Annotated in this window: 55 protein-coding genes, 3 tRNA genes and 1 pseudogene; 33 read left to right on the forward strand and 26 right to left on the reverse strand. The window is 70.8% G+C overall.

Annotated features, from left to right (window positions below; genetic code table 11):
- Positions 1 to 229, forward strand: a 229-nt coding sequence (locus tag VK611_14300; protein ID HMG42507.1) for a hypothetical protein, incomplete at its 5' end; no start/stop codon positions are given.
- Entirely contained in the window at positions 230 to 1,216 is a 987-nt protein-coding gene (locus VK611_14305) for a helix-turn-helix domain-containing protein (protein HMG42508.1), read from the forward strand.
- Here VK611_14305 and VK611_14310 read toward each other — a convergent pair.
- The 3 genes from VK611_14310 to VK611_14320 are packed head-to-tail and all read right to left on the reverse strand — an operon-like array spanning position 1,120 to position 3,886.
- The gene (locus VK611_14310; GenBank protein HMG42509.1) at positions 1,120 to 2,121 is read right to left on the reverse strand and encodes an ABC transporter substrate-binding protein; all 1,002 of its coding nucleotides are present in this window, start codon (positions 2,119 to 2,121) and stop codon (positions 1,120 to 1,122) included. The two genes, VK611_14305 and VK611_14310, sit on opposite strands and share 97 nt — an antisense overlap.
- A complete protein-coding gene (locus VK611_14315; GenBank protein HMG42510.1) occupies positions 2,118 to 2,897 on the reverse strand; it encodes an ABC transporter ATP-binding protein in 780 nt (259 codons plus the stop codon). Before VK611_14315 ends, VK611_14310 begins: the two co-directional genes overlap by 4 nt.
- Entirely contained in the window at positions 2,894 to 3,886 is a 993-nt protein-coding gene (locus VK611_14320) for an iron ABC transporter permease (protein ID HMG42511.1), read from the reverse strand. The genes VK611_14315 and VK611_14320 overlap by 4 nt, the downstream gene beginning before the upstream one ends.
- 358 nt (positions 3,887 to 4,244) lie before the next feature.
- Here VK611_14320 and VK611_14325 point away from each other — a divergent pair, with 358 nt between their 5' ends.
- From VK611_14325 to VK611_14345, 5 genes are all read left to right on the forward strand, one after another.
- A complete protein-coding gene (locus tag VK611_14325) occupies positions 4,245 to 5,159 on the forward strand; it encodes a hypothetical protein (protein HMG42512.1) in 915 nt (304 codons plus the stop codon).
- A 243-nt stretch (positions 5,160 to 5,402) separates the two neighbouring features.
- On the forward strand, positions 5,403 to 7,745 hold the full coding sequence (locus VK611_14330) for a ribonucleoside-diphosphate reductase subunit alpha (GenBank protein HMG42513.1): 2,343 nt from the start codon (positions 5,403 to 5,405) through the stop codon (positions 7,743 to 7,745).
- Positions 7,745 to 8,830 (forward strand): ribonucleotide-diphosphate reductase subunit beta, encoded by a 1,086-nt coding sequence (locus VK611_14335; protein ID HMG42514.1) that lies wholly within the window; start codon positions 7,745 to 7,747, stop codon positions 8,828 to 8,830. Before VK611_14330 ends, VK611_14335 begins: the two co-directional genes overlap by 1 nt.
- 41 nt (positions 8,831 to 8,871) lie before the next feature.
- Complete coding sequence (clpS, locus tag VK611_14340; GenBank protein HMG42515.1) at positions 8,872 to 9,183, forward strand: ATP-dependent Clp protease adapter ClpS; 312 nt, start codon at positions 8,872 to 8,874, stop codon at positions 9,181 to 9,183.
- Between the two features lie 10 nt (positions 9,184 to 9,193).
- Entirely contained in the window at positions 9,194 to 9,679 is a 486-nt protein-coding gene (locus tag VK611_14345; protein ID HMG42516.1) for a DUF2017 family protein, read from the forward strand.
- On the opposite strand, the gene VK611_14350 is transcribed toward VK611_14345, so the two are convergent.
- Complete coding sequence (locus VK611_14350) at positions 9,676 to 10,098, reverse strand: hypothetical protein (protein HMG42517.1); 423 nt, start codon at positions 10,096 to 10,098, stop codon at positions 9,676 to 9,678. The genes VK611_14345 and VK611_14350 overlap by 4 nt on opposite strands.
- Positions 10,099 to 10,185: 87 nt before the next feature.
- Between VK611_14350 and VK611_14355 the strand changes: the two genes are divergently transcribed.
- The 6 genes from VK611_14355 to VK611_14380 all read left to right on the forward strand — a co-directional run bounded on the left by VK611_14355 (position 10,186) and on the right by VK611_14380 (position 13,799).
- Positions 10,186 to 10,258 (forward strand) — tRNA-Glu (locus VK611_14355).
- 18 nt (positions 10,259 to 10,276) lie between these two features.
- Positions 10,277 to 10,354, forward strand: a tRNA-Asp gene (locus VK611_14360).
- A gap of 34 nt (positions 10,355 to 10,388) precedes the next feature.
- Positions 10,389 to 10,461, forward strand: a tRNA-Phe gene (locus tag VK611_14365).
- A gap of 188 nt (positions 10,462 to 10,649) precedes the next feature.
- A complete protein-coding gene (locus VK611_14370) occupies positions 10,650 to 11,798 on the forward strand; it encodes an ImmA/IrrE family metallo-endopeptidase (GenBank protein ID HMG42518.1) in 1,149 nt (382 codons plus the stop codon).
- Positions 11,798 to 12,286, forward strand: a complete 489-nt coding sequence (locus tag VK611_14375) for a DUF4411 family protein (GenBank protein HMG42519.1) — start codon at positions 11,798 to 11,800, stop codon at positions 12,284 to 12,286. The genes VK611_14370 and VK611_14375 overlap by 1 nt, the downstream gene beginning before the upstream one ends.
- 544 nt (positions 12,287 to 12,830) lie before the next feature.
- Complete coding sequence (locus VK611_14380; GenBank protein ID HMG42520.1) at positions 12,831 to 13,799, forward strand: hypothetical protein; 969 nt, start codon at positions 12,831 to 12,833, stop codon at positions 13,797 to 13,799.
- Positions 13,800 to 13,959: 160 nt separating this feature from the next.
- Here the strand turns inward: VK611_14380 and VK611_14385 are convergent, their stop codons facing one another.
- The gene (locus tag VK611_14385) at positions 13,960 to 14,292 is read right to left on the reverse strand and encodes a DUF6355 family natural product biosynthesis protein (GenBank protein HMG42521.1); all 333 of its coding nucleotides are present in this window, start codon (positions 14,290 to 14,292) and stop codon (positions 13,960 to 13,962) included.
- Between the two features lie 207 nt (positions 14,293 to 14,499).
- The gene (locus VK611_14390; protein HMG42522.1) at positions 14,500 to 14,655 is read right to left on the reverse strand and encodes a hypothetical protein; all 156 of its coding nucleotides are present in this window, start codon (positions 14,653 to 14,655) and stop codon (positions 14,500 to 14,502) included.
- A 35-nt stretch (positions 14,656 to 14,690) separates the two neighbouring features.
- Between VK611_14390 and VK611_14395 the strand changes: the two genes are divergently transcribed.
- Entirely contained in the window at positions 14,691 to 16,052 is a 1,362-nt protein-coding gene (locus VK611_14395; GenBank protein ID HMG42523.1) for a YibE/F family protein, read from the forward strand.
- Positions 16,053 to 16,088: 36 nt separating this feature from the next.
- Here the strand turns inward: VK611_14395 and VK611_14400 are convergent, their stop codons facing one another.
- Entirely contained in the window at positions 16,089 to 17,507 is a 1,419-nt protein-coding gene (locus VK611_14400; protein HMG42524.1) for an NAD-dependent malic enzyme, read from the reverse strand.
- Between the two features lie 67 nt (positions 17,508 to 17,574).
- Between VK611_14400 and VK611_14405 the strand changes: the two genes are divergently transcribed.
- Positions 17,575 to 18,651: a Glu/Leu/Phe/Val dehydrogenase dimerization domain-containing protein gene (locus VK611_14405; protein HMG42525.1), complete on the forward strand. Its 1,077-nt coding sequence runs from the start codon at positions 17,575 to 17,577 to the stop codon at positions 18,649 to 18,651.
- Between the two features lie 82 nt (positions 18,652 to 18,733).
- Positions 18,734 to 20,059, forward strand: a complete 1,326-nt coding sequence (gene murA / locus VK611_14410; GenBank protein HMG42526.1) for a UDP-N-acetylglucosamine 1-carboxyvinyltransferase — start codon at positions 18,734 to 18,736, stop codon at positions 20,057 to 20,059.
- Positions 20,060 to 20,073: 14 nt separating this feature from the next.
- Here the strand turns inward: murA and VK611_14415 are convergent, their stop codons facing one another.
- A complete protein-coding gene (locus VK611_14415) occupies positions 20,074 to 20,301 on the reverse strand; it encodes a hypothetical protein (protein ID HMG42527.1) in 228 nt (75 codons plus the stop codon).
- Between the two features lie 105 nt (positions 20,302 to 20,406).
- Between VK611_14415 and VK611_14420 the strand changes: the two genes are divergently transcribed.
- The 7 genes from VK611_14420 to VK611_14450 all read left to right on the forward strand — a co-directional run bounded on the left by VK611_14420 (position 20,407) and on the right by VK611_14450 (position 26,755).
- Positions 20,407 to 20,937, forward strand: a complete 531-nt coding sequence (locus VK611_14420) for a RimK/LysX family protein (GenBank protein ID HMG42528.1) — start codon at positions 20,407 to 20,409, stop codon at positions 20,935 to 20,937.
- Positions 20,870 to 21,775: a 30S ribosomal protein S6--L-glutamate ligase gene (gene rimK / locus VK611_14425; GenBank protein HMG42529.1), complete on the forward strand. Its 906-nt coding sequence runs from the start codon at positions 20,870 to 20,872 to the stop codon at positions 21,773 to 21,775. Before VK611_14420 ends, rimK begins: the two co-directional genes overlap by 68 nt.
- Before the next feature lie 114 nt (positions 21,776 to 21,889).
- A complete protein-coding gene (locus VK611_14430) occupies positions 21,890 to 23,005 on the forward strand; it encodes an acyltransferase (protein HMG42530.1) in 1,116 nt (371 codons plus the stop codon).
- Positions 23,006 to 23,021: 16 nt separating this feature from the next.
- Positions 23,022 to 24,200: a GAF domain-containing sensor histidine kinase gene (locus tag VK611_14435; GenBank protein ID HMG42531.1), complete on the forward strand. Its 1,179-nt coding sequence runs from the start codon at positions 23,022 to 23,024 to the stop codon at positions 24,198 to 24,200.
- Positions 24,193 to 24,858, forward strand: a complete 666-nt coding sequence (locus VK611_14440; protein ID HMG42532.1) for a response regulator transcription factor — start codon at positions 24,193 to 24,195, stop codon at positions 24,856 to 24,858. Before VK611_14435 ends, VK611_14440 begins: the two co-directional genes overlap by 8 nt.
- Before the next feature lie 83 nt (positions 24,859 to 24,941).
- Complete coding sequence (locus VK611_14445; protein ID HMG42533.1) at positions 24,942 to 25,676, forward strand: SDR family oxidoreductase; 735 nt, start codon at positions 24,942 to 24,944, stop codon at positions 25,674 to 25,676.
- Positions 25,673 to 26,755, forward strand: coding sequence for an S-adenosylmethionine:tRNA ribosyltransferase-isomerase (locus tag VK611_14450; protein ID HMG42534.1), 1,083 nt, complete (start codon positions 25,673 to 25,675; stop codon positions 26,753 to 26,755). Before VK611_14445 ends, VK611_14450 begins: the two co-directional genes overlap by 4 nt.
- On the opposite strand, the gene VK611_14455 is transcribed toward VK611_14450, so the two are convergent.
- Positions 26,752 to 27,450 (reverse strand): TetR/AcrR family transcriptional regulator, encoded by a 699-nt coding sequence (locus tag VK611_14455; GenBank protein ID HMG42535.1) that lies wholly within the window; start codon positions 27,448 to 27,450, stop codon positions 26,752 to 26,754. The genes VK611_14450 and VK611_14455 overlap by 4 nt on opposite strands.
- A gap of 69 nt (positions 27,451 to 27,519) precedes the next feature.
- Between VK611_14455 and VK611_14460 the strand changes: the two genes are divergently transcribed.
- Positions 27,520 to 27,987, forward strand: a complete 468-nt coding sequence (locus tag VK611_14460; protein HMG42536.1) for a nitroreductase/quinone reductase family protein — start codon at positions 27,520 to 27,522, stop codon at positions 27,985 to 27,987.
- Here the strand turns inward: VK611_14460 and dnaB are convergent, their stop codons facing one another.
- The 9 genes and pseudogenes from dnaB to VK611_14505 all read right to left on the reverse strand — a co-directional run bounded on the left by dnaB (position 27,988) and on the right by VK611_14505 (position 37,189).
- On the reverse strand, positions 27,988 to 30,297 hold the full coding sequence (gene dnaB / locus VK611_14465; protein HMG42537.1) for a replicative DNA helicase: 2,310 nt from the start codon (positions 30,295 to 30,297) through the stop codon (positions 27,988 to 27,990).
- A 249-nt stretch (positions 30,298 to 30,546) separates the two neighbouring features.
- Positions 30,547 to 30,993: a 50S ribosomal protein L9 gene (gene rplI, locus VK611_14470; protein HMG42538.1), complete on the reverse strand. Its 447-nt coding sequence runs from the start codon at positions 30,991 to 30,993 to the stop codon at positions 30,547 to 30,549.
- 239 nt (positions 30,994 to 31,232) lie between these two features.
- Positions 31,233 to 31,478: pseudogene (gene rpsR / locus VK611_14475) on the reverse strand (30S ribosomal protein S18).
- Positions 31,475 to 31,942 (reverse strand): single-stranded DNA-binding protein, encoded by a 468-nt coding sequence (gene ssb, locus VK611_14480; protein ID HMG42539.1) that lies wholly within the window; start codon positions 31,940 to 31,942, stop codon positions 31,475 to 31,477. Before ssb ends, rpsR begins: the two are co-directional and overlap by 4 nt.
- A 13-nt stretch (positions 31,943 to 31,955) precedes the next feature.
- Entirely contained in the window at positions 31,956 to 32,282 is a 327-nt protein-coding gene (rpsF, locus tag VK611_14485) for a 30S ribosomal protein S6 (GenBank protein HMG42540.1), read from the reverse strand.
- Positions 32,283 to 32,483: 201 nt separating this feature from the next.
- Positions 32,484 to 33,146, reverse strand: coding sequence for a DUF192 domain-containing protein (locus VK611_14490; protein ID HMG42541.1), 663 nt, complete (start codon positions 33,144 to 33,146; stop codon positions 32,484 to 32,486).
- A gap of 56 nt (positions 33,147 to 33,202) precedes the next feature.
- A complete protein-coding gene (gene panB / locus VK611_14495; protein ID HMG42542.1) occupies positions 33,203 to 34,075 on the reverse strand; it encodes a 3-methyl-2-oxobutanoate hydroxymethyltransferase in 873 nt (290 codons plus the stop codon).
- A 132-nt stretch (positions 34,076 to 34,207) separates the two neighbouring features.
- On the reverse strand, positions 34,208 to 36,496 hold the full coding sequence (locus VK611_14500; GenBank protein ID HMG42543.1) for a transglycosylase domain-containing protein: 2,289 nt from the start codon (positions 36,494 to 36,496) through the stop codon (positions 34,208 to 34,210).
- A gap of 306 nt (positions 36,497 to 36,802) precedes the next feature.
- A complete protein-coding gene (locus VK611_14505) occupies positions 36,803 to 37,189 on the reverse strand; it encodes a DUF5318 family protein (GenBank protein ID HMG42544.1) in 387 nt (128 codons plus the stop codon).
- Positions 37,190 to 37,431: 242 nt separating this feature from the next.
- On the opposite strand from VK611_14505, the gene VK611_14510 reads away from it, so the two are divergent.
- Positions 37,432 to 38,082, forward strand: a complete 651-nt coding sequence (locus VK611_14510; GenBank protein ID HMG42545.1) for a PadR family transcriptional regulator — start codon at positions 37,432 to 37,434, stop codon at positions 38,080 to 38,082.
- On the forward strand, positions 38,082 to 39,149 hold the full coding sequence (locus tag VK611_14515) for an inositol-3-phosphate synthase (GenBank protein HMG42546.1): 1,068 nt from the start codon (positions 38,082 to 38,084) through the stop codon (positions 39,147 to 39,149). Before VK611_14510 ends, VK611_14515 begins: the two co-directional genes overlap by 1 nt.
- 15 nt (positions 39,150 to 39,164) lie before the next feature.
- Here VK611_14515 and VK611_14520 read toward each other — a convergent pair whose 3' ends face one another.
- Genes VK611_14520 through VK611_14535 form a run of 4 tightly spaced genes read right to left on the reverse strand, consistent with a single transcriptional unit; the run spans position 39,165 to position 44,638 of the window.
- Entirely contained in the window at positions 39,165 to 39,851 is a 687-nt protein-coding gene (locus tag VK611_14520) for an endonuclease/exonuclease/phosphatase family protein (GenBank protein HMG42547.1), read from the reverse strand.
- 30 nt (positions 39,852 to 39,881) lie between these two features.
- Entirely contained in the window at positions 39,882 to 42,170 is a 2,289-nt protein-coding gene (locus VK611_14525) for a GAF domain-containing SpoIIE family protein phosphatase (protein ID HMG42548.1), read from the reverse strand.
- 9 nt (positions 42,171 to 42,179) lie between these two features.
- Entirely contained in the window at positions 42,180 to 43,568 is a 1,389-nt protein-coding gene (locus VK611_14530; protein ID HMG42549.1) for a CCA tRNA nucleotidyltransferase, read from the reverse strand.
- 50 nt (positions 43,569 to 43,618) lie between these two features.
- Entirely contained in the window at positions 43,619 to 44,638 is a 1,020-nt protein-coding gene (locus VK611_14535) for a histone deacetylase (GenBank protein HMG42550.1), read from the reverse strand.
- Between the two features lie 119 nt (positions 44,639 to 44,757).
- Here VK611_14535 and VK611_14540 point away from each other — a divergent pair, with 119 nt between their 5' ends.
- From VK611_14540 to VK611_14565, 6 genes are all read left to right on the forward strand, one after another.
- A complete protein-coding gene (locus VK611_14540; GenBank protein HMG42551.1) occupies positions 44,758 to 45,519 on the forward strand; it encodes a GNAT family N-acetyltransferase in 762 nt (253 codons plus the stop codon).
- Positions 45,519 to 47,477: a DUF6049 family protein gene (locus VK611_14545; GenBank protein ID HMG42552.1), complete on the forward strand. Its 1,959-nt coding sequence runs from the start codon at positions 45,519 to 45,521 to the stop codon at positions 47,475 to 47,477. Before VK611_14540 ends, VK611_14545 begins: the two co-directional genes overlap by 1 nt.
- A 39-nt stretch (positions 47,478 to 47,516) precedes the next feature.
- Positions 47,517 to 48,356, forward strand: a complete 840-nt coding sequence (locus tag VK611_14550; protein HMG42553.1) for a DegV family protein — start codon at positions 47,517 to 47,519, stop codon at positions 48,354 to 48,356.
- 112 nt (positions 48,357 to 48,468) lie between these two features.
- The gene (locus tag VK611_14555; protein ID HMG42554.1) at positions 48,469 to 50,097 is read left to right on the forward strand and encodes a protein kinase; all 1,629 of its coding nucleotides are present in this window, start codon (positions 48,469 to 48,471) and stop codon (positions 50,095 to 50,097) included.
- A 16-nt stretch (positions 50,098 to 50,113) separates the two neighbouring features.
- Positions 50,114 to 50,683 carry a sigma-70 family RNA polymerase sigma factor gene (locus VK611_14560; GenBank protein ID HMG42555.1) on the forward strand — a complete coding sequence of 190 codons (570 nt, stop codon included), beginning with the start codon at positions 50,114 to 50,116 and terminating at the stop codon, positions 50,681 to 50,683.
- On the forward strand, positions 50,680 to 51,516 hold the full coding sequence (locus VK611_14565) for a hypothetical protein (GenBank protein ID HMG42556.1): 837 nt from the start codon (positions 50,680 to 50,682) through the stop codon (positions 51,514 to 51,516). Before VK611_14560 ends, VK611_14565 begins: the two co-directional genes overlap by 4 nt.
- 24 nt (positions 51,517 to 51,540) lie before the next feature.
- Here the strand turns inward: VK611_14565 and trxB are convergent, their stop codons facing one another.
- Both trxB and VK611_14575 read right to left on the reverse strand, forming a co-directional pair.
- Positions 51,541 to 52,512, reverse strand: coding sequence for a thioredoxin-disulfide reductase (trxB, locus tag VK611_14570; GenBank protein HMG42557.1), 972 nt, complete (start codon positions 52,510 to 52,512; stop codon positions 51,541 to 51,543).
- A 55-nt stretch (positions 52,513 to 52,567) separates the two neighbouring features.
- On the reverse strand, positions 52,568 to 52,906 hold the full coding sequence (locus tag VK611_14575; protein HMG42558.1) for a hypothetical protein: 339 nt from the start codon (positions 52,904 to 52,906) through the stop codon (positions 52,568 to 52,570).
- Positions 52,907 to 53,087: 181 nt separating this feature from the next.
- Here VK611_14575 and trxA point away from each other — a divergent pair, with 181 nt between their 5' ends.
- Entirely contained in the window at positions 53,088 to 53,411 is a 324-nt protein-coding gene (gene trxA / locus VK611_14580; GenBank protein HMG42559.1) for a thioredoxin, read from the forward strand.
- 108 nt (positions 53,412 to 53,519) lie between these two features.
- Here the strand turns inward: trxA and VK611_14585 are convergent, their stop codons facing one another.
- Both VK611_14585 and VK611_14590 read right to left on the reverse strand, forming a co-directional pair.
- A complete protein-coding gene (locus tag VK611_14585; protein HMG42560.1) occupies positions 53,520 to 54,419 on the reverse strand; it encodes a ParB/RepB/Spo0J family partition protein in 900 nt (299 codons plus the stop codon).
- Entirely contained in the window at positions 54,397 to 55,233 is an 837-nt protein-coding gene (locus VK611_14590; protein ID HMG42561.1) for an AAA family ATPase, read from the reverse strand. Before VK611_14590 ends, VK611_14585 begins: the two co-directional genes overlap by 23 nt.
- Between the last annotated feature and the right edge of the window lie 239 nt (positions 55,234 to 55,472).

Here is a 55,472-nt window from a genome sequence, read left to right on the forward strand (position 1 = left end):
GGTCGGCGTGATCGTGGCCCAGGGGACGGTGGGCTACGCCCAGTACTTCTCGGGCGTGCCGGCGGTGCTCGTGGGCATCCACGTGCTGGGCGCGGCGCTGGTGTGGATCGCCGTCGTCTCGGTGCGGTTGGGCCTCAGCGAGCCCGAAGCGGGTGCGACCACCTCGGACCCGCGGGCAGAGGCAGAGACCCACGTCGACCCGACGAAGCGACCCGTCCGGCTCCCCTAGATGGTCACTCGTGACCAGGTACCCGAGGAACGCGCCGCCGACCGGCTCAACTTGAAGCAGGTCGCCCGGGCGCTCGGTGTCCACTACATGACCGCGTACCGCTACGTCCGCCAGGGACGGCTGCCGGCGGTGCGGGAGGGCAACGTGTGGATGGTCGACCCGGCCGACGTCGAGTCGCTGGCGAGTCAGGTCGAACGACGCGCGCCCGACTGCGGGGTCACCGACGACTGCGACCCCGGCGCCGGCGCCAGAGGTCCGGTGGACTGGCTCGGCCGGTTCCGTGACCGTCTGCTCGCCGGCGACGAGGTGGGCGGCTGGACCGTGGTCAGCCAGGCCTTGGCGAGCGGGTACTCGCCCCAGTGGTGCTACCTGGAGCTGATCAGCGCGGCGATGGCCGGTATCGGGGAGGGCATCGCCTCGGGCCGATTGGCCGTCGCCGACCAGTACGTGGCCACGGCGACCGCGCAGCGGGTAGGTGCCCGCCTCGGTGCCCGGTTCCGGCGGCGGGGACGGTCACGGGGGACCGTCGTGCTGGGTGCACCGACGGGCGAGCGACACGCGCTGCCCATCGCGGTGGTGTCCGACCTGGTGCGCCTGGCCGGGTTCACGGTCGTCGAGCTGGGCGCCGATGTCCCGCCGGAGGCCTTCGGCCTGGCCGCCCGGCGGGCCGAGCGGCCGATCGCGGTCGGCATCGGCGTCACCACCGTGGCGCACCTCGACGCCGCCCGCGCCGCGGTCGCCCGGGTGCGCGCCGACGCCCCGGGTGTGCCGGTGTTGATCGGTGGCCAGGCGGTCCGCAGCCCGGAGGTCGCAGGCCTGCTGGGCGTCACCGTGTGGGCGGCGGATGGTGACGAGGTCGTCGCCGCGATCGAGCGCCTGGCTGCCGACCGTCAGCGCGCCGCCCGCCGGAAACCGTCGGCCATGGCCGTGACGACGTCGCCGTTGCGGATGCCCGGGACGACGTCGGTCAGCTCGACGACGACGTAGCGCTCGTCCTGCACCGCCTGGAGGGTGGAGGCGACGGGATGCGAGCGCAGGAAGTCCTCCTTCTGCTCGACGGTCTCGTCGCCGTAGTCGAGGACCAACACGACGTCCGGTTCGCGGGCCACGACGTCCTCCCAGCTGACCTCGACCCAGTCGTCGTCCACGTCGGCGAAGACGTTGCGGCCGCCGGCCAGCTCGACGAGCGCGGTCGTGTTCTCGCGGCCGCCGGTCGTGTAGGCCTGGTCGGTGCCCGAGTCGTAGACGAACACGTCGACCGGCTCGACGCCGTCCAGCGACGCCTCGACCTCGGCGATGGGTTCTTCGATGGTGGCGATCAGGTCCTCGGCCCGGTCGGGGACGCCGAAGATGGCGCCGAGCTCGGCGATGTCCTCACGGACGAGGTCGAGCGAGGGGTCCTCGGCGAAGTCGGGGCAGGAGCCGGTGCTGAGGTAGGTGTCGATGCCGAGCTCGGCGAGGGACTCCCGGCTGCCGGCCGAGTCGTCTTCGAAGGCGGAGGGCCAGCCGGCGACGACGATGTCGGGCTCGGCGGCCAGGACCTGCTCGCGCGACGGTGACTCCTTGGCCAGCTCGGGGACGGTCTCGTAGGCGTCGACCAGGTCGTCGCGGATGGCCGAGTCCATGTAGGCGGTGCCCACCATCCGGTCCTCGAGGCCGAGGGCCAGCATGATCTCGGTGGTGTGCTGGTAGATGACCACGGCCTGCTCGGGAGGCGCGGCGTAGGTGGTCTCGGTGCCGCAGTTCTCGACCGTGACCGGGAAGCTCCCGGCCCCTTCGGCGTCGCCGGTGTCGGAGCCTCCGCCGGCCGTGTCGTCGTCGCCTCCGCAGGCGGCGGTGGCGAGGAGCAGGGCGGCCGCCAGGGCGGCGACGGTCCGGGTGGTCGGGGTCACGGTGTCTCCTCGGGGAGGGAATGGAACAGCAGCTGGGGCCGGCCGGTCACCGGGTGGGCCACGACGGTGGCAGCCACCCCGAAGGCGGTCTCCACGGTGGCGGGCGTCAGCACCTCGTCGACCGGGCCGGCGGTCAGGACCGCACCGGCACGCAGGACGACCACGGCGTCGCAGTAGGCCGCGGCCAGGTTCAGGTCGTGCAGCGCGACCAGCGTGGTCAGGCCCAGCCGGCGCACCAGGCCCAGCACCTCGTGCTGGTAGCGGACGTCGAGGTGGTTGGTGGGCTCGTCCAGCAGCAGGACCTCGGGCCGCTGGGCCAGCGCCCGGGCCACCACGGCCCGCTGGCGCTCACCTCCCGACAGCTGGGCGAGGCTGCGGTGCCCGAGGCCGGCGAGGCCGGTGGCGGCCAGGGACTCCGCGACGATGCGGCGGTCGCCGGGACCGTCGCCGGCCAGCATCCGCTGGTGCGGCAGGCGCCCGAGCCGGACCAGCTCCTCGACGGTCAGGTCGAACTCGCTCGGCTGCTCCTGGGGTACGGCGGCCAGCACCCGGGCGGCGTGCCGGGGCGGCAGGTCCCACAGCAGTCCGGCCCCGAGCCAGGCGGTGCCGTCCTGGGGGGCCAGGGCCCGGTAGAGGAGGCGCAGCAGGGTCGACTTGCCCGACCCGTTCGGTCCCACCAGGCCGACGACCGAGCCGCTCGGCACGTCCAGCGCCACGCCGGTCAGCAGGACGTGGCCGTCGATGCGGAACCCGACGCCGTCGGCGGCCAGCCTCACCGGGCCGCCACCCCGTCGTGGGTGCGCCGGTTGAGCGCCCACAGGAAGAACGGCGCCCCCAGGCCGGCCGTGATGATCCCCACCGGGATCTCCTCCGGCGACGCCACCGTGCGGGCCACCAGGTCGACCGCCACCAGGAACGTGGCCCCCAGCAGGGCCGTCACCGGGATCGACCGGCGGTGGTCGTGGCCGACCAGGAACCGGGCTCCGTGGGGCAGCAGCAGCCCCACGAACCCGATGGCGCCGCTGACCGCCACGACCGTCGCCGTCACCAGGGACGTGAGCACCACCAGCCAGCGCCGCAGCCGGGCCACGTCGACGCCCAGCGCCGCGGCGGTGTCGTCGCCCGCCAGCAGGGCGTTGAGGTGCCGGCCATGCGCCCACAGCACGACCGTGCCCGTCACGACGGCCAGCGCCGCCGGGACGAGCTTGGCCCAGCTCGCCCCCGACAGGCTGCCCAGCAGCCAGAACACGACCGACCGCACGGCGTCCGCGCGGGGAGCGCGGTAGATCAGGAAGCTCGAGATCGCCGACGCCGTGTAGGCCACCGCCGTGCCGGTCAGCACGATCCGCAGCGGCGTCACCGCCCGCCGGGTCGCCAACACCACCACGACCCCGGTGGCCGTCAGCGCCCCGACGAACGCAGCGCCCGACAGTGCCCAAACCCCCAGGCCGGCGCCCGCCCCGAAGGCGATGACCGCCACGGCCCCCACCGAGGCTCCCGACGAGATGCCCAGCAGGTACGGGTCCGCGATCGGGTTCCGCACCGCCGCCTGCAGCGCGGCCCCGACCACCGCCAGGCCCGCCCCCACCAACGCGGCGAGCAGCACCCGGGGGACGCGCACCACCCAGACGATCGTCTCGGTCGACCCTCCCGGTCCCTCGACCGGCAGGCCGAGGCGCTCGCCCACGACCGCCCACACGTCGCCGGCCGGTAGGCGGACCGACCCGATCGACACCGCCAGCGTCGCCACCCCGACCAGGACCACGACCAGCGCGGCGGCCGCGCCGGCGGCCCGGCCCCGCCCCTCGTTCGGCGCCCGGCTCGCGGGCGGGGCGTCGCCATACGCGTCCGCCGGAGCGGCGATCGTGTCCGTGACGTGCCTCCCAGCTCAGGCGCTCCTCGGATCCCGGAGCGCAGGCGCACGGATCCTCACAGCGCCACGCTCCGGCGCCAACGACCACCATTTGGTGCTAACGGCGTGCGCCGGCAGCCAGGTCGGCTTGTGTCACTGCCGTCGGGCAGGTGGTCGTGCGTCGCCGGTGCGTCGGAGTTGAGGGCTGGCCGGGCTTAGCACTGAAAGAGGTGCCGCGGTCTCCCGGCTCGCCGGACCGATGATGGGGTCGATGCCGACCGACCCCGCCCCGCGACCGGCCGAGATCGAGACCGCCGGCCCGGGCGCCGCCACGCTGGCCCGGCTCGCCTCGACGCGGTCGTGGCGGCGCTTCACGACCGACGTGTCCGGCCCGGGATGGGTGCGGCTCGCCGACCGGGTGGCCGACCCGACCGGCCTGGATGCCTGGTTGGCGGCCGAGCTGGCCGGCACGGCGAAGGGCCACAGGGACCTGGCCGGCTCCCTCGTCGCCTACCGGCTCGCCGGGTCGCTGGCCGAGCTGGCGGTCCTGCCGCTGGTGGCCGAGCGGCGCGCGCTGGTCCTGTCGCCCGAGGGCCTGTGGTTGTCGTTCGCCGGCGGCGCCCGCATCGAGGCTGTCGGCCTGCCGGCGCTCACCGTCGCGGTCCTGGCCGGCGACGCCGACGCCGGCCGGCCCGGCACCGTCGTCGTGGATGGCCCCGACGCGCTGCACGCCGTCGTCGCCGAGGGGCTCGTCGCCACCTTCGCTGATGTGGCGGACGCGGTGCGGTCACGGGCCCCGTTCGGGCTGGCGGGCATCTGGGGCACCCTCGCCGACCACCTGGCCGACGTGGCCCTGCGCTGGGCGCGTGACACCGGAGCCGACCCCGACCGGGCCTGGTCCGAAGCGAACGCGCTGATCGAGGCCCTCCGGGAGCGGCCGGAGCCCCGGCTGCGTGCCCGCCCACGGCGCCACGACGTCACCTGCGCCGCCGGCTCCGGCGCCTTCGTCACCCGGGGGACGTGCTGCCTGATCTACAAGGGCCACGAGCCGGCGCCCGGCGAGACGGGTGGCAGGCACGATCTGATCGCGGCGGCCGCCTGCACGTCGTGTCCGCTGCGGCCGTTCGACGACCGTCAGGCCCTCCTGGTGCGGTACCTGACCGAGCGGGCGGGCCCCGGGCGTTAGCACCGATAGCGGCCGCCCGAGGGTCCTGGGCGGCTCGTCAGGCGGTTGACACCGGTGTAGTTACAATGTTGTAGTTGCCACTAGATGTTGGGTGCAGGTCTCCCTCAGACCGCTACATCTTGCGTTTTGGTCGTTCCTGAACCGCGCCCTCCTGCCGCTGCCCGCCGACTGACACTAGGGATGGAACCGATGGAGACGACCGCGCCGAGGTCGACGGCTGACCGAGACGACAATCCCGCGGGGATGACGGTGCGCAAGCGGGACGGCGGCACGGAGCCGGTACACGTCGAGAAGATCGTGCGAGCCGTGGCCAGGTGCGCCGACGGGCTGAACGTCGACGTCATGCGGGTGGCGACGCGCACGATCAGCGGTCTGCACGAGGGGATCACGACGTCGGAGCTCGACCAGCTGTCGATCGCCACGGCGGCGGCGCTGACCGCGGAGGAGCCCGACTACTCCCGCTTCGCCGCCCGCCTGCTGGCCGGCTACATCGAGAAGGAGGTGATGGGGCAGAACATCTACTCGTTCTCGCAGTCGATCAAGGCCGGCGCGGCCAACGGGATCATCGCCGAGCAGGTCGCGGAGCTGGTGGCGGCCAACGCCTACAAGCTCGACCTGGCCGTCGAACCCGAGCGCGACCGGGGCTTCGAGTACTTCGGGCTGCGCACGGTCTACGACCGCTACCTGATCAAGGACCCGGAGTCGCGGCTCGTCACCGAGACCCCGCAATACTTCTTCCTGCGGGTGGCCTGCGGGCTGGCCGACACGGCCAAGGAGGCGATCGCGTTCTACCGGCTGATCAGCAGCCTCGAGTACCTGCCGTCCACGCCGACGCTGTTCAACAGCGGCACGAACCACAGCCAGATGTCGAGCTGCTACCTGCTCGACTCGCCGGCCGACGAGCTGGCGTCGATCTACGAGCGCTACGCCGACATCGCCAAGCTGTCGAAGCACGCCGGCGGCATCGGGGTGTCGTGGTCGCGGATCCGCTCGACCGGTAGCCACATCCAGGGCACCAACGGCCTGTCCAACGGCATCGTGCCCTGGCTGAAGACGCTCGACAGCTCGGTCTCGGCCGTCAACCAGGGCGGCAAGCGCAAGGGCGCGGCCTGCGTCTACCTCGAGTCGTGGCACGCGGATGTCGAGGACTTCCTCGAGCTGCGCGACAACACCGGCGACGAGATGCGCCGCGCCCACCACCTCAACTTCGCCAACTGGGTGCCCGACGAGTTCATGCGGCGGGTCGAGGCCGACGGCACGTGGTCGCTGTTCGACCCCAAGGTCGTGCCCCACCTCGTCGACCTCTACGGCGACGACTTCGCACAGGCCTACCGGGCCGCCGAGGACGCCGGCCTCGCCGTGCGGTCGACGCCGGCCCGGGCGCTCTACGAGCGGATGCTGCGCACGCTGGGCGAGACCGGCAACGGCTGGATGACGTTCAAGGACGCCTCCAACGCCAAGTCCAACCAGACCCGCTCCGACCGGCCCGACCACGTGGTGCACCTCTCCAACCTCTGCACCGAGATCATCGAGGTCACCGACGCCGACACCCACGCCGTGTGCAACCTCGGGTCGATCAACGTCGGGGCCCTGGTCCGGCGCGACGCCGACGGTCGCCCGGCGTTCGACTTCGCCCGCCTGCACGAGATCGTGCGCACGGCCGTCACGTACCTCGACCGGGTCATCGACCGGAACTTCTACCCGACGCCCCAGGCCGAGTCGTCGAACGCCAAGTGGCGGCCGATCGGGCTCGGCCAGATGGGCCTCCAGGACGTCTTCTTCAAGCTCGGCCTGCCCTTCGACAGCCCCGAGGCCCTCGACATGTCGACCCGCATCGCCGAGGAGATCTACTTCTCGGCGGTCGAGCGGTCGGTCGAGCTGGCCGAGGAGCTGGGCGCCCACGCCTCCTTCCCCGACTCCAAGGCGGCGCAGGGCACGTTCCAGTTCGAGCTGTGGGGCGTCGCGCCGACCGAACCCGAGCGGTGGGACGCACTGCGGGAGCGGATGGTGTCGAGCGGGATGCGCAACAGCCTCCTGCTGGCCATCGCCCCCACGGCGACGATCGCCAGCATCGCCGGCTGCTACGAGTGCATCGAGCCGCAGCTGTCGAACCTGTTCAAGCGCGAGACCCTGTCGGGCGAGTTCCTGCAGGTCAACCGCTACCTGGCCGACGACCTCAAGCGGTTGGGCCTGTGGACGTCGGAGGTGCGGGACGCGATCAAGCGGTCGGAGGGCTCGATCCAGGACATCGCCCTGATCCCCGAGGACGTGCGCCGGACGTACCGCACAGCGTGGGAGCTGTCGATGCGGTCGCTGATCGACCTGGCCGCGGCCCGCGGCGCCTACATCGACCAGTCGCAGTCGCTGAACCTGTTCTCCGAGTCTCCGACGATCGACTCGCTCTCGGCCATGTACTTCCACGCCTGGAAGACCGGCCTGAAGACCACCTACTACCTGCGGTCCCGCCCCCGTACCCGTATCAACCAGGCGACCGTGGCGCTGGCCGACCCGGTTGCCGTCGTGAAGTCGCCGGAGCAGATCGCCTGCTCCCTCGAGAACCCCGAGTCCTGCGAGGCCTGCACCTGATGACCGACACGATCGAACCCTCCGCCCTGTTCCACCCGGACAACGCCGCGGGCCTGCAGCACCTGCCTGGCATGGAGGCCCGCCAGAACATCCTCGACCCCGGGTTCTCGCTGACGCTGCGACCGATGCGCTACCCGGCGTTCTACGAGATGTACCGCGACGCCATCGCCAACACGTGGACGGTGGAAGAGGTCGACTTCTCCACAGACCTCTCCGACCTGCGCGACCGGCTCACGCCCGAGCAGCACCACCTGGTGAAACGGCTCGTGGCCTTCTTCGCCACCGGCGACTCGATCGTCGGCAACAACCTGGTGCTGCACCTCTACAAGCACATCAACTCACCCGAGGCCCGCATGTACCTGGGGCGCCAGCTGTACGAGGAGATGCTCCACGTGCAGTTCTACCTGACGCTCCTCGACAACTACGTCCCCGACCCCCGCGAGCGCCAGGCCGCGTTCGCCGCCGTCGAGAACATCCCGTCGATCAAGCGCAAGGCCGATTTCTGCTTCAAGTGGATGGGCTCGATGGACGAGATCGGCGAGCTCAAGACGATCCAGGACCGGCGCCGCTTCCTGCTCCACCTGATCTGCTTCGCCGCCTGTGTCGAGGGCCTGTTCTTCTTCGCCGCCTTCTCGTACGTCTACTTCCTGCGCGACCGGGGGCTGCTCAAGGGGCTGGCCGACGGCACGAACTGGGTGTTCCGCGACGAGTCGATGCACATGAACTTCGCCTTCGAGGTCGTGCGCACGATCCGGGAGGAGGAGCCCGAGCTCTGGACCGACGACGTGCAGGCCGCGGTGCGCGACATGCTCGCCGAGGCCATCGAGTGCGAGCTCATGTTCGCCCGCGACATGATCGGCGACGGCGTCCCCGGCCTCTCGATCGGCGACATCGGCCTCTACCTCGAGTACGTGGCCGACCAGCGCCTGGCCGTGCTCGGGATCGCCAAGCAGTACGGCACCAAGAACCCGTTCTCGTTCATGGAGCTGCAGGACGTCCAGAGCCTCAGCAACTTCTTCGAACGGGGCGTCGCCTCCTACCAGATCGGCATCACCGGCACCGTCGACCTCGACGCCGCCTTCTAGAAAGGAGTGTTCGCCGGCCGTCGCGTGCGACAATGGAGGTGATGCCGACCGTCGGCTCACTGCCGCTTGAGGTTGCACCGGTCGAGGCGGACAGACCGGTCGGAGACACGGAGGTCGATCCCGACCGCCCGTGGGTGGTCATCGTGTGGAACGACCCGATCAACCTCATGACCTACGTGACCTACGTGATCCAGAAGCTGTTCGGCTACCCCCGCGAGGTGGCCGAGAAGCTGATGCTGCAGGTGCACTACGAGGGCCGGGCCGTGGTGTCGAGCGGTCCCCGCGAGAAGGCCGAGCTCGACGTGTTCCGGCTGCACGAGCACGCCCTCTGGGCCACGATGCAGCAGGACTAGGGCGGTCGTCGTGAAGCGGGTGAAGCGCCGTGCGGCAGATCGGTTCCGGATCAAGCTGCCGTCGAACGAGCAGCTGCTGCTGACCGAGCTCGTCGACCAGCTCCACGACCAGCTGTCGGGCTCCACCGACGAGCCCCACCTGCGCCGGCTGTTCCCGCCCGCCTACGCCAACGACGCCGAGCGCGACGCCGGCTACCAGGTGCTGACCCGCGACGAGCTCCTCGAGCGGAAGATGCAGGCGATCGCCGTGGTGCGACGGACGCTCACGGGTGGCGACCTCGACTCCGAGGAGCTGGGCGCCTGGATGACCATCATCAACTCGATGCGGCTGGTGCTGGGGACTCGTCTCGACGTCGACGAGGACCCGGTGGTCCCCGACGCCGACGATCCCCTGGCGCTCCCCTACGCCGTGTACGAGTACCTGGGCGTGCTGCTGTACCAGGTGGTCGAGGCCCTGGGCGACGACCTGCCGCCGCCCACCGCCACGTCGAACTAGCCGCTCGCGGCTGCGGCCGGGTCGGCTGGTGCCTGTCCGGGGACCGCGTCCTTGAGGCACTCCACGGCCTCGTTGAAGGGCGCGTCCTGCTCCGCCTGGGACGTGTCGGCCGTCAGCATCGTCATCTCCTGGCCCTCGTAGCCCCAGGCGAAGTCGTTCCAGACGAGCACCCGCTGGTCGGCGCAGGTCAGCGTCACCGGCCGGGGGACGACCATCTCCTCGCCCCGGCTGCAGGCCTCGCCGAACGTGATCGGGTCGATCACCAGGCCCGGCCCGAACACCTCTTCGCAGGGCGAGATCCCGTCGGGCAGCGGGACCGTCTTGGAGAGCTCTTCCTCGCCTCCGCCCCGGGAGCAGCCGGCGACGGCGACGACCGCTGCACAGAGGACGATCCCCACCCGACTACCGGCCCGCGTCATAGGGCGGGAAGCTTAGAGCGTGGAAGCCGGTTTGGGCCGGTGGGACGGTTTGCTACTGTGTGCCCTCGCTCCTGCGGGGGATACCTGGCCCCCATCGTCCAGTGGCCTAGGACACCACCCTTTCAAGGTGGCGACACGGGTTCGAATCCCGTTGGGGGTGCGTAGAAAACAAGATCGTGGTCCCGTGGTGCAGTTTGGAGTGCACGCCGGCCTGTCAAGCCGGAGGTCGCGGGTTCAAATCCCGTCGGGACCGCCACCACCGCTACCGCCCTCCGGGGCGGTAGCGGCACGGTCGGGTAGCTCAGTTGGCAGAGCGTCCGCCTGAAAAGCGGAAGGTCACCGGATCGACGCCGGTCCCGACCACTCAGATGACCAGGCCAAAAAGCCTGGTCATCGCCAGTTTTCGGCCATCTGCCGTGCGGACAGGCGTTGCCCCCAGCGGCCACGGATTGCCCCCTCCTGACGGGCGTTCGTTGCACGTTCGCCGCGCGACAGCGTGAGCCACAGCGCCATTCGACCGCTACGCAGCGCGATGCGGCCACAATGAAGGCGTGGTGGTGCGCGTCGAGGTCAACCCGCGGTTGATTACGTGGGCGCGCCACCGGTCCGGTGTAGAGCCTGCTGACCTCCGCCGGAAGTTCCCGAAGCTCGACGAGTGGGAACGGGGCGAGTCCAGGCCCACGCTTAGGCAGCTCGAAGGACTTGCGAAAGCCACCCACACACCGGTGGGGTTCCTCTTCCTGGACCAGCCGCCCGTCGAGGCGGTGCCTATCCCCGACTACCGGGCGTTCGGTGACGCGGGTGTGGAAGCACCGAGCGCGGACCTCCTGGACACGATCTACCAGTGCCAGCAGCGCCAAGAGTGGTACAGGTCTTTCGCTCAAGCCGAGCAAGACATTGCTTTGCCCTTTGTGGGGTCGCTGTCCGTGTCCACCTCGATCGTGGCTGCCGCTTCCGCGCTCCGGGAAGTCCTGGCCTTCGAGCCCGGTGCTCGCGGATCTACTTTCTCCGGTGCTTTCCGCCTGCTAGCTGAAGAGGCAGAGGAGCATGGAATCCTCGTAATGGTGAGCGGGATCGTCGGCAGTAACACACGTCGCAAGCTCGATCCCGAGGAGTTTCGTGGCTTCGCACTCGTCGATCCGCTCGCTCCTCTGGTGTTCGTGAACGGAGCGGACACCAAGGCAGCGCAGACCTTTACGTTGGCTCACGAATTAGCTCACATCTGGATTGGCGAGACCGCGCTTTCTGATGCAGATGTACTAGGCGAGGCACCCCAGAACATCGAACAGTGGTGCAACCGAGTAGCGGCGGAGTTTCTCGTGCCAATCGAGACCGTCTCTCGGCTATACAACCCGAACACCGAGCTGACTCCAGAACTCGACCGCCTCGCCAAGTGGTTCAAGGTCAGCACCCTTGTGATACTACGGCGCCTCTACGAGGGGGGATTCCTGAAGTGGGATTCCTACCGCAAGGCCTACCAGGCGGAGCTGGCGAGAGTCCTGGAACTCATGACAGGGCGCGAAGCCAGTGGAGGGGACTTCTACAACACTCAGCCCGTCCGCCTCAGTAAACGTTTTACCCGAGCCCTCGTCAGTAGCACCCTCGCCGGGCGGACGCTCTACACGGACGCGTTCGAAATGCTGGGGTTCCGGAAGCTCTCGACATTCAACGAGCTGGCGAGCCGCCTGGGAGTCCGTTGATGGCGTATCTCCTCGATACGGATGTCTTCATCCAGGCGAAGAACCTTCACTATGGCTTCGACTTTTGCCCTGGCTTCTGGGACTGGATCGACGACCAGTTCGCCAAGCACGACGTGTTCAGCATCGAGAAGGTCAAGGACGAGCTAGTAGCGGGAGGCGACGATCTGGCGACGTGGGCCAAGAATCGGTTGTCTGGATTCTTTGTTGCACCGAGCACACAAGACCTTGCCAGCCTTCGCGCAGTAAGCACCTGGGCAAACGGAGCTGGGTACGAGCCGGCTGCTGTGAGCATCTTCCTTCAAGCCGCCGACTACTACCTTGTGGCGCAGGCGCATGCGAGCGGCCATACCGTGGTGACTCATGAGGTTCCTTCGCCGTCCATAAGGAAGCTGAAGATCCCAGATGCTTGCATCGGCATGGGCGTTAAGTGCATTACACCCTTCCAGATGCTACGTGTTGAACAGGCACGGTTCGTCTTAGGCACTTAAGGGCCGAGCGGCTGAATGTTGCACTCAACCTGCGACACCTAACTCTCCGAACGTCCCATCGCCGCCGCCAGCACCCGCTGTGACATCCCGAGCGCCTTGCGGAAATGAGCCACGCGGCCGCCTCTCCCCTTCCGGGGGTCTGACTGGTTCGACGTCACAACTTCAAGAGTCGCCCCGCTGTCAGGCGTTTCGCAGCACGTTCGCAACGCCCGGGCATCTCGCCCGCACGAGAACCGCGGCATGACGAGGAAGCGGCCTCGGTCGAAGGAAGTAGATGGTCTCCTGGCGACGCCGGTGCATCGCCACCGCGGCTTCACCTTCCACGACCGGCGCCACCATCCGAGACCTCATGCTCCGCCTCGGCCACGCCTCCGAAGCCGCCGCCCGCCGCTACCTCCACACCATCGAAGGCCGCGACGCCGAAATCGCCGCCCCCCTGTCAGGCCTTGCTCAAGGCGCCCCTCATCAGCACGCCTGCCAGGCGCGGGCACGCCCGACATAGCCTGAACAGCGAGGAAGCTACGCAGGCCTAAGGTTGGCACCAGTGACAGCCATCAAGATCGGTCCGTGGCGCCGCGAGCTGGTCAAGCTTCTAAGCGATCCCTCATCTACGGGCTCGTTCGGGCTTCAACTAAACCGAGATCGAGCCTACACCTATCTTCAATTTATCTACGAGAACCAACAGGACAGCCACCGACGAGCTGAACGACATCTCTTGTTTGCCGTAGTCGTGGTTGGCTTTGTAGAGCTGGCCAGCCGCTCTCAGGTTCAGGAGTTAGACATCCTCGGAATGAGGATTGCCAATATTGGCCTACTTATCCGAGTCGCCGTTATCGCATACTGCTGGTTCGTCTCGCACGCATGGCGTGCCAGCGTCGTCGCCGGTAGTCTTGGCTATCGCAAGGCCCAGGTACTTAACCTGCTTGGGGTAACGGAATCAAGTCCCGATGAGGTGGGATTTTCCTATTCGGGCATCAACCTTCTGAGCCTGGGTAGCCGAACTGGGCGTATAGCCCGAGTCGGTGAGGGGATCGGGACGGTCTACCTTCTCAGCATAACCATCGCGGCGGTAATCATCGCTGGTCATGTGACATGGGTAGCGTGGCGAGCCACAGGTCTAGACCTGTGGCTCGTGCTCGTAGTCATTTTCAGTTCAGTATTGCTGTTCATGGGAATGCTTGACATCTCGTACGCAATCGCCTTCACAAGGCAAGAGGACCCCGACACTCGCCGCTTCGTTCGATGGTTTTCGACTTATCGTCGACTGCGCCGAGACACCAGACGGCAGGTCCGAGTCACTGGCCAGACTCTGATAGACAGATACCAGTCGATGGAGAAGCTTCCATGGTGGGCGCTAGCCCGGAAGTTCGATCGCCTTCGTCGCTATTACCGCGAATACAGCGCTGCGACTCAAGCTGCAGTTCGCGAGCGTGACGCGGCTGTTCATGAGTTACTTAAGGACGTCGACGACACCGACCACCACACCTCCCAAACACGCCGGGATGGCGCATGAAGTTGCACGTTCGCCGCACGCGGCCGGTTCCCATGGTCCCTCATCAGCCCAAAGTCCGGAGCCTGAAAGCGGAAGGTCACCGGATCGACGCCGGTCCCGACCACCAGATGACCAGGGTCCACCGCCCTGGTCATCTTTCATTTCGGGCGGAAAACCCGGGCTAGCAGAGCTTGCCGATGTACCACGCGTACTGGATCACCCAGGTGGACAGGTGGCCCAGATGCGTGTCCCCAGGCCCGACGCAGATGTTCCGGTAGGTGGTTCCCCAGATGTTCCGGGCGTCGATCAGGACATGGGTGTTGCCGCAGTGGCGGTAGGTCTCGCCCCCGACGAAGCCACATGCCTGGGCTTCCACATCGCCGGACGTCGCCGCGGCGTCGTCGACCACCGCGGACACTTCACTTGCCTGAGCGGGCCCACCGACGTCGATCGACGTGATGCTGGCTGCAACGGCGACACCGAGGACTGCAGCAAGGCGCTTCATCTTGTGCATGGCTTCCTTTCACAGGTTGACACCAGGAGACAGGCAGAGCCCGACATGGACGATGACGGGGTGGAGTCTGCGCGGTGCCTGCTAGCGGGCTGCTAGCGACCTGCTAGCCCCGGATCTCGCAGTGCGCGGCCAACGGGGAACTCACCGGCTCGACGCCGGTCCCGACCACTCAGATGACCAGGGTCCACCGCCCTGGTCATCTTTCGTCTACGGGGCTGCGGGTTCCGACGTCGGGGTGGAGCCGGCGCTCTCGGCGCTGTGGAGGTGGAGGCGCTTCGATTTTGCGCGGGCGGCCATCACCTGGAGGGTGGTGAGGGCACCGCCGACGTAGGTGATCCCCTGGGCGACGCACGCTGCGCACATGGCGACGACGGTAGCTGTTCTAACCTCGGGCCGGCATGCGTCCCACCGTCGAGCGACCGCCCGCCGACGCCAAGACCTGGATCGGCATCGCGATGGCGATCGTCGGTGCCCTCACGCTCATCGGCCTCGTCGTGCTGTGGCCCCGGGGCGACGCACCCGACGTCGGACCGCAGCCGCAGGACTACGTGGACGGCACCATCGTCACCACGACGCCCGGCTCCACGTGCACCGACATCGAGGTGGACGGAGCCACGGACTGCGTCACCTACGACGTCAGGGTCTCCGGGGGCGAGCAGGTGCAGTTCTCGGTCCGGCCGACGCAGACCGAGGTGCCCGACCTCGAGACCGGCGACCGCATCGTCCTTCGCTACTTCCCCGACAGCCCCGCCGAGTTCCGGTACGCCTTCGCCGACTACCAACGGTCCACCCCGCTGCTGTGGCTGGTGGCGGCGTTCGTGGTGGTGGTGCTGGCGTTCGGCCGCCTGCAGGGGATCCGGGCGCTGGCCGGGCTGGGCCTGAGCCTCGCCGTGCTGGTCACGTTCGTGGTGCCCGCCCTGCTGCGCGACTCACCGGCCCTCATGGTGGCGCTGGTCGGCAGCGCGGCCGTCGCCTTCCTCGCCATCTACCTGGCCCACGGCGTCGGCGTCACCAGCTCCATCGCCCTGGCCGGCACACTGGCCAGCCTGGCCCTCACGGCGCTGCTGGCCGTGGTGGTGGCCTCGGCGGCGCAGCTCTCCGGCCTGGCCAGCGAGGAGGCCCAGACCCTCAGCATCACCGCCCAAGCCCTCGACCTGCGGGGGTTGCTGCTCGCGGGCATCGTCATCGGCGCGCTCGGCGTGCTCGACGACGTCACCGTGTCGCAGGTGTCGACGGTGGCCGCCCTGCGCCGCGCCAACCCCCAGATGGGAACCCGGGCGCTCTACGGCGAGGCCAACCGCGTGGGCCGCGACCACGTCGCCTCGGCGGTCAACACGCTGGTGCTCGCCTACGCCGGCGCCTCGCTGCCGCTCCTGCTGTTCTTCGCCCAGGGCAACCAGCCCGTCGGCCGCCTGCTCACCGGCGAGCTGGTCGCCGTCGAGGTCGTGCGGATGCTGGTCGGGTCGATCGGGCTGGTGGTGTCGGTGCCGCTCACCACGTTCCTCGCCGCCACCATCCTCAGCCGCACCGACGACGTCCCCGACGACGGCCACGGACACGCGCACGGCCACATCGACGACCACGACCCGCACGACCCCTACGCCGTCGACCGTTGGGCCGACCCCCAGCCGGTGCCGCCACTGCCCGCACCGCAGGCACCGCGAGCACCGGCATTGCGACCCCGGCCGAGACGACGAGCGCCCCGCCCCGAGTGGCCGACGCCCGGTCCCCAGGACGGCGATCCGGAACCCTGGTTCTGAGCGCTGAGCGCCAACCGCTGAGGGCTCGCTGAGCGACTACGGCTGCGGCGGGCGGTGCAGGCGCACCACGCCGTCGTCGATCGCCGCCTGCGCCACCGCCGCGGCCACCTTGGGCGCCACGTGCGGGTCGAACACCGACGGGACGATGTGGTCCGGCGCCAGCTCGTCGGTGACGCACTCGGCGATGGCACCGGCCGCCGCCAGCTTCATGTTCTCGGTGATCGAGGTGGCGGCGACGTCGAGCGCCCCCCGGAAGATGCCCGGGAACGCCAGAACGTTGTTGATCTGGTTGGGGTAGTCGCTGCGACCGGTGGCGATGATCTTCGCCAGCCCGTCGGCCTCCTCCGGCGTGATCTCCGGCGTGGGGTTCGCCATCGCGAACACGATCGGGTCGGGCGCCATGCGCCGCAGGTCGGACGCCGTGATGATGCCGGGCCCGGACACACCGATGAACACGTCGGCCCCGGGCAGCACCTCGCCCAGCGTGCCCTCGCGGCGCTCCGGGTTGGTGTGCTCGGCGAACCACAGCTTGGCGACGTTGAGGTCGTCGCGGCCCTCCCAGATGGCGCCCTTGCGATCGACGCCCACCAGCCGGGTGACGCCTGCCTGCATGAGGATCTTGCTGATCGCCACGCCCGCGGCGCCGACGCCCGCGATCACCACCGACAGCTCGTCCATCTTCTTGCCGGTGATCTTCAGGGCGTTCTCCAGCGCCGCCAGGGTCACCACCGCGGTGCCGTGCTGGTCGTCGTGGAACACCGGGATGTCGAGCAGGTCGTTGAGGCGCTCCTCGATCTCGAAGCACTCGGGGGCGGCGATGTCCTCGAGGTTGATGCCCCCGAACACCGGCGCCAGCCGCACCACGGTCTCGACGATCTCGTCGGGCGTGTTGACGTCGAGGCAGATGGGGAAGCCGTCGACGCCGGCGAAGTGCTTGAACAGCAGCGCCTTGCCCTCCATGACCGGCATCGCGGCCTCGGGGCCGATGTCGCCGAGCCCCAGCACCGCGGTGCCGTCGGTGACGATGGCCACCGTGTTCTTCTTGATGGTGAGGTCGTGGACGCGGGCGGGGTCGTCGGCGATCGTCTGGCAGACACGAGCGACGCCGGGCGTGTAGGCCATCGACAGGTCGTCGCGGTCGGCCACCGGCATCCGGGCCAGCACCTCGATCTTGCCGCCGTCGTGCATCAGGTAGGTGCGGTCGAGCAGCTCCAGCACCTCGCACCCCGGAAGACCCTCGACCGCGGCCCGCACCTCGGCGATGTGCGCCTCGTTGCGACAGTTGACGACCAGGTCTTCCTCGAGCGCCGGACCCCGTACGTCGAAGCCGCCGATCGCCGTGATGTTGGCGCCGACATCGCCGATCGCGGTGGCCAGGAGGCCGAGCGATCCGGGGCGGTTGTCGAGGCGCACCTTCAGGCGGATGGAGTAGGCAGCTGTCGGGGTGGTCGTCACGGAGGGTAAGTATCCCTCACCACGCAGACCGCCGAAACCGGGTTTGACGTCGTACTGTCCACAAGTGATGCCAGGCGACACGGTGTTCGAGGTTGTCGAGGCCGGCGGATGCGAGCAGGTGGTGTTCTGCAACCACCCGGCGAGCGGGCTGCGGGCGATCATCGCGATCCACTCCACCGCGCTCGGCCCGGCACTCGGCGGCACCCGCTTCTACCCCTTCGCCAGCGAGCGCGAGGCCCTGGTCGACGTGTGCCGGCTGGCCCGCGGGATGACCTACAAGCACGCCGCCTGCGGCAACGACCTCGGCGGCGGCAAGGCCGTCATCCTCGGCGACCCGACGGCGCTGCGCAGCGAGGCCCTGCTGCGGGCCTACGGACGGTTCGTCGACGGCCTGGCCGGTCGCTACCTCACCGCCGAGGACGTGGGCACCACCCAGGCCGACATGGACCTGATCCGCCGCGAGACTCCGTACGTCACCGGGGTGAGCGAGTCGTTGGGCGGGTCGGGCGACCCCTCGCCCGCGACGGCCTGGGGCGTCATGTGGGCCATGCGGGCGGTGGCGGAACGACTCTGGGGGTCGTCGTCGCTGGCCGGCCGCCACGTGTGCATCTCCGGGGTGGGCAAGGTGGGAGCGGCGCTGGCCGGGCACCTGGCCGACGAGGGCGCCAAGCTCACGGTGGCCGACGTCGACAGCGGGCGCGCCAGCCTGACCGCCGAACGCCACGGCGCCCTGGTGGTCGCGCCCGAGGCGGCCCACACCGTCGGCTGCGACATCTTCTCGCCGTGCGCGCTGGGCGCGGTGCTCAACCGGCACTCGATCCCGGAGCTGGGCTGCGCCGCCGTGTGCGGGTCGGCCAACAACCAGCTGGACACCGAGGCCGACGCCGTGCGACTGGCCGAGCGGCGCGTGCTCTACGCGCCGGACTTCGTCGCCAACGCCGGCGGGGTCATCAACATCGCCGAGGAGCCCCACGGCTACGTCCGGGACCGCGCCTACGAGCGGATCACCGGCATCCACGCGACGCTGCTCGACGTGTTCGCCCGGGCCGACGCCGAGCGGACCACCCCGTCCGACGCCGCCAACCGCCTCGCCGAGGACCGCATCCAGGCCGTCAGCCAGGTCAAACTCCTCCGCGGCCGCTGACCGGGGGTTGGGCCGCCACGGGGCGTGGAAACGCTGAGAGGTGGACAAGACCCCCGCCCCGCCACCAGTAGTGTCGGTCCCCATGAACGCGCACGCGGCCGAGCTCGCCTGGCAGATCGAGCCGAACGGGCCGCTCGTCGGTGAGGTCGAGGTCGCGGGGTCGAAGAACGCCGTGACCAAGCACATGGTGGCGGCCATGCTCGGCACGGCGCCCAGCACCATCACCAACGTGCCCGACGTCGGTGACGTGGGCATCACCGCCGACATCCTCACCTCACTGGGTGTGGGCGTCGGCATCGAGGGTGACCGGATCACGATCGAGCCCACCACCACGCCCGGCGCGCACGTGCCGCTCGAGTTCACCGGCCTCAACCGCATCCCCATCCTGCTGCTGGGCCCGCTGCTGCACCGCAACCACGAGGCGTTCGTGCCCCTCGTCGGCGGCGACCGCATCGGCCAGCGCCCGGTCGACTTCCACATCGCCGCGCTGCAGGCCATGGGCGCCGACATCGAGGTCGGCTCCGACGGCATCGTCGCCCGGGCCGAGCAGCTGCGGGGCGCCCGCATCACGCTGCCCTACCCCAGCGTCGGCGCCACCGAGAGCGTGCTGCTCACCGCCGTGCTGGCCGAGGGCCGCACCGTGCTGCGCAACGCCGCCATCGAGCCCGAGGTCACCGAGCTGGCCCTGTTCCTCCAGCGGATGGGCGCTCGCATCGGCTTCAGCCCCGACCGGCGCATCGTCGTCGAGGGCGTCGAGCGCCTCGGCGGTGCGTCGACCCGCCTCGAGGGCGACCGCCTGGAGGCCTTCTCGTACCTCGTGGCCGGCCTCATGACCGGCGGGCAGGTCCGGGTCGCCGGCTGCGCCCAGGACCGGATGGTCACCGCCATCAACACCCTGCAGGGCATGGGCGCCACGTTCGAGATCACCGACGACTGGATCTCGGCCCGAGCAGATCACGGCCTCCGACCGGCGGCGGTGCAGACCGACACCCACCCCGGGTTCATGACCGACTGGCAGCCGCCCCTCATCGTGCTCATGACCCAGGCCGAGGGCATGTCGGTCATCCACGAGACCGTCTACGAGGACCGGCTCGGCTACGTCGAAGCCCTCAAGGCGATGGACGCCGAGATCGAGCTGTTCGACACCTGCCTGGGCGGCCCGGCCTGCCGCTTCCACGACTCGTCGGCGGTCCACTCGGCCGTCGTGCGGGGCGTGTCGAAGCTGCACGGCGCCGAGGTCACCATCCCCGACGTGCGGGCCGGCTTCTCGTCGGTGATCGCCGCTGCGGTGGCCGACGGCCCGTCGCTGCTCCACGGCATCCACCACCTCGAGCGGGGCTACAACCAGCCCTTCGAGACGCTGGAGTCGCTGGGCCTGCGCCTCGAGCGGGTCGCGCTCCCGGCCTGACCCGGCGTCATCGGTCAGCTCGTCAGCAGCGTCGCCAGCGCCCAGATCGAGGCCAGCCCACCGAGCACGGCCATGGCGATGCTGCGGGCGACCGGCGCTTGGGTCAGGTCGCCGTCCTTGGGATTCTCGGGCGGCCTGACCAGCGCCATCACACTGCCGACACACATGGCGCCGCCCAGCGCCAGCACGATCCAGGCAAAGAAGTCGGGGCCTCCGAGCAAACCTGATCCCGAGTCGTCCATAGGCCGGCCAGCGTAATGGCGGCGCCCCGACCGGTACATCCCGCGTGCAAGACAGCACACAGAATGCGCAGTTTTGCTGTGTTACCTGGTTAGTGTTTCGGATTGATGACCGTTCCGACGGTGATTGGCTGGCGAGAGTGGGTGGCGTTCCCGGATCTCGGTGGCGTGGCGGTGAAGGCCAAGGTCGACACCGGCGCACGCTCTTCGTCGCTGCACGCCTGGGACATCGAAGTGGTCCCCGGCAGCTCACCACCGCGCCTGCGCTTCGTGCTGCACCCGTTGGAGAACGACGAGGTCTTCGGCATGCGCGTGGAGGCTCCGCTGGTCGACGCGCGCGACGTTCGCTCCAGCAACGGCGACGTGGAACGGCGGCCGGTCGTGCGCACCGGGCTGTCGCTCGCAGGCCGGCGCTTCCGCATCGACCTGACCTTGACACGGCGTGATGAAATGGGCTTTCGCATGCTGCTGGGCCGGTCGGCCATACGCCGCAGGTTCATGGTCGACCCGAACCGTTCGTTCGTGGCCGGTGGAAGTACAGTCACGCCGCCGACACGGCACCGTCACTCCCGTGAAGATCGCCATCCTCTCGCGCAACCCGAGCTTGTACTCAACCTCCCGCCTGCGGGAGGCGGCTGAGGCGCGCGAGCACGAAGTCAAGGTCATCGACTACCTGCGCTGCTACATGAACATCACGGCGCACCGTCCGACCGTGATCTTCCAGGGCGAGGAGCTGACCGACATCGACGCGGTGATCCCGCGCATCGGGGCGTCGCACACCTTCTACGGCACGGCCGTGGTGCGGCAGTTCGAGATGATGGGCGTGTTCACGGCCAACGAGTCGCAGGCGATCAGCCGGGCGCGCGACAAGCTCCGGGCGCTGCAGCTGCTGGCCCGCAACGGCATCGGGCTGCCGGTCACCGGCTTCGCCCACTCGACCAAGGACATCGACGGGCTGCTGGAGACCGTGGGCGGGCCGCCGGTAGTGGTGAAGCTCACCGAGGGCACGCAGGGCATCGGCGTGGTGCTGGCCGAGACGAAGAAGGCCGCCGAGTCGGTGATCGTGGCCTTCCGCCAGCTGAAGGCGAACATCCTCGTGCAGGAGTACATCAAGGAGGCGCGGGGCGCCGACATCCGCGCCTTCGTGGTGGGCGGTCGGGTAGTGGCCGCAGTGAAGCGGCAGGGCCAGGCCGGCGAGTTCCGCTCGAACCTGCACCGGGGCGGCTCGGCCGAGAAGGTGAAGCTCACGCCGGAGGAGCGGTCGATCGCCGCCCGGGCGGCCAAGACCATGGGCCTCAACGTGTGCGGTGTCGACGTCGTGCGCTCCACCCACGGCCCGGTCGTGCTCGAGGTGAACAGCTCGCCGGGGCTCGAGGGCATCGAGAAGACCAGCGGCATCGACGTGGCGACGCGGATCATCCAGTTCGTGGAGAAGGGTCACCACGAACGGCCGCGACGCCGGCGCATCGCCGGCTGAGCGAAGTCCCACCTCGCCGGCCACGGCCGTGTGCTCGGCCCTGGGGGTTCCCCACGAGGGGGTGGGGTCGGCGCCCGGTACGACCGAGGGCCGGGTTGGCGGAGAGTCGTCGGCATGGCTTCCACAACCCTCGACGTCGACACCTTGGTCGACGCCACCCCGGCCTCGCGGGACCGGGTCGTCGACTTCCTGCGGGCGTGCAGCATCGCCGTGGTGGTGCTGTGGCACTGGACCTTCTCGATCACCCACTGGCGCGGCGGGTCGCTGCGGATGCCGAACCCCATCGCCGACGTGCCCGGCCTGTGGGCGGCGACGTGGCTGCTGCAGGTGATGCCGCTGTTCTTCGTCGTCGGCGGCTACGCCAACCTGGCGGCCTGGGACGCGGTGCGGCGCACAGGTGCCGGCGAGGCGACTCGCCGGTTCTGGGGCAAGCGCTTCGGCCGGCTGCTGCGGCCGGTGGGCGTGTACGTGGCCTGCTGGGCCGTGGTCGACCTGGCGTGGCAGGCGGGTGGCGGCCGCTCGGTCCTCGACTGGGGGAAGGTGGTGTTCGTGCCGCTGTGGTTCCTCGGCGTGTACGTCGGGGTGGTGGCGCTGGCGCCGTTCACCGCTCGTCTCCATGCCTGGCGGCCGGTGGCGACCCTGCTGGCGCTGGCGGCGGGCATCGGCCTCGCCGACGTGGCCCGGCTGGGCTTCGGGGTCGGTGCGGCGGGCCTGGTCGGCTCGGCGCTGGTGTGGGTGTTCTGCCACCAGCTCGGCTACGTGTGGCGTGACTGGCCGTCGGGTCGGCGGGTGGCACCGGTGTGGCTGGCGGGCCTCGGAGCGCTGGCGGCGCTGACCACCTTCGGGCCGTACTCCCGGTCGATGGTGGCGGTGCGGGGCGAGGGCGTCAGCAACATGTCGCCGACGACGGCCTGCATCGCGGCGCTGGGTGTGTTCCAGCTGGGCGTGGTCCTGGCGATCGCTCCTCGGCTGCGGGTCTGGCTGCAGCGGCGCCGGGTGTGGAAGGCGGTCGTCTCGGCCAACGCCGTGGCGATGACCGTGTTCTGCTGGCACATGACCGCCCTGGTCGGCTTCCTGTTCCTGTACGAGGCAATCGGCTTCACGCTCGGCGACCAGGCCACGGCGGCGTGGTGGCTCACCCGCCCGCTGTGGGTCGTCGGCCCCGGCGTGCTGCTGGCAGGCCTGATGGCGGTGTTCGCCCGGGTCGAACTGCCGAGCCGCAAGGCGTAGGTACCCTCGGGGCAGCATGTCCGAGCTGCGTGAGGTGGTCCCCGACGAGTCCGTGCGCCTGCGGGCGCTGGCGGCGGTGAGCGACGCCCTCGTCGGGGCGACCACCGACCTGGCGATGGATGCGGTGCTCAAGCGGCTGGTGTGCGGGGCGCGCGACCTGGTCGGCGCCCGCTACGCCGCGCTGGGGGTGCCCGACGGCGAGGGCGGCTTCTCCCGCTTCATCACCGACGGGATGGACGACGAGCTGGTCTCCGCGCTCGGTCCGCTCCCCCGCTCCCACGGGCTGCTCGACGCCATGCTCACCCAGCCGGCCCCGTATCGCACCGCCGACATCCGGCAGGACCCCCGATTCCGGGGGTGGTGGCCGTCACGGCACCCCGACATGCGGTCGTTCCTCGGTTACCCGATCCTGCTGCGGGGCGACGTGATCGGCGCCTTCTACCTGACCGACAAGGTGGGGGCGCCGGCCTTCGACGAGACCGACGAGCAACTGGTGAGCGTGTTCGCCCCCCACGCCGCGGTGCTCGTGGAGCACTCGCGGCTCTACGAGGAGAGCCGCGAGCTGAGCGTCGCCGGCGAGCGCGACCGCATCGCCCGCGAGCTGCACGACGCCCTGACCCAGACGCTGTTCGGCGCCCGGCTGGCCGTGCAGACCGCGGCCCACGCGCTGGGCGACGGCGAGGTCGATCCCGACGTGGCCACCGCCGTGGAACGGCTGGGGCGGGCCAGCCGGCTGCTGGACGACGCGTTCGGCGAGCTGCGAGCCCTGATCTACGACCTGCGGCCGCCGGACCTCGCCGTCGACGGGCTGACCGGCGCCCTGCGCAAGCAGCTCGACCTGCTGGCCCGCACCACCGAGCTGACGGTCGACCTGACCGTGGACGGGGCAGCCAAGGAGGTGGCCCCGGAGACCGAGCGCCAGCTGTTCCGGATCGTCCAGGAGGCGGTGGCCAACGTCGTCCGGCACGCCGAGGCGTCGATGCTGACGGTCCGCCTGGGCGCCGACGGATCGATCCTGCGGCTGATCGTGGAGGACGACGGCGTCGGCTTCGACCCGGCGGAGCAGTCGATCCGCAGCCGGCGACTCGGGCTCACCTCGATGTTCGACCGGGCCCGAGCCGTCGGTGGGAAGCTGGCCATCGACTCGCAGCCGGGCGCCGGCACCCGCGTGATCGCCGAGGTGCCCCATGGCTGACGGGCCCGACGCCGCCGCGATCCGGGTGGTGGTGGCCGACGACCACCCGGTGGTGCGGGAGGGGCTGCGGTCGTTCCTGTCGTCCCGGCCGGGGATCGACGTGGTGGGCGAGGCCGGGTCGGCCGACGAGGTCGTCGCCGCCGTGCAGGACCTGGCGCCCGACGTGGTGCTCGTCGACCTGATGATGCCCGGCGGCGGCATCGAGGCGATCGGCCGGGTGGCCGAGCTGCCGGAGCCTCCCCGGCTGCTGGTGCTCACCAGCTTCGTCGGCGACGAGAAGGTGCTCCCGGCTCTACGGGCCGGAGCCGCCGGCTACCTGCTGAAGGACGTCGACCCGTCCGACCTCGAGGCCGCCATCCGCACCGTGCACCAGGGCGGCAGCGTGCTGGGGCCGGCGGTGGCGACCCGGGTGCTCGACCGGGCGACGTCGGCCCGGGCCGCCGACGACGACCGCCTCGCCGAGCTGACGCCCCGGGAGCGCGACGTGCTGGCACGGCTCGGCCAGGGCATGTCGAACCGGCAGATCGCCGAGGCGCTGTTCGTCGCCGAGAAGACGGTGAAGACCCACATGAGCAGCATCCTCACCAAGCTGCGGGTCACCGACCGCACGCAGGCGGCGCTGTACGCGGCCCGACACGGGGTGGGCGCGGCGGAGTAGTAGGTGGGCGTAGGCCCTCCGACCTAGGCAGAACCGGTCCCAGGGCCGATGGCGGCTGACCAGGGCGTCCATAGGTTGCGGTCATGACCACGACCCACACGCCAACCGCACTCATCACCGGCGCCTCCCGGGGCCTGGGTCGGGCTCTGGCCCGTGACCTCGCCCGGGACGGCTGGCAGCTGGTGATCGACGCCCGCAGCCCCGAGGCCCTGACGGAGGCCGCGGTCGAGCTGGACGGGTTCACCACGGTCCGGGCCGTCGCCGGCGACGTGACCGACGCCTGGCACCGCGCCGCGCTGGTCGCCGAGGTGGAGGAGTTCGGCGGGCTCGACGCGCTGGTGCTCAGCGCCTCGACGCTCGGCCTGAGCCCGATGCCGCCGGTGCTCGAACACCCGGTCGAGGTGCTGCGGCGGATCTTCGAGGTCAACGTCGTCGCCCCGATCGCCCTGACGTCGGACCTCCTCCCCCAGCTCCGGCCCGGGGCACGGGTGGTCGCCGTCACCTCCGACGCCGCCGTCGCCGCGTACCCCGGCTGGGGCGGCTACGGCTCCTCCAAGGCCGCCCTGGAGCAGGCCTTCGCCGTCGTGGCCGAGGAGCACCCGGACCTGCGGGTCTACCGGGTCGACCCGGGTGAGATGCGCACGCAGATGTACCAGGAGTCGGCGCCGGAGCAGGACATCTCGGACCTGCCACCGCCCGAGGTGAGCGTCCCCGGGTTCCGCCGGCTCCTGACCGGCCACCTGCCCAGCGGGCGCTACGAGGCTCGGGAGGTGTCGCTGCTCGCACCAGTGCCCACGCCGTCGGGGGTGGCGTCGTGAGCGCCGTCGCCCTCACCCAGCCGCTGGCGCCGCGGGCCCCGCTCGACCTCACCGGTCGGCGGCGGGACGACGCCCGCCTGCTGGTGACGTACCGCGACGACCAGTCGATGGTCGAGACGACGATGGCCGACCTGCCGGCGTACCTCGATCCGGGCGACGTCCTGGTGGTGAACGTGTCGACCACCCGGCCGGCTGCCCTGGTGGCCGACGGCGTGGGCGACGTGCTGCCGGCGCCCGACCACCGCAACGGCCTGGTGGTCCACCTGTCGACGCAGCTCGACGAGGCGGCGGGCCTGTGGGTGGTGGAGCCCCGCCACCGCCACGGCGCAGGGAGCGTCCCGTGGCTCGACTTCCCCCCGGACCGCCCGGTCGTCCTGCCCGGCGGCGCGCGGCTCGACCTGATCGAGCCCTACCACCCGACCGGCCACGAGCCCTCGGGCCTGCCGGTGCGGCTGTGGGTGGCCCGGTTGCGGGTGCCGCGGCCGTTGGACGAGCACCTGGCGCGGTTCGGGCGTCCCATCCGCTATGGCAAGGACGCCCGGCCGTGGCCGCTGTCGGCCTACCAGACGGTGTTCGCCACCGTGCCGGGCAGCGCCGAGATGCCCTCCGCGGCGCGGGGCTTCACGCCGGACCTGGTGACCCGGCTGGTGAGCCAGGGCGTGGTGCTGGCGCCGATCACCCTGCACACCGGAGTGGCCTCCCAGGAGGCCGGTGAGACGCCGTACCCCGAGCGCTACGCCGTGCCGTCGGCGACGGCGGCCGCGGTGAACCACGCCCGTTCCGAGGGACACCGTGTCGTGACCGTGGGGACGACGGCGACCCGGGCCATCGAGACCGTGGCCGACCGGTCGGGCCGGGTCCACGCCGGCGAGGGCTGGACCGACCTGGTGATCACGCCCGAGCGTGGTGTGCGGGCAGTCGACGGGCTGATCAGCGGCTGGCACGACCCCGAGGCGTCGCACCTCATGCTGGTGGAGGCGGTCGCCGGCCGCGTGACGCTCGACCGCAGCTACGAGCGAGCCATCGCGGCAGGCTTCGCCGGCCACGAGTTCGGCGACTTCCACCTGGTGCTGCGCTAACCCCCGACCAGGTAGGTCCCGGCCCGGCGGGTCTGGTGGTCGAAGAAGGCGTCGTAGTCCTCGACGACCCGGTGCAGGTGGCCGAACAGCTCGTAGCTGATGTGGCCGAAGAGGCCCGTCCACACCAGCATGGCTCGGGCCAGCACCTCGTCGGGGATCCCCGGGGCGGCCAGGTCGCGCAGCCGGGCCAGGTCGCGGTGGACCACCCGGGGCACCGAGGCGGTGGAAGCCGTGTCGATGGCGCCCGACGCCACCCCGTCGCCCACCACCTGCAGCAGCGCCCCGCTGACCCGGCCCGCCGGCGTGACGGTGTCGTCGGGCGCCCGGTAGCCGGGGACGGGGCTGCCGTAGACGAGGGCGTAGTCGTGCGGGTGGGCCAGCGCCCAGCCCCGGATCGCCGTGGCGAGGGCGCACCAGCGGGCCAGCACGTCGTCGTCCGCCGTGGCGGCGATCGCCTCCTCCGCCACCTCGCCCACGGCGTCGAAGGCGTCGACGATCAGGGCGGTGAGCAGGGCATCACGGCTGGCGAAGTAGCGATAGACCGCCGACGACGCCATCCCGAGCTCCCGGGCCACCGCCCGCAGCGAGAGACTCGACGCCCCGGCCTCGGCGAGGTGGCGCCGGGCCGTGGCCTTGATCTCGGCGGTCAGCATCTCCCGCGCCCGAGCCCGGGCCGTCGTTGGCGCGCTCGTCATGCGGAGCAGCATACCGAAACGAGAGCAGTGCTCTTGCATTCGGGACGAACACCCGGTAGAACGTTGCTCATGAACGAGAGCACTGATCACAGTTCGCCCGATCGCTACCTCGCGCCCGGCTGGTTCACCCGGACGGTCTTCAACCCCACGGTGCACTGGCTGGCTCGGCGGGGCGTCAGCCTGATGGGCAGCCGGGAGCTGCGCGTCGTCGGGCGCACCAGCGGAAAGACCCGGACCACGGTCGTGAACCTCCTCGACCTCGAGGGCCGCCGCTACCTCGTCGCTCCCCGGGGGACCACCCAGTGGGTCCGCAACATGCGAGCCGCCGACGGCGTCGGTGAGCTGCACATCGGCCGCAAGTTCGAGTCGTTCCAGGCGACGGAGCTGGACGACGACGCCAAGGCGCCGGTCCTGCGGGCCTACGTCGAGCGCTGGGGCTGGGAGGTCGGCCAGTTCTTCGAAGGCGTCGGCAAGAGCTCCACCGACGACGAGCTCGCCGCCATCGCCCCCGGCTTCCCGGTCTTCCGCCTCGACTGACTACTCGACGCGGGCCATGTTGGCGAACCGGGTGTACTGCGACAGGAACGCCAGTCGCGCCACCCCGGTCGGCCCGTTCCGGTGCTTCGCCACGATGATCTCCGCCTGCCCCCGGTCGGGCGAATCGCTGTTGTACACGTCGTCTCGGTAGATGAACATCACCACGTCGGCGTCCTGCTCGATCGACCCCGATTCACGGAGGTCGGCGAGCATGGGGCGCTTGTCGGCCCGCATCTCCAGCTGGCGGGAGAGCTGGGAGAGCGCGACGACGGGGCACTCCAGCTCGCGGGCGAGGATCTTGAGGCCTCGGCTCATCTCCGACACCTCGACCTGGCGGTTCTCGGCGCTACCCCGGCCGGTCATCAGCTGGAGGTAGTCGATGACCACCATGCCGAGCGAACCGGTCTGGCTCTTGAGCCTCCGGGCCTTGGCCCGGATCTCCATCACCGTGAGGTTCGGGTTGTCGTCGATCCAGATCGGCGCCTGGGCGAGCCGGCCGATCGCCTGACTGATGCGGCTCCAGTCGTCCTCGTTGAGGTTGCCGGACCGAACCCGCTGCGAGTCGATCCGGGCCTCGCCGCACAGCATGCGCTGGCTCAGCTCGAGGTTCCCCATCTCCAGGCTGAAGACCAGCACGGGATGGCTCGCGTACAGGGCCGCGTGCGTGGCCATGCCCAGCGCGAACGAGGTGTTGTGGGTCGGGACCAGCGTGTGGCCCGCCAGGTAGAGGTGGCTCGACGAGTCGACGGTGATGCAGCGCACCGGCACCGAGGCGACCGGGCGGATCGCCCGCACGGTGCGCCGGGTCATGGCGCCGAAGGCGCGGTGGCTCCTCGTGCGCTCCAGCTGCTCGGCCTTGCGGGCCAGGCGGAACACCGGGTCGAGCGGCGTCCAGCTGAACTCCCAGGCCGCGCCGGTGCGCCGGATCCTCCCGGGCTTGTGGCCCAGCGTGCACACGAGCTCGTGCGCCTGCTGCAGCAGCGGTCGGCTCGCCAGGTGCAGCTCGACCGTGCCGAAGGGGTCGACGACGCGGCCGTCGGTGTCGAGCAGGCCCTGGAGGAGCGCCAGCCGCTGCTTGGGGGACGCCCGCAGGTAGAGGGCGGGGATGTGGTCGAGGGGGGCGTGGCCCTTCAGGAGCTGATGTCCGGCCATGGCCAGCTCGCCCTCGAAGTGGGCGCGGTCCCCGTCGTCGACGGTCGTGCCGGCGCCCAGCTCGCACCCGAGCACGTAGGGGTCGACCGGCAGCTCCTGCTCGGGGAGGTCCAGCGCCTGCGCCACCGGGATGTACCAGTTGGGGCGGTCGTCGGGGCCGGCCCGGAGGCCCTCGTCGAGCATCTGCCAGGTGGTCACCACCCGAGCGCCCGGCGGGTTCGACCCCTGGCCGTAGCTGCGTGCGCCCGCGGCCTTCCAGGCCCGCCGGTCGTAGGCGGACCACTGGTGGTCGGCGTCGGCGACGACCGTCGTCCCGTCGTCGAGCTCGACCTCGTAGCACTGCCGGTCGAGCTGCTCCGGGGTGGCGTAGGTGACCGAGCAGGGTCGACCGGCGTCGTCGAGCACGCGGTCGCCGACGGCCAGGTCGCCCATCGTCGTCCAGCCGTCGGGCGTCGGGATGGGCGTGTCCAGCGCCAGGGCCTTGCCCATGGCGGGGCGGGCGCCGACGATGACGAGGTTGTTGGGCTGGAGGCCGGAGAGCAGGTCGTCGAGGTCGGCGTAGCCGGTGGGGGTGCCGGTGATGGCGTCGCCCCGGCCGTAGAGCTGCTCCAGGCGGTCGAGGTTGAGGCCGAGCAGCTCCTCGATCTTCGCGGTGGTGTCGGTGACCCGGCGCTGGTTGACCTCGTAGACCAGCGACTCGGCCCGGTCGAGCGCCTTGGTGACGTCGTCGGGCAGCCCGTAGCCGATCTCGGCGATCTCGCCGGCGACGCCGATCAGCCGCCGGAGCAGGGCGTGCTCCTCGATGATGTGGGCGTAGCCGGCAGCGTTGGTGGTCGCCGGCGTGGACGACATGATCTGGACCAGCGTCTGGTGCCCGCCCACGGCGTCGAGCAGCCCGCTGCGGCGTAGCTCGTCGGCCACCGTGACCGGGTCGACCGCCTGGCCCGAGGCGTACAGCGAGTGGATCGCCTCGTAGACGTGGGCGTGCGCCGGCTTGTAGAAGTCGTCGGCCCGGATGACGCCGGCGGCGTTGGCGATGGCCTCCTGCTCCAGCATCATCGCGCCGAGCAACGACTCCTCCGCCTGCAGGTCGTGCGGCGGCACGCGACCACCAGGAGCCTTGCGCCGGGATGTCGTGTCGTCGTCGGGCCGTGCCATGGGAGACCTCACACTCGCAGCTGCGCCCTGTGCGGAGGAAGACGGATAACCCTGTTGAAAAGGCGGGGGAATCCTGTTGAAAACCTTGCTGACCTGGGGATGACCGGCGCACGGACAGCGGCGCGCAGGCGCGCATGCCCAGCATGTGGCGGTGACAACACCGAACGAACGGTGTGGAGAAGCTGTGGATCGCCAGGGGAGGCGATCGCGGACCGCCGGCAGCACCGCGCTGCCGGCGGTCGCACGGGCCTACTCGGCCACGACCTCGACGGTGATCGGGAACTGCACATCGGCGTGCAGCTTGACCGGGATCACATGGGTACCCAGGGTCTTCACCGGCTCGGGGAGGTCCAGCTTGCGACGGTCGATCTCGACGCCCGTCTGCGCCTCGACGGCGGCGGCGATGTCGGACGCCGTGACCGAGCCGAACAGCTTGCCCTCGCTGCCGGCTCGAGCCGTGAGCGTGACGACCTTCGCCACGATGGTGGTGGCGACCTCTTCTGCCGCCGACCGGTCCTGCGCGTCACGCAGGTCGCGCGCTCGGCGCATGGCCTTCGCCTGGGACTGCGTGCCGTCGGACGCCTTGATGGCGATGCCCTTGGGCACGAGGTAGTTGCGGGCGTAGCCATCGGCGACGTCGAGGATGTCGCCCCGCTTGCCCAGGTCGTTCACGTCGGTGCGGAGGATGACCTTCATCACGACGCCGCACCTTCGCTCGGGCTGTCGCCAGCCGCGGCCGCGGCGGGCACCGGCGGCGGTGCCGACGCCGGCGGCGCCGCCGACGCGTCGCCACGGGGCGGGCGATCGTCACGGTCGGGACGGGGCGGACGGTCGTCACGGTCGGGACGGGGACCGCGATCGTCGCGATCGCCACGGGGGCCCCGGTCGCCACGGTCGCCCTTGTCGCCGCGACCGCCACGCTGCTGGGTGATGCGCGTGACGTACGGCAGCAGGGCCATCTCCCGCGCGTTCTTGATCGCCTTGGCGATCTCGCTCTGCTGCTGGGCGTTGTTGCCCGTCACCCGGCGGGCCCGCACCTTGGCCCGGTCGGACATGAACCGCCGCAGCAGGTTCACGTCCTTCCAGTCGACGTACTTGACGGCCTCGGTGTTGAGGATGCTCGTCTTCTTCTTGGCCCTGCGGGCGTTGTCCTTGTTCTTCGAACGCGATTTGTTGATCAAAACGGCTCCTCCGCCGGATCGTAGGTGGGCGGGGGCTCGTTGGAGGCCGGCTTGGGGCTCCAGCCACCGCCACCGCCGCCGTTGGCCGAGCCACCCTCGGCGGTGCGGCGCTCGTTGCGGTTGATGGTGGCGGTGGCCCAGCGGAGGCTGGGACCGATCTCGTCGGCGACGACCTCGACGACCGAGCGCTTCTCGCCGTCCTGGGTCTCCCAGGAACGCTGCTCGAGGCGCCCGGACACGAGCACGCGCGAGCCCTTCTCGAGCGACTCGCTCACGTTCTGGGCCAGGTCACGCCAGCAGGTGACGTTGAAGAAGGACGTCGCCTCCTCCCACTGCTGGCTGTCACGGTTCTGCCAGCGGCGGTTGACAGCCACGCCGAAGGTGGCGACGGCTGCGCCGTTGGGGGTGTAGCGGAGCTCGGGGTCGCGGGTGAGGTTCCCGACGATGGTGACGGTGGACGACATGACAGTCCTCTTCTCAGGTCGCCGTCGACGCGAGCCAGCCGCGGCGGGCGGCCTCGCGGTCGGGCAGACGGAACAGCTTGTGGCGGACGATCTCGTCCGCGAGTCGCAGCGCCCGCTCGAGCTGGGCAAGCTCGCTGCCTCCCACAAACTCGTAGACCACGTAGTAGCCCTCGGTCTTGTGGTTGATCTCGTAGGCGAACCGCCGGCGTCCCCAGCGGTCTTCGGCCTTGATCTCGCCGCCGCGCTGGGTGACCAGCTCGGCGACTCGTTTGACCTGTGCGTCGATGATCTCGTCGTCGAGCTCGGCGTCGACGATGATCATCAGTTCATAGGCTCGCATGGCGAGCGGTCTCCTCCTGTGAGCCCGGCTCCCACCGGGGCCCCCACGACGACGCGTGGGAGCAGGGGCCATCAATTGCAACCGGGTGACTGTAGCGGGAGAGCATGCTCCCTTTGTAAACGCGGGGTGTGACAGTGAAGGCGAAGCCCTTCGCCTTTTGGGGCGGCGGCGGGGTGGTTGGTGGGGTGTGACAGTAAAGGGCTAGGTCGCGCAGGTTCCGCCGACGCGCAGCGTGGCTCCGTCGACCAGGCCCACCTTCCCGAGGTCCCCCTTCGGCACCTCGAGGGCGAACCGGTAGGGCCCCGCCGGTGGGTAGAGCGGGCAGCCGGGCAGGTCGTCGCACGGCTCCATGTCGGTGCTCGACACGATCTCGCCCTCGGCGTCGACCCAGGCGATCGACAGCGGCGTCGGCGTGTTGCGCATGTAGAAGCTCGACGAGTTGTCGTCGGCCCACACGAACAGCATCCCCTCGTAGCCACCGAAGTCGGTGACCTCCATGAGGCCCCGCCCCCGCTGCTCCTCGGTCTCCGCCAGCAGCACGCACCAGCCCTTCACCGACCCGTCCGGGTTGGTGATCGCGATGGCCACCTCGCCGAAGCCGTCGAGCAGCTCACGGTCGTCCGGGCCCGGCGCCTCGGAGAGCCCCGCACCCTGGGCCGCCGGCGCATCCCCCGCCGAGACGAGCACCCCGTCGCCCGGGGACTCCGGCTCGACGCCGGTGGTGGCGCTGGTGTCGGCGGAGTCGCCGATCGAGCTGCTGTCGGCGGCCTCCTCGTCGTCGTCCCCGCCACAGGCGGCGACCAGCAGGCTCAGGCCGGCCACCAGCACGACGAGACGGCGACCACGCGACGGTGTCCGGTGCACGGCACCGATCCTTGCACGACCGGATTCGGCGACGCGCACCGGCACCCGTCACCAGGTCAGTGGGCGCTCCCGTAGAGGCCGAGGCTCTCCACGACGTCGGCCGAGAGGTGGTAGCTCTCGTCGTCGGCGGGGAAGCGACCGGTGCGCACGTCGTCGGCGAACGCCCGGAGCGCCACCACCGAGGCGTCGCCCAGCTCGGCGTAGCGACGCACGAACTTGGGCCGCATCCGGTTCTCCAGGCCCAGCAGGTCGTGGTACACGAGCACCTGGCCGTCGCAGTGCGGCCCGGCGCCGATGCCGATGGTGGGGACGTCCACCGAGTCGGTCACCATGCGGGCGACCTCGTCGGGCACGCCCTCCAGCACCAGCGAGAAGCAACCGATGGCGGCCAGCGCCTTGGCCTCGTCGACCAGGGCGAGCGCCGCGTCGTGCTGGCGCCCCTGCACCTTGAAGCCGCCCATGGCGTGCAGCGACTGCGGGGTGAGGCCCAGGTGACCCTGCACCGGCACCTCGGCGTCGAGGATCGCCTCGACGACCGGGAGCCGCTTGCGACCGCCCTCGAGCTTCACTGCCGACGCCCCCGCCCGGATCAGCGTGGCCGCGTTGCGGACGGCCTCGGCCGGGGTGGTGTGGTAGCTCATCCACGGCATGTCGCCGACGACCAGGGGCGCCGGGCCCTCGGCCGTCGAGCTCGTCAGGCCCCGGCGCACCGCGCCGACGTGGTGGGCGATGTCGTCGACGGTCACCTGGAGCGTGTCGTCGTAACCGAGGACCACCATGGCGAGCGAGTCGCCGACGAGCACCATGTCGACGTCGGCCTCGTGGGCCTGCCGGGCACCCGGCGCGTCGTACGCGGTGACCATGACCAGGGGCTCGCCCCCGTCCCGCACCTTGCGGGCCCGGATGGCGGGAGCAGTTCGCGTGCTCATGTGGCACACCTCCTTCTCCGTCCAGCGCCTGTGTGGCTGCCGGCGGTGCTCACGACGGTAGTGCCGACGGAACCGCTTGGCCAGTGGTGTCAACCCACCGAGGGCGCGCCGGATTCCCCTGCGGAGCGAGCGCTAGTCGCCGCCACCGCCGCCGCCAGGTGGCCCACCGCCGCGCGGATCGGTCGTGGTGGTCGTGTCGGGGACCGGGGGGTCGGTCGGCGGAATCGAGGTGGTAGGGATCTGCGGGAACGACGGCAGCGTCATCGTCGGTTCGGTGACGACCGGGCCGGTCGGTCCGGTCGGGAGCGTGGTGGTGGTCGTGGTGTCGGTGACGTACTCGCCGGTCTCGAAGTCCTTGCCCGCGCGCAGCTCCTCGGGGGTGAGCTGCCGGAACGGGTCGTTGGTGCCGGCGGTGGCCTTGTCCATGTAGAGCTTCCAGATGATCGCCGGGATCGACCCGCCGGTGACCATGTCCCACTCGTAGACGGGCTTGCTCTGCTCACCGGCGGTGCCCATGCTCGCGATCTTGGCCGGGCACTTCTCGGGCTGACCGGCGAAGTCGGCCCACTGGCCTTCCGTGACACCGGCCGCGGCGTCGGCCTTGCACTCGGGGTTGTCCTGGTCCGGGATCTCGAAGCCCATCCACACCGCGGTGGTGAGCTTGGGCGTGTAGCCGACGAACCAGGCGTCCTTGTTGTCGCCCGTGGTGCCGGTCTTGCCCGCAGCCGGGATGTTCAGCTTGGCCCGCCAGCCGGTGCCGTCGGCGATGACCCGCTCCAGGCTGGCGGTCACCCGGGCGGCCTCGATCTCGTTCAACGCCCGGCTGCTCTCCTCCGCTGCCTGGTAGATGAGCGTGACCTTGCCCTCCTGGTCGACGCGCTCGATCTTGAGGATGACCTTGGGCGGCCGGTGGACACCGCCGTTGGCGAAGGTGGAGTACACCTCGGCCATCTCCAACGGCGTGCTGTTGTTGGACCCGAGCACCATCGTCAGGCACTTGTTGATCTGCTCGGGATCCATGCCCAGCGCCGCCGCCATCTCCGTCACCTTGGCGGTGCTGCCGCCGTTGCCGACCGCGAGCTCGTAGATGAGGTTGGCGTAGGCGGTGTTCACCGACTCCTGCGTGGCGGTCATGAGGTCGATGCGCTCGCCCGGGATCTCCGACTCGCCGGCGTTGCGGGGCTGCCAGTCGCCGCACTCGGGGATCGAGGGGATCTCGGCCTGCTGGGGTGCCGGCAGCATCGACTCCAACGAGTAGCCCTGGCGGATCGCCTCGGCCAGCACGATCGGCTTGAACGTCGAACCCACCGGCCGGCCGGAGGCACCGTGGCCGGCGACGGCGAAGTTGGCGCCGCTGCCGTCGCCCCGACCGCCCACCATGGCCTTCACGTGGCCCTTGTCGTCGATCGACACCATCGCACCGAGGGGCAGGTCCGGGTTGTTCAGCGGGTAGCTCGTGTTGACCGCCGGGTTGTACATGGCGTCCCACGCCGCCTGCTGCATCGCGGGGTTGATGGTGGTGTAGACCCGCAGGCCACCGAGGGCCAGCTCCTCTTCGGTCAGGTTGTAGGTCTCAGGATCGTTCAGGATCGACTGGCTGACGTACTGGGTGATGTAGCCGCCGCCGGCCCCCTGCATCTTGATCGTCTTGTTCCCACCCGTCACGGGCGCCGTCACGTAGTCGAACGGCAGGTCGACGGTGGCGTCGTAGTCGGCCTGGGTGATGTGGCCCTCTTCGAGCATCGCGACGAGCACCTTGGTGCGCCGGTCCTTGGCCGCCTCCGGGTTGACGGTGGCGTCGGCGCGGTTGGGGGCACGGATGAGACCCGCCAGGTACGTGACCTCCTTCAGCTCCAGCTGGTCGAGGTTCTTGCCGTAGTACGCCTGGGCCGCGGCCTTGATGCCGTAGACGTTGCGCCCGAAGAAGATGGTGTTGAGGTAGCCCTCGAGGATCTCCTCCTTCGAGTACGACTGCTCCACCTTGATCGCGAGCATCGCCTCCTTCACCTTGCGGGTGACGGTCTGCTCGTGGGAGAGGAAGGTGTTCTTGACGAACTGCTGGGTGATGGTCGAGCCGCCCTGCACGGTCGTGCCGCTACGGAGGTCCCAGTAGAGCGCCCGGCTGATGGCGATGGGGTTGACGCCCTTGTGCTCGAAGAAGTCGGCGTCCTCGGAGTCGACCACGGCCTGCCAGACCAGCTCGGGGACCTCCTCGAAGCTGACGTTCTGACGGTCCTCGCCCTGGGAGATCTTGGCCATGGCGTTGGTGGAGTTGCAGTTGTCGGGGACCTCGGCGTCGCAGATGAAGCTCGACTGCTGCAGGTCTGCCGCCTCGGGCAGCTCGGTGTCGGCCATCTTGGCGACCGACGCGGCGATCAGCGCCATCACCAGGAGGCTGGCGACGAACAGGAACCGCCGCATCCGCCACACGATGCTGCGTTTGCGCGGCGGGCTCCCGTTGCCGCCGCTGCTGCCGGCCCCTCGCCCCGAGCCGCGGGGCGGGGGTGGCTGACCCGGGAACCCCGAGCTCGGCGGCTCGGCGCGGTCACCCGGGCCCGGGCCTGGGCGCGGGGCATCCACGAAGATCTGATTGGGGCCACCAGCTCGTTCGCTCGGAGGTCGTGGAGAGCGAGGCGGCGGCCGATCGGGGCGCTCGTAGCGGTCCATGACGGAACCAGGAGGTTAGTGGCTCGACGGAGCCGAAGCCCTTCGGGCGGCGGCGGGTTGCTACCCGCCGACGTGGAACACCCGGGTCAGGTGGTTCCAGGCGCAGGCCGGACACACCTCGACCACGTAACACGTCACCTGGGCCTTGCCCCGCGACAGCTTGGCCATGTCGCGCGCCGTCGAGATGCAGCGACCACCGGGCGGCAGCCGGGGCCCGAAGGCGTAGGTGACGAGCGCGACGGTCTCGTCCTCGCAGATCGGGCAGACCTCGGAGGTGGGCTGGCTGGCCCCCATCGCGGCCCGTCGCAGCTCGGGATGGGCGTCGCACACGTCGAGCCGCGAGAGCCGGCCCTTGTGGTACTGCTGGATCACCTGCTGACGGGCGAGGCGGTAGTCGACGACGCCCGTTCCGCTCGTGCCCCTGATCGCCTCAGGCCGCAGGTTCATGGCAAAAGAGGTTAGAGGCTCGGCGCAGCCGAGGCCTCTTGGGGCGGCGGCGGGGCGGTTGGAGGGTGCGTCCGGGGACGCGCCTGGGCGGCGGGCCCGGCCACCTGGTGGCACATGTCACGCCACGCTGGCGACACCCCGCGTTGACGTGTCGTTCACCGCCCGGCACACTGGCGCCCGATATATCGAGCCGATACTTCGGATCGATACAACTGCTGGAACAAACGACCTAGGTTGCGGACATGATCGACATCGCCATCCTCGGCCTCCTCAAGGACCAGGATCTCCATGGCTACGAGCTGCGCAAACGGCTCGACGAGCTCCCGGGCGCACGCCCGACCGTGTCGTTCGGTTCGCTCTATCCCGCGCTCGGCCGCCTGGAGCGCGCCGGGTTCGTCAAGGCCGTCACCTTCCAGAAGACGCCGACGCCACCGGCCCCCATGAGCGGCTCGCTGGCCGGCGAACTGGTCGCCTTCCGTGCTCTCCGGCGCAACGCTGCCGGCGAGACGAAGCGCGGCAGCCGGGGGAAGAAGGTCTACGGGCTCACCGACGACGGCGATCGGCGGCTCCACGAGCTGCTGGTCGACGCCAACGTCGCCGACGACCGCGACTTCGAGGTGCGCGTGGCGTTCTGCCACCACCTCGCGCCCGGCGAGCGCGTGGCTCTCTTCCGGCGGCGCCGGTCGGAGCTGGTGCGCCGTCGCGACGAAACCCGCACAGCCGGGGGCCCCCGGCGCCTGACCACCTACCTGCGCTCGCTCATGGAGCACGACACGGAAGCTGTGACCGCCGACCTGGCGTGGCTCGACCGGCTCATCGCCGCTGAAGAAGCGGCCGAGCCGACCGGGGCCACCGAGGCCGGCGGCGCCGAGAAGGACAGGGGAGACAACTGATGAGCAAGATCCGCCTCGCCATCGCCGGTGTGGGGAACTGTGCCAGCTCGCTGGTCCAGGGCCTGGAGTTCTACAAGGACGCCAACCCCGACGACCAGGTCCCGGGCCTGATGCACGTCGACCTCGGCGGCTACCACATCCGCGACATCGAGGTCGTCGCCGCGTTCGACGTCGATGCCGACAAGGTGGGCATCGACATGGCCAAGGCCATCTTCTCGGGCCCGAACAACACCATCCGCTTCGCGGAGGTGCCCGAGAGCGGCATCACGGTGCTGCGGGGGCCCACCTACGACGGCTTCGGCCAGTACTACTCGGAGGTCTGCGAGGAGTCGGCGGCCGAGCCCGTCGACGTCACCCAGGCGCTGCGCGACGCCAAGGCCGACGTGCTGGTGTCGTACCTGCCGGTTGGCTCCGAGGAGGCGCAGAAGCACTACGCCCAGGCGTGCATCGACTCGGGCACGGCCTTCGTCAACGCCATCCCGGTGTTCATCGCGTCGAACCCCGAGTGGGCCGCCAAGTTCACCGAGGCCGGCGTACCGATCGTGGGTGACGACATCAAGTCGCAGGTGGGCGCCACCATCGTGCACCGCACGCTGGCCCGCCTGTTCGAGGACCGCGGCACCACCATCGACCACACCTACCAGCTGAACTTCGGCGGCAACATGGACTTCATGAACATGCTGGAGCGCACCCGGCTGATGTCGAAGAAGGTGTCGAAGACGAAGTCGGTCACCAGCCAGATCGAGTCGGGGATCGGCGACCGCGACGTGCACATCGGCCCGTCCGACCACGTGCCCTGGCTGGAGGACCGCAAGTGGGCCTTCATCCGCCTGGAGGGCCGCAACTTCGGCGACGTGCCGCTCACCGTGGAGCTCAAGCTCGAGGTGCACGACTCGCCCAACTCGGCGGGCGTGATCATCGACGCGGTGCGGCTCGCCAAGCTGGCCGCCGACCGGGGCCTGGGCGGCCCGGTGCTGCCGGCCTGCCAGTACCTGATGAAGTCGCCGCCGACGCAGGTCCACGACGACGTCGCCCGCGACGACCTCCAGGCCTTCATCGAGGGCTAGCCAGTCAGTCAGTCGTCAGTCGGGGCAGCTCACGTCGGCGATCAACGCTCGGTGGTCGCCGACGGCCAGCTGCACGGCCTCCCACGGGACCACCGAGCAGCCCTGCCCCGACACGGCGACGTGGTCGATCTGCCGGCGCGGGCGCTGCGCCGGATGGGTCGCCGGGCCGATCGCCATGCGGTAGCTCTCGGCCGTGAGCGACGGCAGGAGGTGCGGCACCTCCAGGTTCAGGTCGCCGAGCAGCACCCGGGGCGCCGGCCACGACCGCAGGGCGTCGAGGAGGGCGACCAGTTGCTCGGCCGCCATCCGCCGGTGGGTGCTCAGGTGCGTGTTCGCCACGGTCCAGTGCCGGCCGTCGACCACCACCGCGGTGATCGACGCCACCCGCGGCTCGCTGCCCTTGCCGCGGCGCCGCCCCGGCAGCGGCAGCACCAGCTCGTCGCGCACCTCGCCCCGCACAAGCAGCGCGTTGCCGTATTCGCCGCCGTCCGAGAACGTGAACGCCGGCGCCCACGTCAGGTGGCCCCCGAACGCCTCCTGCACCATGGCCGCCAGATCACGCTGCTCCACCCGGCGTGAACCCCGGTCGACCTCCTGCATCGCCAGGACGTCCACGTCGAGCGCCGCCGCCTCCTCACCGATGCGGGGCGGCTCAGGGCGACCGTGCTGGCAGTTCCAGGTGGCGACCCTCATTCCGGCCATACGGGCCGAGAAGCTACTTCCCGTCCGACCTCACTTGGTCGGCAAGGCCTTCAGGACGAGCACGGCCATGTCGTCGGTGGGCTCGTACTCCACGAAGCCGACCGCGTCGGCCTCCACCTGCTCGGCCATCTCGCGGGCACAGGCGGTACGGCTGCGCAGCATGGCGGTGACCACGCCCTCCTCGCCGAACGTGCGCCGTCCCGAGCGCCGGTCCGTGAGGCCGTCGGTGTAGCAGACCAGCGACTCGCCCGGCGCCAGGTGGACGACCGTGTCGGTGAGCGACACCTCGTCGGTGACCCCCAGCAGCGTGCCGGGCACGCCCACGGGCACCACCTTGTCGGTGGACCGCCGCACCAGCGGCAACGGGTGGCCCCCCGAGCAGACGATGATGTCGACGCCCTCGAGCGTCGGCTGGACCGCACCCACCAGCACGGTGCAGAAGCGAGGCGTCATCGGCACGTCGCTGTCGTGCCGGGCCGACTCCTCGGAGGTGTGCTGCAGGAGCATGCGGTTGAGGTGGCCCAGCACCGCGGAGGGCATGACGCCGCTCATCGCCGCCGACCGGATCGTGTGACGGGCCAGGCCGGTGAGCGATGCGGCCTCCACGCCGTGGCCGCACACGTCGCCGACGGCGAACACCCACCAGTTCTCGTCGGCCTGGAAGGCGTCGTAGAAGTCGCCGCCGACGTCGAGCCCGTGGCCGGCCGGGCGGTAGCGGGCGCCCAACTCGACGCCGGGCACGTCGGGCAGCACGCCCGGCAGGAGGCTGTCCTGCAGCGCCCGGGCCACCACCGACCGTTCGGCGAACATCCGGGCGTTGTCGACCAGCACCGCGGCCCGCACGGCCACGGCGTGCGCCAGGTCGAACTCGTCGGGGCTCATGGCCCGGGTCACGGAGTTGCCGAAGCCCAGCGCGCCGATGAGACGGCCGCGGGCGTAGAGCGGGAAGATCACGACGTCCTGGGCGCCGATCGAGCCGATCGCGTCGCCGATCTGCGGGTCGCCCAGCTGGGACGCCAGCACGGCGGGGTCGACCGCCTCGCTGACGAACGGGCGGGCGGCGCGGAAGGCCTCCCCCAGCTCGGCCTGCACCATCAGGTCGCGTGGCAGGCGCTCGGCCAGCTGGGTGAGCAGGCCGACCTTGGTGGGGTCGCGGTGAGCGACGCCGATCGCCGGGTGCGGGATCGCCGCCGACTCCACCACCCGCACGGCGCACCAGTCGGCGAGGCGGGGCACGGTCAGCTCGGCCAGGTGGGTCAGCGCCGTCTCCACGTCGAGGCTGCGGCTGAGGGCACCGCTGAGCGCGTCGAGGAACGCCAGCTGCTCCTGGTTGCGCTCGGCGACGGTGGCGAGGCGCGAGCGGTCGAGGGCCAGGGAGCACTGCCCGGCGACCTCCGTGAGGAACTCGTTGCTGAGCTGGTCGAGCACCGTGGTCGACGAGAAGCCCAGCCCGAACGCGCCGAACGGCTCGCCCGTGGCCCGGTACATCGGCACCACGACGAACGTCGGATCCCACTTGACCCGGACGGAGTCGAGCGCCGGGTAGCGCTCGCGCCGCTCCTCCAGCGTGCGGACCACCACCGGCTCGCCGCTGCGCATGGCATCGACGGCGGGCAGCTGGGCGTCGACCGCCAACCGCCCGAAGTCCTCGTGCAGCTCCTCCGGCGGGACGCCCACGGAGCCCATCATCACCAGCTCGCTGCAGGCGTCGTCGAGCACGTACACGGTCGCCGAGTGGGCCCCGAGCAGCGACACGCCCTCGCTGAGGATCGCCCGGACGATGTCGTCCTCGCGCCGCAGCTGGTTGAGGTTCTCGACCAGGCGGGCCAGCCGGGCGGTCGACCCGTACGAGCGGCTGGCATCGACCAGGACGCCGCTGGCGCCACCGCTCTGGTTCTGGTGGACCCGCAGCACCGCCCAGCCGTCGGCGTCGCACAGGCGGATGCCGTCTTCGCCGCTGGTCACCTCGACGTCGTCGGCGAGCACGTTCTTCACCAGCGTGGTGGCACGGGAGCGGTCGTCGGGGTCGAGCAGGTCGAGCCAGCCGTCGCCCAGCAGGTTGTCGGCGATGGGCACGGCGTCGGCGACGTCGCGGACCGCGGGCTCGACCGCCGTGCAGCGGCCGGCGTCGTCCCACACCAACAGGATCGCGGGCGTGGCTCCGGCCGACGCCTCTTTCACGGGGCCGCTGTCCGCCGGTTCGGGAGGCCCGGCAAGGGTGACCGTCGGTTCTGGTGCTGGTGCCATGTCGCCGGAGACGAGTCTTGCACGCTGGTCGCGCTTGCGCTCGCGGTGGGAGCTCACACCCTTCGTAGCCATGGTTCCACGTTAGGTAACACGATGTTCGCGGGCTTCCCACCACTCGAGGAGACGTTTCTCCGCCTCCGCCTCCCCCAGGGGGCCCTCCTCGAGCCGCGCCTCGAGCAGCATGTCGAGCGCCTGGCCCACCACCCGGCCCGGCTTCACGTCGAGCAGCTCCATCACCCGGTTGCCGTCGATGTCCGGGCGGATCGACTCCAGCGACTCGCGCTCGGACAGCTCGGCGATCCGGGCCTCCAGCGCGTCCATCCGCGCCGCCAGCATCCGGGCCTTGCGCTCGTTGCGGGTCGTGCAGTCGCAGCGGGTCAGCTCGTTCAGCTCGTCCAGCAGCGGCCCGGCGTCGCGGGCGTAACGGCGCACCGCGGCGTCGGACCACACCTCGTCCTGGTAGCCGTGGAAGCGCAGGTGCAGGAACACGAGCCGGGTCACGTCGTCGACCAGCTCGTTGGGAAACCGCAGCGCCCGCATCCGGTCACGCGCCATGCGGGCTCCGACCACCTCGTGGTGGTGGAAGCTCACGCCCCTCGGCCCGATCGCCCGGGTCTTCGGCTTGCCGACGTCGTGCAGCAGCGCCGCCAGCCGCACGACCAGCCGGGGCCGCGTCTTCGCGACCACCGCGATCGTGTGGGCCAGCACGTCCTTGTGCCGGTGGATCGGGTCCTGCTCGACGCGCATCGCCAGCAGCTCGGGCAGGAACTCGTCGGACAGCTCGGTGTTGGCCAGGAACCACAGCCCGTCCGACGGGTCGTCGACCACCAGCAGCTTCGACAGCTCGCCCTGGATGCGCTCCGGCGACACGATCTCCAGCCGGGTGCGCAGCCGCGTCACCGCGTCGACCAGCGCCTCGTCGGGGACGAGGCCGTAGCCGGCGATGAACCGGGCCGCCCGCAGCATCCGCAGCGGGTCGTCGTTGAACGACTCGTCCGGGCCCAGAGGGGTGCGCAGGCGCGACGCCGCCAGGTCGTCAATGCCACCGTAGGGGTCGACCAGCTTCACGTCCGGCAGCCGCAACGCCATGGCGTTGACGGTGAAGTCGCGGCGCGACAGGTCGACCTCGACGTCGTCGGCGTAGACCACCTGGGGCTTGCGGGAGTCGCTGCGGTACGCCTCGGCCCGGTGGGTGGTCACCTCGAAGCTCGACGAGCCGTGGCGGGCGCCGATCGTCCCGAAGGCCTGGCCCTGGGTCCACACCGAGTCGGCCCACGGGGCGATGATCGCCTTCACCTCGTCGGGGCGGGCGTCGGTGGTGAGGTCGAGGTCGGAGTCGTCGGTGGAACGGCCGAGCATCAGGTCGCGCACGATCCCGCCGACGAGGTAGAGGCTGTGGCCGGCCGCCTCGAAGCGCTCGGCGAGCGGCCTGACCTCGTCAAGGATGGGTTGGAGCCGCTCGGGGATCACGCGCGGTCAGGGTAGCGAAAGGTCGTCGGGGCTCTGACCGACTTCTCGGGTCAAGCTTCGAGGTCGAGGGCCTGCTGGTGGGCCGACGCCGCGGCCACGAGCACCTCGTCGCCCGGACCGCCGCCCGTGGGGCGCTCGGGGTGCAGCCGGTCGCCGACGAGCGCCGCCATCGTGGCGGAGGTGCTCGACCGCAGGGCGTCCAGGTCGTAGCCGCCCTCCAGGAACAGCAGCCGGCGACCTGGCGGCGCCAGCTCCAGCAGGTCGACGGTGATGTCGGCGTAGTCGCCCGACGACAGCGCCAGGTCGGTCAGGGGGTCGTCGCGGTGGGCGTCGAACCCGGCGGAGACCAGCAGCCAGTCCGGCTGGATCTCGGTGGCCAGCGGCACCACGACCTCGGCGATCCCCCGCCGGTAGACGTCGCCGGTGGCACCGGGTGGCACCGGGATGTTCACGGTGGCTCCCCGGCCCACGCCGCTCCCCGTCTCGTCCAGCGACCCGGTGCCCGGCCACAGCGGGCTCTGGTGGAACGACACGTAGACCACCCGGGGATCGTCGTAGAACATGGCCTGGGTGCCGTTGCCGTGATGGGCGTCGATGTCGACCACCAGCACGCGGTGGCCCCGCTCGGCCAGCGCCGCCGCCGTCACCGCCACGTTGTTGAAGAGGCAGAAGCCCATGGCCCGGCCGCTCAGCGCGTGGTGGCCCGGCGGTCGCACGGCGCAGAACGCGGCCGTGGCCTCGCCGCGGACCAGCTGCTCGCTCGCCTCCAGCCCGGCACCCGCGGCCATCAGCGCGGCATCCCACGAGCCCGGGGCGACGGCGGTGTCGGCGTCGAGGTGGCCGCCGCCGGCCCGGCAGAAGCGCTCCAGCGCGGCCACGTACTCGGGCGAGTGCACCCGCTCCAGCTCCGCCACCTCGGCCGCCCGGGGCGGGACGAAGGCCACCTCGCCGTCGAGGCCGGCGTCCAGCACCCCCGCCTCGACCGCCCACAGCCGCTGCGGGCGCTCGGGATGCCCGCGACCGGGATCGTGGTCGAGGTACGCCGGGTGTGTGACGAACAACACGGTCATCGTCTCTCGACGCTACCGGGCCACTCTCTGGTGGCTCACCTGTCCCCCTGGTCGGCGGGTTGCGTACGCTCGGAGGCGATGCAAGTCGTCGCCGGACTCGCAACGAAGCGGGGACCCAGATGAGTGCGCTGCGGGTGCCCGCGCCGGTCACCTCGGCCGACGGGATCCGTCTGACCCCCTGGCGGGCCGAGCCGGCCGTCGTCCACCTGGCCCTCACCGCCACCCGCCGCCAGCCGCTGTCGTCCGACGTGCTCACCCGCGTCGTCGACGGCCTGCGCCAGCGGGGCATCCGGAGCGTCGTCACCGCGGCGCTGGCGTCGCCCGACCAGCGGGTGTTCGTCGACGCCGGCTTCCACATCGTCGAGCGCCTCTACCTGCTGCGCCACCGGCTCGACCCGATGCCGCCGCTGCTCCCGATCCCCACCCGCCGGGCGCGGCGCCGCGACCAGGAGCCCGCCCTGGCCGTCGACCGGGCCGCCTTCCTGCCGTTCTGGCAGATGGACGACGTCGCGCTCAACGAGGCGCTCGCCGCCACCCGGTCGTCACGGCTGCGGGTGATCGACGGGCCCGAGGGCGACGTGGTCGCCTACGCCGTCTGCGGCCGCACCGCCTCGCGCGGCTACGTCCAGCGCCTCGCCGTCCACCCCGACCACCAGGGCCTCGGCTACGGCCGGGCGCTGCTGTTCGACGGTCTCCACTGGCTGGCGCGCTGGGGCGCCCGTGACGCCCTCGTCAACACCCAGGTGGGCAACGAGCGCTCGCGCACGCTGTACGAGCGGTCGGGCTTCAAGTTGCAGCCGGCGGGCCTGGCGGTGCTGCGACTCGACATCGAGGATCCCGCCCGCCCCGGGCCGCAGTCGCTCGATACCTTCGGGCCCTGATGACCACACGACGCGGGCCCGTCCACGGGCTGGGCTGCCTGGCCGCGGTGCTCGTGCTGGCGGTGACGCTCACGTCAGGCACCGCGGGGGCGACGTCGGCCGCCGCGCCACGGGCGCAGGCCACCACCATCCGGCTGCTGGACCAGGCGCCGTGGCAGCGGCTGGGCGACGTCCTCCAGCTGCGGGTGCAGGTCCAGGGTGCGCCGACCGACGCCACGATCCGGATCGAGCGGCACGGCGCCGTCGACTCCCGCACCGCGTTCGCCGAGACGATCGAGGACGACGACGAGCTCGGCAGCGCCGAACGCCAGGTCGACGTGCCGCTCGCGTCGCTGACGCCCGCCGAGGGGGGCGGCGTCACGCTGGCCTACCCGATGGCCGACGACCCCGGGCTCGACCGCTTCGGCGTCTACCCGGTGCGGCTCCTCGTGGTCGACGGTGGCGGCACCACCCTCGCCCAGCTCGTCACCTACCTGGTGGTGCTGCCGGAGGAGGAGTTCCCCCCGCTGTCGGTGGCCGTGCTCATGGAGGTCGGCGGCCCGACCGGCCTCCGACCCGACGGCAGCGTCCCGCCGAACGACGAGATCCTGACGGCCTTCGCCTCCCGCACCGAGGTGCTGCAGGGCAGCCCCCTGCCGCTGACCGTGGCGCCGTCGCCCGAGACCCTCGATGCCCTCGGCGACATGGGCGACCGCGGCCAGCAGCAGCTCGACGAGCTGCGCACCGCCCTGGCGGATCAGCTGCCGCTGGCCCGTCCCTACGTCGACCTCGACCTCGACGCCATGGTGTCGGCGAACCTCCTCACGCAGCTCCCGCCCGAGGCCGAAGCCGGCGCCCAGGTGGTGCGCACCCGCTTCGACCTCGAGCCGATCGGCGGCACCTGGCTCAGCGGGCCGACCCTGGGCGACGCGGCGGCCAAGGCGCTACGCGACGTCGGCGTCCCCTCCGCGGTCGTGCCGGAGAGCGCCATCGCCTCGGTGGAGGACCTCGACTCCGGCGAGGTGCCGACCGAGCCCGTCGCGCTCGGTGAGGGCGGTCCGCGGGGCTTCGTCGCCGACGAGTCGCTGAGCACCCGGCTCACCGGCCAGGAGGGGGCGCTCGACGCCCAGCGCTTCCTGGCCGAGCTGGCCGTGGTGTGGATGACCCGGCCGTCGGTCGAGCGTGGAGTGCTGGTCCGGATCCCGGAGACCGCCCAGCTCGACGTCGACACCGTCGCCGCGGCGCTCGACGGGCTGGCCATCGGTCCGACCGCGCGGACGGTCACCACCCAGCAGCTGTTCGACGACCTGGCGCCGGACGAGGGCGAGGCGGCGCCCACCGCCGAGCTGGCGCCCCACACCGACGCTCCCGACCTGCGGCCGCTGGTCGAGCCCCTGGGCCAGGCACAGGCCCGCGTCTTCGGGCTGGCCGGCACGCTCGACGACAGCGCGCTCATCGGCTCCCTGCAGCGCTCGCTGCTGATCGCGCTCGGGTCCGACACGACGGAGCGGGAGCGGCGGGCCTACATCGGGCGGGTCGACGCCGTCGTCGCCGACATCGCCGACAAGGTCTCGGCCCCCGACGAGTTCACGATCACCCTCACCGCCCGCGACGGCACGATCCCGCTCACGCTCACCAACGACACGGGCCAGCCCATCGTCGTGCGTGTCCACCTCGACAGCAGCCAGCTGACGTTCCCCGACGGCGCCACGAGGACCGAGGTGCTGGAGCCCGGCACCAAGCGCCTCGACCTCGACGTGCGGACGCGCACGTCGGGCGCGTTCCCACTCGACATCTCCGTCACCAGCCCCGACGAGACCATCGAGCTCGACGAGACCACGTTCACGATCCGCTCGACCGCGGTGTCGGGCGCGGGCCTGTTCCTGTCCGCCGGCGCCGGCCTGTTCCTGTTGATCTGGTGGGCCCGCCACTGGCGCACCGCCAAGCGCTCCCAGCGCCTCGTCGTCGAGAACCGCTGAGCGGGTGAGGGTCTCCGGCGAGCTGTAAGGTCGCCGCCCATGCCGGTCCGCATCGTCACCGACTCGTCGTGCGACCTCGACGCAGCCGAGGCCGAGGAGCTGGGCGTCGAGGTCGTCCCTCTCTCGATCCGCTTCGGCTCGGAGGAGTTCACCGACCGCGTCGACCTCACCGCCGAGGACTTCTACTCGAAGATGGCCGCCAGCGCGGGGCTGCCCGAGACGGCCGCCCCGTCGGTGGGCGCCTTCGAGCAGGCGTTCCGACGCCAGGCCGACGCCGGGGCCGACGCGGTGCTGTGCATCACGATCTCGTCCAAGCTGTCCGCCACCATGCAGGCCGCCGAGAACGCCGCCAAGGTCGTCGGCGACGACCTCGACGTGCGGGTGCTCGACTCGCTGTCGGTCACCGCGGGGCTCGGCACCATCGTCCGCCTGGCTGCCCGGGCTGCGGCCGGCGGCGCCGACGCGGCGACCATCGCCGCCACCGCGGCCGATCTCGCCGGCCGCACCCGTATCGCCGGCACGCTCGACACGATCGACAACCTCAAGAAGGGTGGCCGCGTCGGCGGTGCCCAGGCCGTGATCGGGTCGCTGCTGTCGATCAAGCCGTTGATCCACTTCGAGGACGGCGTCGTCGGCCCTGCGGGCCGGGCACGCACCCGGCGCAAGGCGCTCGAGTGGGTGCGCGACCGGGTCTGGGATCAGCCGTCGGTCGAGGAGCTGGTGGTCATCCACAGCATGGCGCCCGACGTCGACGACCTGCTCGACCTCCTCGCACCCCGCTACGAGCGCGACCAGATCCCGGTGACCACCATCGGCCCCGTCGTCGGCACGCACGGCGGTCCCCGCATGCTCGGCGCCACCTGGGTCGACCCCCGCTGATCGCCGGGCGCTGACCCTCCCGGGGGGACCGTCCAACTAGGGTGGGCACTCCGTGGCCGTAACGCCTCCTCCTACCGGTTCGTCGCCCGCAGCCAGTGTGGCCTCCGGCACGGTGCTCACCGGCCGATACCGGCTGGACGAGCAACTCGCGTCGGGCGGCATGGCTCAGGTATGGCGGGGCACCGACGAGGTGCTCCGTCGCTCCGTCGCGGTCAAGATCCTCCACCCCCACCTGGCGGCCGACGACACGTTCGTGGCGCGGTTCCGCCAGGAGGCCATCGCCGTCGCCAAGCTGTCGCACCCGGCGATCGTCAGCGTCTACGACACGTGCAACGACAACGGCGTCCAGGCGATCGTGATGGAGCTCGTCCGGGGCGAGACACTGCGGCAGCGCCTCGACGCCGGGCCGCTCGACCCGTGGATCTCCGCCAACGTCGCCGCCCACGTGGCCGGAGCGCTCGACGTCGCCCACGCCGCCGGGCTGGTGCACCGCGACATCAAGCCCGCCAACATCCTCATCTCCGAGGACGGCCGGGTGAAGGTGGGCGACTTCGGCATCGCCAAGGCCGCCGAGGAGTCCGCCGACCTCACCCAGGAAGGCTCCTTCATCGGCACCGCCAAGTACCTGGCGCCCGAGCAGGTGGAGGGCGCTGCGGTCGACGGCCGCACCGACCTCTACAGCCTCGGGATCGTGCTCTACGAGATGTTGTGCGGCCACGTGCCGTTCGAGGGCGACACGTCGTCGGCCACGGCCCTGGCCCGCCTCCACCAGGAACCGCGGCGCCCGCGCCTGGTGCGGGCCGCGATCCCGGCTGAGCTCGAGGCGATCACGATGACGCTGCTCGAGCGCGAGCCCGAGCGCCGCTACCCCACCGCCACGCACGCCCGGGCCGCGCTGATCGAGGCCGGTGCCAGCGACGCGCCCTCGGTGGTCGACACGTCGAGCACCGCCACTGTCTCCGCGATGCCGGCCGCGCCGCCGTCCTACCCACCGACGGGGCCGACCACGTCCACCGTGTCGCCCCCGCAGGGGCCCATCCGCCGGTTCGACCAGACCCAGGTCGGCCACCGCGACCGCGAGCGCCACTGGCTCGTGCCCACCCTGCTGGTTGTGCTGGCGGCGATCTCGATCGTGATCGCCGCGGTGCTCATCAACCGATCGGGCAGCGCCCTGTTCGGCGACAACGACCCAGCCGGCGGCGACGAGACCGCCGCGACCGAGCCTGTGGCGCAGCCGATCCTCTCCGCCCAGGACTTCGACCCTCTGGGCGATCGCGTCGAGTACCACCAGTCGGTGGGCGCGGTGTTCGACGGCGACCCCGCCACCTTCTGGCAGACCGAGCACTACGGCGACTACACGCAGCTCTTCCGCAAGGACGGCGTCGGCATCTACGTCGTCCTCAACGACCTCGCAGACCTCCGGCAGCTGAAGCTCACGACCGACAGCAGCGACTGGGTCATGGACGTCTTCGTGGCGGACGAGCCTCCGGCAGACCCGTTGAGCGCCGCCGGCGATGCCGCGATGGCCGCCTGGAGCGAACCGGTGGCGCACGTCGAGCCCGGCAAGGCCGACGAGAACCTCATCGACCTCCCCGACGGCACCCAGGGCAAGGCGGTGCTGCTGTGGTTCACCGGCGTCGGCAGCGAGCCGGTCGTCGGCGGCGAGTGGGCAGGCAAGCACATCATGACGGTCAACGAGCTCCAGGTCCTCGGCGACAGCGACAGCGGCGGCGAGGGGTAGGGCTCGGAGTGAGCGGGTGGCAGGGGCTCCCGACGACGGCGTACTGATCGCGGCGGCGCAGTCCGGCGACCCGGGTGCGCTCGACACGCTGCTGCGGCGTCACTACGACCGGATCTGGGCACTGTGCCGGCGACTCGCCGGCAACAACGCCGACGCCGAGGACGCCACGCAGGAAGCGCTGATCGCCGTCACCCGCGGGCTGCACAGCTTCGACGGGCGCGCCGCGTTCACGACGTGGTCGTACCGGGTCGCCACCAACGCCTGCCTCGACGAGCTGCGCCGGCGAGCCCGACGTCCGGCGCTCCACGCCGGTGACGTCTCGCCCGATGCCGTCGACCCCGCTCCCCTCCCCGACCACGTCGTCGACCGGCTCGACGTCGACGAGGCGCTCGCCCAACTGCCCGACGACTTCCGCGTCGCCGTCGTGCTGCGCGACCTCTGCGACCTCGAGTACGGCGACATCGCCGAGCTGCTGGGCCTCCCGCCGGGAACCGTGCGGTCACGCATCTCCCGGGGCCGCGCCCAGCTCGCCCGCCACCTCGGGAACCCCGACCGCTCCCCGGAACGTCCTACACCACAGCCATGACCGACCTCCCGCCCCGCGATCTGGACCAACTGGCGTCCGATCTGGTCGACGGCATCCTGCCGCCGGACGAAGCGGCGCGCCTCCGCGCCGATCCCGAGGTCGCCGCCCGGGTCGCCCGGATCGAGGCGCTGCGGGGTGCGCTGCGCGCCGTCCCGCCGGCTCCGCCGGGAGCGCTCGACCGCATGGTGGCCCGGGCGGTCGCCGCCGCGGTGGAGCCGACCCCGCCCCGGCTCCAGGCGGTGCGCCGGCCCGCCCACACGACTCCCCGACCCCTCCCTCGCTCGTCGTCGTCGTCCCGCTCGTGGCTGGTGGCGGCTGCTGCCGTGCTGGTTGCCGGCCTGGCGTTCGCGGGCCTGGCGTCGCTGGGCAGCGGCAGCGACGAGGACCAGGCGACCTCAGCGGGCGACAGCGGTGGCAGTGCCGAGACTGCGGACCCGTCTGCGGGCGTCGGCAGCGCCGAAGAGGGCGGCGAGCTGGACACGAACGCCTCCGACGACGACGCCGGGGCGGCCCCCGAGAGCGCCGACGGCGGGGCGGACGTCCAGCAGGCGCTCGGCTCGTTCAGCGATCCAGATGCGCTCGCCGACGCCGTCGCCGCTGACCAGACCCAGGCGGCATCGTCGCTCGACGACGAGCTGAGCGCGGCCGCGGACACCTGTGCGGCGCTGATGGCCCGGGGCGACACGTCACGCGGGCTGTCCACCTACGTGGCCGACGCCGAGTACCAGGGCGCCACCGTGCGGGTGCACGTCTACGAGCGCGACGGTCGGCGCCGGCTGGTGGCCACCGACCAGGCGTGCACCGACGTCGTCGACGAGCCCTTCGACCGCTGAGCCGACCGGGCTACTCGCCCGCCGTCAGCCGTGCTGCGACTCGAGCCAGCGCTCGGCGTCGATGGCCGCCATGCAGCCCGAGCCGGCGGCGGTGATCGCCTGCCGGTAGATGTGGTCCTGCACGTCGCCGCAGGCGAACACGCCCTCCACGTTGGTCGACGTGGCACCGGCGCCCAGCCCGGTCACGAGGTAGCCGGAATCCTCCATCTCCAGCTGGCCCTTGAACAGGTCGGTGTTCGGCTTGTGGCCGATCGCCACGAACAGACCGCTCACGGCCAGCGGCGACACGACGCCCGTCGTCACGTCCTGCACCTGGACGCCCGACAGCGCACCGTCGCCCTCCAACCCGTGCACCACGTTGTTCCACAGGAAGCTGATCTTCTCGTTGGCGAAGGCCCGATCCTGCATGATCTTCGACGCCCGCAGCTCCTCCCGCCGGTGGATCACCGTGACCGAGCGGGCGAACTTGGTGAGGAACAGCGCCTCCTCCAACGCCGAGTCGCCGCCGCCGGCGACGGCGATGTCGCGCTCGCGGAAGAAGAACCCGTCGCACGTGGCGCACGTCGACACGCCGTGGCCGATCAGCTCCGATTCCCGGGGGACGCCGAGCAGCAGCGCCTGCGCCCCGGTCGAGACGATGACGGTCTGCGCCCGGTAGGTGGGCTCGGCGTCGGTGGAGCCGTGGACCCAGATGCCGAACGGCCGGCGTGAGAAGTCGACCCTGGTGACCTTCTCGGTGCGCACGTCGGTGCCGAAGCGCACCGCCTGCTCCCGGAACCGACCCATCAGGTCCGGGCCCATGATCCCCTCGGGGAAGCCCGGGTAGTTCTCCACGTCGGTCGTGAGCATGAGCTGACCGCCGGGTTGGTCCGTCGACGACGACGGCTCCCCCTCGATCAGCAACGGCGCCAGGTTGGCGCGCGCCGTGTAGACGGCGGCGGTCAGGCCGGCGGGGCCCGATCCGATGATGACGACCTGGCGGATGTCGGAGCTCATGTCTTCCTCGGGTAGGCGGAGGTCTGCGCGTCGCTCAACATCAACGGGCGGCGCTCTATTCCCGCGACTCCCCCGCCTTGCGCCGGGTCCAGAGCACCAGGCCGGCGAAGGTGAAGAGCAGCCCCAGGAGGAGGTACACGGCCCATACGTGATCTTCGCCGAACACGCTGTCGGGCAGGTAGCTGTCGACGAAGCGCACCAGCGCGATCACCAGCAACACGATGGCAGCGAGGCCGACCACGGCCACGAACGTGCCGTAGATCACGGCGCGGGCGATGGTGAGGAGCGGGCCGGTGGTCTTGTCGCGGACCGTCCCGACGAAGTTCTCGATCGAGTCGGCGACCTGCGCCGGCCAGTCCTCCCCCGGCTCTTGGCCCTGGGCGAACGGAGTCATCGGTGAACCAGTCGACACCATGACTGGGCAGCGTAGTGCCAGCTCTACCGGCGGCCGGGTTGCGCGCCCTCACGGCCGGTGGCGGAACGTGCGTTCGTTTAAACTCCCCCTGGGAAGATTCGGGTGGGGCCGAGTGTTCCGTCAATCACGGTTGTTTCTCCGCAGGAAGGTCACCAACTCCATGGCAACTGCCTCCGTCACCGACGCCACCTTTGACGAGACGATCAACGGCTCGAGTGAGCCCGTCCTGGTCGACTTCTGGGCCGAGTGGTGCGGTCCTTGCAAGGCGATCGCGCCGATCCTCGATGAGATCTCCGCCGAGAACGCCGGCAAGCTGACCATCGCCAAGCTGAACGTCGACGAGAATCCCGACGTGGCGCTGCGCTTCGACGTGATGAGCATCCCGACGCTGATCCTCTTCAAGGACGGCCAGCCGCAGAAGCGCCTCGTCGGGGCGAAGGGTAAGCGTCAGCTTCTTGCTGAGCTGGAAGAGTTCCTGCCCTGACCAGGGCGTTCTGGGTTATCCCAGTTGTCCACAGGCTGGGTACAAAGTTGTGGACTGACTCGACCCCGACTTGAGGTGCACGCAGGCTCAAGTCGGGGTCGAGTCGCGTCAGCTGCCGTTCGGGCCCATGGCCCGGTAGATCCGTTCGAGGTCCTCGAGGTCGGCGAACTCGATCACGACCTTGCCCCGCTTCGGCCCCATGTCCACCCGCACCCTGGTGTCGAGCTGGTCGGAGAGCAGGTTCTCGAGCTCCAGGAGGCCTGGTGCCCGCAGCTTGGGCGTACGGGCTGCTCCGGGGCTCGTGGGGCCCTCCGAGGGGTCCGTGTGGGCCTCCTCGTTGCGCTGCCGGACCAGCTCCTCGGTGTCGCGGACGGTCAGGCCCTCGCCGGCGATGCGGCGGGCCAGCTCCTCCTGGAACACCCGATCGGGCGTGCTGAGGAGGACCTTTGCGTGACCGGCAGAAAGCCTGCCTTCCGCAACTAATTTCTGGACCTGGGGCGGCAGCTGGAAGAGCCGCAGCAGGTTGGCGACCGCACTGCGGCTCTTGCCGACGCGCTGGGCCACCTCCTCCTGCGTCAACCCGAACTCCTCGACCAGCTGCTGGTAGGCGGCCGCTTCCTCGAGGGGGTTGAGGTCGTCGCGGTGGAGGTTCTCCACCAGCGCCTGCTGCAGTGACAGCGTGTCGGTGACCTCGCGCACGATCACCGGCATCAACTGGAGGCCGGCCCGCTTGGCCGCCCGCCAGCGGCGCTCGCCGGCGATCAGCTCGTAGCGGTCGGCGGCGACCTCGCGCACCAGGATCGGCTGCAGCACACCGAGCTCCCGGATCGACGCCGTCAGGCCCGCCAGGGCCTCCTCGTCGAATTGGCTGCGGGGCTGGAACTGGTTGGGCTCGACCTGCGTGATCGGAACCTCACGGATGCCGCCCTTGCCGGTGTCGCGGCGATCCGTCGAGAGATCTCCGGGGATGAGGGCCCCGAGGCCCTTACCCAACCCTCGCCGCTCCACCGCTCACCTCCTTCGCGAGATCGCGGTAGGCGATCGAGCCGCGGGACGCGGGGTCGAAGGTGATGATCGGCTGACCGAAGGAGGGCGCCTCGCTGAGGCGGACCGTGCGCGGCACGATGCTGTTGCAGACCTTCTCGCCGAAGTGGTCGCGGACCTCCCGCACCACCTGGTCGGCGAGCTTCGTGCGGGCGTCGTACATCACGAGCACCATCGCCGACAGCTCCAGGACCGGGTTGAGGTTGCGCTGCACCAGCTGGACGTTGCGCAGCAGCTGGCCCAGACCCTCGAGTGCGTAGTACTCGCACTGGATGGGGACGATCACCTCGGTGGCGGCCGAGAGGCCGTTCACCGTGAGGAGGCCGAGCGAGGGCGGGCAGTCGATGAGGACGAAGTCGTAGTCGTCACGCACGGCTTCGAGCGCTCGACGCAGGCGGAGCTCGCGACTGAAGGCCGGGACCAGCTCGATCTCGGCGCCGGCGAGGTCGAGAGCAGCAGGAGCGACGAAGAGGTTGCGCAGTGCAGTGGCCTCGACGGCGTCCTCCAGGGGGAGGTCGTTGAGGATGACGTCGTACATGGACGTCTGCAGGTCCCGGATGTTGATCCCCAGGCCGGTGCTGGCGTTGCCCTGGGGGTCGAGGTCGATCACCAGGGTGCGATAGCCCAGCTCGGCGAGGCAGGCGCCGAGGTTCACGGCTGTCGTGGTCTTGCCGACGCCGCCCTTCTGGTTGGCGATCGCGATCGTGCGGGGGAGCGGCCGAATGAACGGAGACGAGTCATCCGGGGATCGGTCTTGGTCAATGGTGAGTGCCGTCAATTCACTTCCATCAGGTGGAGACGCCACGGTTGGGGGTTCCTGGCCCAAGCCCCGGGGAGGGGGTGGGGGCGGCGGCGGGACCGTCCCGGGACCAGCGGTAAGAGGCTCCGCCTGCCCGACGACCTGCCGACCGCTCGATGTAGAACCGGGGGAGCTGGCGGTCATCCGGGACATCCTCTCCGCGTCGGCCCACCGGGTCAAGCCACATGGCGTCCCACATCGAGCACCCCTCACCCACC

This window comes from Acidimicrobiales bacterium (genome assembly GCA_035316325.1).
In the GTDB taxonomy this organism is placed as follows: Bacteria; Actinomycetota; Acidimicrobiia; order Acidimicrobiales; family VFJN01; genus DASXTK01.

Bases quoted from the DNA above. Each gene is read 5' to 3' on its own strand.
- VK611_14350 (HMG42517.1), bottom strand. From the start codon at position 10,098: ATGACGCGGGCCGGTAGTCGGGTGGGGATCGTCCTCTGTGCAGCGGTC.
- VK611_14550 (HMG42553.1), top strand. From the start codon at position 47,517: ATGCCGGTCCGCATCGTCACCGACTCGTCGTGCGACCTCGACGCAGCC.
- panB (HMG42542.1), bottom strand. From the start codon at position 34,075: ATGAGCACGCGAACTGCTCCCGCCATCCGGGCCCGCAAGGTGCGGGAC.
- VK611_14545 (HMG42552.1), top strand. From the start codon at position 45,519: ATGACCACACGACGCGGGCCCGTCCACGGGCTGGGCTGCCTGGCCGCG.
- VK611_14395 (HMG42523.1), top strand. From the start codon at position 14,691: ATGCGTCCCACCGTCGAGCGACCGCCCGCCGACGCCAAGACCTGGATC.
- VK611_14510 (HMG42545.1), top strand. From the start codon at position 37,432: ATGATCGACATCGCCATCCTCGGCCTCCTCAAGGACCAGGATCTCCAT.
- VK611_14430 (HMG42530.1), top strand. From the start codon at position 21,890: ATGGCTTCCACAACCCTCGACGTCGACACCTTGGTCGACGCCACCCCG.
- VK611_14455 (HMG42535.1), bottom strand. From the start codon at position 27,450: ATGACGAGCGCGCCAACGACGGCCCGGGCTCGGGCGCGGGAGATGCTG.
- VK611_14500 (HMG42543.1), bottom strand. From the start codon at position 36,496: ATGCGGCGGTTCCTGTTCGTCGCCAGCCTCCTGGTGATGGCGCTGATC.
- VK611_14520 (HMG42547.1), bottom strand. From the start codon at position 39,851: ATGGCCGGAATGAGGGTCGCCACCTGGAACTGCCAGCACGGTCGCCCT.
- VK611_14505 (HMG42544.1), bottom strand. From the start codon at position 37,189: ATGAACCTGCGGCCTGAGGCGATCAGGGGCACGAGCGGAACGGGCGTC.
- VK611_14305 (HMG42508.1), top strand. From the start codon at position 230: ATGGTCACTCGTGACCAGGTACCCGAGGAACGCGCCGCCGACCGGCTC.
- dnaB (HMG42537.1), bottom strand. From the start codon at position 30,297: ATGGCACGGCCCGACGACGACACGACATCCCGGCGCAAGGCTCCTGGT.
- VK611_14440 (HMG42532.1), top strand. From the start codon at position 24,193: ATGGCTGACGGGCCCGACGCCGCCGCGATCCGGGTGGTGGTGGCCGAC.
- ssb (HMG42539.1), bottom strand. From the start codon at position 31,942: ATGTCGTCCACCGTCACCATCGTCGGGAACCTCACCCGCGACCCCGAG.
- murA (HMG42526.1), top strand. From the start codon at position 18,734: ATGAACGCGCACGCGGCCGAGCTCGCCTGGCAGATCGAGCCGAACGGG.
- VK611_14525 (HMG42548.1), bottom strand. From the start codon at position 42,170: ATGGCTACGAAGGGTGTGAGCTCCCACCGCGAGCGCAAGCGCGACCAG.
- VK611_14385 (HMG42521.1), bottom strand. From the start codon at position 14,292: ATGCACAAGATGAAGCGCCTTGCTGCAGTCCTCGGTGTCGCCGTTGCA.
- VK611_14575 (HMG42558.1), bottom strand. From the start codon at position 52,906: ATGACTCCGTTCGCCCAGGGCCAAGAGCCGGGGGAGGACTGGCCGGCG.
- rplI (HMG42538.1), bottom strand. From the start codon at position 30,993: ATGAAGGTCATCCTCCGCACCGACGTGAACGACCTGGGCAAGCGGGGC.
- VK611_14535 (HMG42550.1), bottom strand. From the start codon at position 44,638: ATGACCGTGTTGTTCGTCACACACCCGGCGTACCTCGACCACGATCCC.
- rpsF (HMG42540.1), bottom strand. From the start codon at position 32,282: ATGCGAGCCTATGAACTGATGATCATCGTCGACGCCGAGCTCGACGAC.
- VK611_14540 (HMG42551.1), top strand. From the start codon at position 44,758: ATGAGTGCGCTGCGGGTGCCCGCGCCGGTCACCTCGGCCGACGGGATC.
- VK611_14460 (HMG42536.1), top strand. From the start codon at position 27,520: ATGAACGAGAGCACTGATCACAGTTCGCCCGATCGCTACCTCGCGCCC.
- VK611_14515 (HMG42546.1), top strand. From the start codon at position 38,082: ATGAGCAAGATCCGCCTCGCCATCGCCGGTGTGGGGAACTGTGCCAGC.
- trxB (HMG42557.1), bottom strand. From the start codon at position 52,512: ATGAGCTCCGACATCCGCCAGGTCGTCATCATCGGATCGGGCCCCGCC.
- VK611_14375 (HMG42519.1), top strand. From the start codon at position 11,798: ATGGCGTATCTCCTCGATACGGATGTCTTCATCCAGGCGAAGAACCTT.
- VK611_14330 (HMG42513.1), top strand. From the start codon at position 5,403: ATGACGGTGCGCAAGCGGGACGGCGGCACGGAGCCGGTACACGTCGAG.
- VK611_14420 (HMG42528.1), top strand. From the start codon at position 20,407: ATGACCGTTCCGACGGTGATTGGCTGGCGAGAGTGGGTGGCGTTCCCG.
- VK611_14415 (HMG42527.1), bottom strand. From the start codon at position 20,301: ATGGACGACTCGGGATCAGGTTTGCTCGGAGGCCCCGACTTCTTTGCC.
- VK611_14565 (HMG42556.1), top strand. From the start codon at position 50,680: ATGACCGACCTCCCGCCCCGCGATCTGGACCAACTGGCGTCCGATCTG.
- VK611_14325 (HMG42512.1), top strand. From the start codon at position 4,245: ATGCCGACCGACCCCGCCCCGCGACCGGCCGAGATCGAGACCGCCGGC.
- VK611_14445 (HMG42533.1), top strand. From the start codon at position 24,942: ATGACCACGACCCACACGCCAACCGCACTCATCACCGGCGCCTCCCGG.
- trxA (HMG42559.1), top strand. From the start codon at position 53,088: ATGGCAACTGCCTCCGTCACCGACGCCACCTTTGACGAGACGATCAAC.
- clpS (HMG42515.1), top strand. From the start codon at position 8,872: ATGCCGACCGTCGGCTCACTGCCGCTTGAGGTTGCACCGGTCGAGGCG.
- VK611_14390 (HMG42522.1), bottom strand. From the start codon at position 14,655: ATGTGCGCAGCGTGCGTCGCCCAGGGGATCACCTACGTCGGCGGTGCC.
- VK611_14435 (HMG42531.1), top strand. From the start codon at position 23,022: ATGTCCGAGCTGCGTGAGGTGGTCCCCGACGAGTCCGTGCGCCTGCGG.
- VK611_14335 (HMG42514.1), top strand. From the start codon at position 7,745: ATGACCGACACGATCGAACCCTCCGCCCTGTTCCACCCGGACAACGCC.
- VK611_14405 (HMG42525.1), top strand. From the start codon at position 17,575: ATGCCAGGCGACACGGTGTTCGAGGTTGTCGAGGCCGGCGGATGCGAG.